The organism is Campylobacter sp. 10_1_50, assembly GCF_000238755.1.
Classification (GTDB): domain Bacteria; phylum Campylobacterota; class Campylobacteria; order Campylobacterales; family Campylobacteraceae; genus Campylobacter_A; species Campylobacter_A concisus_R.
In genome coordinates this window covers 422,120-477,245 of record NZ_JH414887.1, presented here as the reverse complement: position 1 = coordinate 477,245, position 55,126 = coordinate 422,120, and the positions used below count along the sequence as shown (strand labels likewise).

General features: G+C 39.5%; 61 protein-coding genes and 1 pseudogene (2 of these 62 cut by a window edge). 34 read left to right on the top strand and 28 right to left on the bottom strand.

The window, feature by feature from the left end:
- The 11 genes from flgC to sstT all read right to left on the bottom strand — a co-directional run.
- A protein-coding gene (gene flgC / locus HMPREF1019_RS02365) for a flagellar basal body rod protein FlgC (RefSeq protein WP_009294076.1) crosses the window boundary here: on the bottom strand, window positions 1-429 show its 5' portion. The gene continues 72 nt to the left of window position 1, outside the view; only the first 429 of its 501 coding nucleotides appear in the window; its start codon is at window positions 427-429; its stop codon lies off the left edge, out of view.
- Window positions 430-437: 8 nt separating this feature from the next.
- Window positions 438-872, bottom strand: coding sequence for a flagellar basal body rod protein FlgB (flgB, locus tag HMPREF1019_RS02360; protein WP_009294075.1), 435 nt, complete (start codon window positions 870-872; stop codon window positions 438-440).
- A gap of 62 nt (window positions 873-934) precedes the next feature.
- A complete protein-coding gene (locus HMPREF1019_RS02355; RefSeq protein ID WP_009294074.1) occupies window positions 935-1,531 on the bottom strand; it encodes a thioredoxin in 597 nt (198 codons plus the stop codon).
- A gap of 8 nt (window positions 1,532-1,539) precedes the next feature.
- Complete coding sequence (smpB, locus tag HMPREF1019_RS02350; protein WP_034901215.1) at window positions 1,540-1,992, bottom strand: SsrA-binding protein SmpB; 453 nt, start codon at window positions 1,990-1,992, stop codon at window positions 1,540-1,542.
- 14 nt (window positions 1,993-2,006) lie between these two features.
- Window positions 2,007-2,750 (bottom strand): 4-(cytidine 5'-diphospho)-2-C-methyl-D-erythritol kinase, encoded by a 744-nt coding sequence (locus HMPREF1019_RS02345; RefSeq protein ID WP_009294072.1) that lies wholly within the window; start codon window positions 2,748-2,750, stop codon window positions 2,007-2,009.
- Window positions 2,747-2,977: a carbon storage regulator CsrA gene (gene csrA / locus HMPREF1019_RS02340; RefSeq protein ID WP_002941828.1), complete on the bottom strand. Its 231-nt coding sequence runs from the start codon at window positions 2,975-2,977 to the stop codon at window positions 2,747-2,749. Before csrA ends, HMPREF1019_RS02345 begins: the two co-directional genes overlap by 4 nt.
- Window positions 2,971-3,792: a tRNA pseudouridine(55) synthase TruB gene (truB, locus tag HMPREF1019_RS02335; RefSeq protein WP_009294071.1), complete on the bottom strand. Its 822-nt coding sequence runs from the start codon at window positions 3,790-3,792 to the stop codon at window positions 2,971-2,973. Before truB ends, csrA begins: the two co-directional genes overlap by 7 nt.
- Entirely contained in the window at window positions 3,789-5,858 is a 2,070-nt protein-coding gene (locus HMPREF1019_RS02330; RefSeq protein ID WP_009294070.1) for an ATP-dependent helicase, read from the bottom strand. Before HMPREF1019_RS02330 ends, truB begins: the two co-directional genes overlap by 4 nt.
- Window positions 5,859-5,909: 51 nt before the next feature.
- Complete coding sequence (locus HMPREF1019_RS02325) at window positions 5,910-6,359, bottom strand: hypothetical protein (protein WP_009294069.1); 450 nt, start codon at window positions 6,357-6,359, stop codon at window positions 5,910-5,912.
- Window position 6,360: 1 nt separating this feature from the next.
- Window positions 6,361-8,082 carry a M3 family oligoendopeptidase gene (locus HMPREF1019_RS02320; protein WP_009294068.1) on the bottom strand — a complete coding sequence of 574 codons (1,722 nt, stop codon included), beginning with the start codon at window positions 8,080-8,082 and terminating at the stop codon, window positions 6,361-6,363.
- A gap of 86 nt (window positions 8,083-8,168) precedes the next feature.
- Window positions 8,169-9,536 carry a serine/threonine transporter SstT gene (gene sstT / locus HMPREF1019_RS02315; protein WP_009294067.1) on the bottom strand — a complete coding sequence of 456 codons (1,368 nt, stop codon included), beginning with the start codon at window positions 9,534-9,536 and terminating at the stop codon, window positions 8,169-8,171.
- A gap of 138 nt (window positions 9,537-9,674) precedes the next feature.
- Here sstT and metK point away from each other — a divergent pair, with 138 nt between their 5' ends.
- Complete coding sequence (gene metK, locus HMPREF1019_RS02310; RefSeq protein ID WP_009294066.1) at window positions 9,675-10,880, top strand: methionine adenosyltransferase; 1,206 nt, start codon at window positions 9,675-9,677, stop codon at window positions 10,878-10,880.
- Between the two features lie 41 nt (window positions 10,881-10,921).
- On the opposite strand, the gene HMPREF1019_RS02305 is transcribed toward metK, so the two are convergent.
- Window positions 10,922-12,214 carry an apolipoprotein N-acyltransferase gene (locus tag HMPREF1019_RS02305; RefSeq protein ID WP_034901047.1) on the bottom strand — a complete coding sequence of 431 codons (1,293 nt, stop codon included), beginning with the start codon at window positions 12,212-12,214 and terminating at the stop codon, window positions 10,922-10,924.
- Here HMPREF1019_RS02305 and yajC point away from each other — a divergent pair.
- From yajC to HMPREF1019_RS10275, 15 genes are all read left to right on the top strand, one after another.
- Complete coding sequence (yajC, locus tag HMPREF1019_RS02300) at window positions 12,190-12,462, top strand: preprotein translocase subunit YajC (RefSeq protein ID WP_009294064.1); 273 nt, start codon at window positions 12,190-12,192, stop codon at window positions 12,460-12,462. The genes HMPREF1019_RS02305 and yajC overlap by 25 nt on opposite strands.
- Complete coding sequence (gene secD / locus HMPREF1019_RS02295) at window positions 12,462-14,042, top strand: protein translocase subunit SecD (RefSeq protein ID WP_009294063.1); 1,581 nt, start codon at window positions 12,462-12,464, stop codon at window positions 14,040-14,042. Before yajC ends, secD begins: the two co-directional genes overlap by 1 nt.
- Window positions 14,043-14,044: 2 nt before the next feature.
- Entirely contained in the window at window positions 14,045-15,016 is a 972-nt protein-coding gene (gene secF / locus HMPREF1019_RS02290) for a protein translocase subunit SecF (protein ID WP_009294062.1), read from the top strand.
- Between the two features lie 9 nt (window positions 15,017-15,025).
- The gene (locus tag HMPREF1019_RS02285) at window positions 15,026-15,364 is read left to right on the top strand and encodes a DUF6394 family protein (protein ID WP_002942000.1); all 339 of its coding nucleotides are present in this window, start codon (window positions 15,026-15,028) and stop codon (window positions 15,362-15,364) included.
- 8 nt (window positions 15,365-15,372) lie between these two features.
- Window positions 15,373-17,838, top strand: coding sequence for a leucine--tRNA ligase (leuS, locus tag HMPREF1019_RS02280; RefSeq protein WP_009294061.1), 2,466 nt, complete (start codon window positions 15,373-15,375; stop codon window positions 17,836-17,838).
- Window positions 17,839-17,841: 3 nt separating this feature from the next.
- On the top strand, window positions 17,842-18,381 hold the full coding sequence (lptE, locus tag HMPREF1019_RS02275; protein WP_009294060.1) for an LPS assembly lipoprotein LptE: 540 nt from the start codon (window positions 17,842-17,844) through the stop codon (window positions 18,379-18,381).
- Window positions 18,362-19,936 (top strand): GGDEF domain-containing protein, encoded by a 1,575-nt coding sequence (locus HMPREF1019_RS02270; RefSeq protein ID WP_009294059.1) that lies wholly within the window; start codon window positions 18,362-18,364, stop codon window positions 19,934-19,936. Before lptE ends, HMPREF1019_RS02270 begins: the two co-directional genes overlap by 20 nt.
- A complete protein-coding gene (locus HMPREF1019_RS02265) occupies window positions 19,933-21,135 on the top strand; it encodes a Mur ligase family protein (RefSeq protein ID WP_009294058.1) in 1,203 nt (400 codons plus the stop codon). Before HMPREF1019_RS02270 ends, HMPREF1019_RS02265 begins: the two co-directional genes overlap by 4 nt.
- The gene (gene mfd, locus HMPREF1019_RS02260; protein WP_009294057.1) at window positions 21,116-24,061 is read left to right on the top strand and encodes a transcription-repair coupling factor; all 2,946 of its coding nucleotides are present in this window, start codon (window positions 21,116-21,118) and stop codon (window positions 24,059-24,061) included. Before HMPREF1019_RS02265 ends, mfd begins: the two co-directional genes overlap by 20 nt.
- Window positions 24,058-24,822, top strand: a complete 765-nt coding sequence (locus tag HMPREF1019_RS02255) for an ATP-binding protein (protein WP_009294056.1) — start codon at window positions 24,058-24,060, stop codon at window positions 24,820-24,822. The genes mfd and HMPREF1019_RS02255 overlap by 4 nt, the downstream gene beginning before the upstream one ends.
- On the top strand, window positions 24,819-25,487 hold the full coding sequence (locus tag HMPREF1019_RS02250) for an endonuclease III domain-containing protein (RefSeq protein ID WP_009294055.1): 669 nt from the start codon (window positions 24,819-24,821) through the stop codon (window positions 25,485-25,487). The genes HMPREF1019_RS02255 and HMPREF1019_RS02250 overlap by 4 nt, the downstream gene beginning before the upstream one ends.
- 93 nt (window positions 25,488-25,580) lie before the next feature.
- Window positions 25,581-26,486 carry a cysteine synthase A gene (gene cysK / locus HMPREF1019_RS02245; protein ID WP_009294054.1) on the top strand — a complete coding sequence of 302 codons (906 nt, stop codon included), beginning with the start codon at window positions 25,581-25,583 and terminating at the stop codon, window positions 26,484-26,486.
- A gap of 2 nt (window positions 26,487-26,488) precedes the next feature.
- Window positions 26,489-27,040 carry a serine O-acetyltransferase EpsC gene (epsC, locus tag HMPREF1019_RS02240; RefSeq protein WP_009294053.1) on the top strand — a complete coding sequence of 184 codons (552 nt, stop codon included), beginning with the start codon at window positions 26,489-26,491 and terminating at the stop codon, window positions 27,038-27,040.
- A gap of 31 nt (window positions 27,041-27,071) precedes the next feature.
- Window positions 27,072-27,266, top strand: a complete 195-nt coding sequence (locus HMPREF1019_RS09950; protein ID WP_148400969.1) for a hypothetical protein — start codon at window positions 27,072-27,074, stop codon at window positions 27,264-27,266.
- Window positions 27,267-27,270: 4 nt separating this feature from the next.
- Window positions 27,271-27,411, top strand: a complete 141-nt coding sequence (locus HMPREF1019_RS10275; RefSeq protein ID WP_232210155.1) for a hypothetical protein — start codon at window positions 27,271-27,273, stop codon at window positions 27,409-27,411.
- A 130-nt stretch (window positions 27,412-27,541) separates the two neighbouring features.
- Here the strand turns inward: HMPREF1019_RS10275 and HMPREF1019_RS02235 are convergent, their stop codons facing one another.
- Window positions 27,542-27,844: a c-type cytochrome gene (locus HMPREF1019_RS02235; RefSeq protein ID WP_009294052.1), complete on the bottom strand. Its 303-nt coding sequence runs from the start codon at window positions 27,842-27,844 to the stop codon at window positions 27,542-27,544.
- 92 nt (window positions 27,845-27,936) lie between these two features.
- Here HMPREF1019_RS02235 and gmhB point away from each other — a divergent pair, with 92 nt between their 5' ends.
- The 6 genes from gmhB (at window position 27,937) to HMPREF1019_RS10500 (ending at window position 32,153) form a co-directional block, all read left to right on the top strand.
- The gene (gmhB, locus tag HMPREF1019_RS02230; protein WP_009294051.1) at window positions 27,937-28,452 is read left to right on the top strand and encodes a D-glycero-beta-D-manno-heptose 1,7-bisphosphate 7-phosphatase; all 516 of its coding nucleotides are present in this window, start codon (window positions 27,937-27,939) and stop codon (window positions 28,450-28,452) included.
- Complete coding sequence (rfaD, locus tag HMPREF1019_RS02225; protein ID WP_009294050.1) at window positions 28,449-29,438, top strand: ADP-glyceromanno-heptose 6-epimerase; 990 nt, start codon at window positions 28,449-28,451, stop codon at window positions 29,436-29,438. The genes gmhB and rfaD overlap by 4 nt, the downstream gene beginning before the upstream one ends.
- Window positions 29,431-30,849, top strand: coding sequence for a D-glycero-beta-D-manno-heptose-7-phosphate kinase (gene rfaE1 / locus HMPREF1019_RS02220; protein WP_009294049.1), 1,419 nt, complete (start codon window positions 29,431-29,433; stop codon window positions 30,847-30,849). Before rfaD ends, rfaE1 begins: the two co-directional genes overlap by 8 nt.
- Complete coding sequence (gmhA, locus tag HMPREF1019_RS02215) at window positions 30,824-31,393, top strand: D-sedoheptulose 7-phosphate isomerase (protein WP_009294048.1); 570 nt, start codon at window positions 30,824-30,826, stop codon at window positions 31,391-31,393. The genes rfaE1 and gmhA overlap by 26 nt, the downstream gene beginning before the upstream one ends.
- 1 nt (window position 31,394) lies before the next feature.
- Window positions 31,395-31,790, top strand: a complete 396-nt coding sequence (locus tag HMPREF1019_RS02210; protein WP_009294047.1) for an SseB family protein — start codon at window positions 31,395-31,397, stop codon at window positions 31,788-31,790.
- A 234-nt stretch (window positions 31,791-32,024) separates the two neighbouring features.
- Window positions 32,025-32,153, top strand: a complete 129-nt coding sequence (locus HMPREF1019_RS10500; protein ID WP_262359223.1) for a hypothetical protein — start codon at window positions 32,025-32,027, stop codon at window positions 32,151-32,153.
- A gap of 611 nt (window positions 32,154-32,764) precedes the next feature.
- Here HMPREF1019_RS10500 and tilS read toward each other — a convergent pair.
- From tilS to panC, 3 genes are read right to left on the bottom strand one after another with little or no spacing between them, the layout of a single operon-like run.
- Complete coding sequence (gene tilS, locus HMPREF1019_RS02205; protein ID WP_009294046.1) at window positions 32,765-33,757, bottom strand: tRNA lysidine(34) synthetase TilS; 993 nt, start codon at window positions 33,755-33,757, stop codon at window positions 32,765-32,767.
- Window positions 33,754-35,064, bottom strand: a complete 1,311-nt coding sequence (gene rimO / locus HMPREF1019_RS02200) for a 30S ribosomal protein S12 methylthiotransferase RimO (RefSeq protein ID WP_009294045.1) — start codon at window positions 35,062-35,064, stop codon at window positions 33,754-33,756. The genes tilS and rimO overlap by 4 nt, the downstream gene beginning before the upstream one ends.
- Before the next feature lie 2 nt (window positions 35,065-35,066).
- Entirely contained in the window at window positions 35,067-35,888 is an 822-nt protein-coding gene (gene panC, locus HMPREF1019_RS02195) for a pantoate--beta-alanine ligase (RefSeq protein WP_009294044.1), read from the bottom strand.
- A 120-nt stretch (window positions 35,889-36,008) separates the two neighbouring features.
- Here panC and prfB point away from each other — a divergent pair, with 120 nt between their 5' ends.
- Window positions 36,009-37,109, top strand: coding sequence for a peptide chain release factor 2 (prfB, locus tag HMPREF1019_RS02190; protein WP_009294043.1), 1,101 nt, complete (start codon window positions 36,009-36,011; stop codon window positions 37,107-37,109).
- A 21-nt stretch (window positions 37,110-37,130) separates the two neighbouring features.
- Here prfB and HMPREF1019_RS02185 read toward each other — a convergent pair whose 3' ends face one another.
- The gene (locus HMPREF1019_RS02185) at window positions 37,131-37,682 is read right to left on the bottom strand and encodes a tetratricopeptide repeat protein (protein WP_009294042.1); all 552 of its coding nucleotides are present in this window, start codon (window positions 37,680-37,682) and stop codon (window positions 37,131-37,133) included.
- A gap of 77 nt (window positions 37,683-37,759) precedes the next feature.
- On the opposite strand from HMPREF1019_RS02185, the gene HMPREF1019_RS02175 reads away from it, so the two are divergent.
- The 6 genes and pseudogenes from HMPREF1019_RS02175 (at window position 37,760) to HMPREF1019_RS02150 (ending at window position 43,139) form a co-directional block, all read left to right on the top strand.
- Window positions 37,760-38,077, top strand: coding sequence for a hypothetical protein (locus tag HMPREF1019_RS02175; protein ID WP_009294041.1), 318 nt, complete (start codon window positions 37,760-37,762; stop codon window positions 38,075-38,077).
- A complete protein-coding gene (locus tag HMPREF1019_RS02170) occupies window positions 38,074-39,414 on the top strand; it encodes a dihydrolipoyl dehydrogenase family protein (RefSeq protein WP_009294040.1) in 1,341 nt (446 codons plus the stop codon). Before HMPREF1019_RS02175 ends, HMPREF1019_RS02170 begins: the two co-directional genes overlap by 4 nt.
- Before the next feature lie 10 nt (window positions 39,415-39,424).
- Window positions 39,425-40,084 carry a tetratricopeptide repeat protein gene (locus HMPREF1019_RS02165; protein ID WP_002941997.1) on the top strand — a complete coding sequence of 220 codons (660 nt, stop codon included), beginning with the start codon at window positions 39,425-39,427 and terminating at the stop codon, window positions 40,082-40,084.
- 12 nt (window positions 40,085-40,096) lie between these two features.
- Window positions 40,097-40,720: a tetratricopeptide repeat protein gene (locus HMPREF1019_RS02160; protein WP_009294039.1), complete on the top strand. Its 624-nt coding sequence runs from the start codon at window positions 40,097-40,099 to the stop codon at window positions 40,718-40,720.
- A gap of 9 nt (window positions 40,721-40,729) precedes the next feature.
- A pseudogene (locus HMPREF1019_RS02155) lies at window positions 40,730-42,106 on the top strand (MBOAT family O-acyltransferase).
- 355 nt (window positions 42,107-42,461) lie between these two features.
- A complete protein-coding gene (locus tag HMPREF1019_RS02150; protein ID WP_009294036.1) occupies window positions 42,462-43,139 on the top strand; it encodes a hypothetical protein in 678 nt (225 codons plus the stop codon).
- A 4-nt stretch (window positions 43,140-43,143) separates the two neighbouring features.
- Here the strand turns inward: HMPREF1019_RS02150 and HMPREF1019_RS02145 are convergent, their stop codons facing one another.
- Genes HMPREF1019_RS02145 through HMPREF1019_RS02115 form a run of 7 tightly spaced genes read right to left on the bottom strand, consistent with a single transcriptional unit; the run spans window position 43,144 to window position 47,995 of the window.
- Window positions 43,144-43,680 (bottom strand): hypothetical protein, encoded by a 537-nt coding sequence (locus HMPREF1019_RS02145; protein WP_002942078.1) that lies wholly within the window; start codon window positions 43,678-43,680, stop codon window positions 43,144-43,146.
- Window positions 43,673-44,194 (bottom strand): membrane protein, encoded by a 522-nt coding sequence (locus HMPREF1019_RS02140; RefSeq protein ID WP_002941847.1) that lies wholly within the window; start codon window positions 44,192-44,194, stop codon window positions 43,673-43,675. Before HMPREF1019_RS02140 ends, HMPREF1019_RS02145 begins: the two co-directional genes overlap by 8 nt.
- A complete protein-coding gene (locus HMPREF1019_RS02135) occupies window positions 44,191-45,195 on the bottom strand; it encodes a hypothetical protein (protein WP_009294035.1) in 1,005 nt (334 codons plus the stop codon). Before HMPREF1019_RS02135 ends, HMPREF1019_RS02140 begins: the two co-directional genes overlap by 4 nt.
- Window positions 45,196-45,255: 60 nt before the next feature.
- Window positions 45,256-45,702 (bottom strand): hypothetical protein, encoded by a 447-nt coding sequence (locus tag HMPREF1019_RS02130; protein ID WP_009294034.1) that lies wholly within the window; start codon window positions 45,700-45,702, stop codon window positions 45,256-45,258.
- Window positions 45,692-46,471, bottom strand: a complete 780-nt coding sequence (locus HMPREF1019_RS02125; protein WP_009294033.1) for a lysophospholipid acyltransferase family protein — start codon at window positions 46,469-46,471, stop codon at window positions 45,692-45,694. Before HMPREF1019_RS02125 ends, HMPREF1019_RS02130 begins: the two co-directional genes overlap by 11 nt.
- A complete protein-coding gene (gene miaB / locus HMPREF1019_RS02120; RefSeq protein ID WP_009294032.1) occupies window positions 46,452-47,753 on the bottom strand; it encodes a tRNA (N6-isopentenyl adenosine(37)-C2)-methylthiotransferase MiaB in 1,302 nt (433 codons plus the stop codon). Before miaB ends, HMPREF1019_RS02125 begins: the two co-directional genes overlap by 20 nt.
- Entirely contained in the window at window positions 47,753-47,995 is a 243-nt protein-coding gene (locus tag HMPREF1019_RS02115) for an HP0268 family nuclease (RefSeq protein ID WP_009294031.1), read from the bottom strand. The genes miaB and HMPREF1019_RS02115 overlap by 1 nt, the downstream gene beginning before the upstream one ends.
- A 172-nt stretch (window positions 47,996-48,167) precedes the next feature.
- Between HMPREF1019_RS02115 and nusA the strand changes: the two genes are divergently transcribed.
- Both nusA and HMPREF1019_RS02105 read left to right on the top strand, forming a co-directional pair.
- Window positions 48,168-49,271: a transcription termination factor NusA gene (gene nusA, locus HMPREF1019_RS02110; protein ID WP_009294030.1), complete on the top strand. Its 1,104-nt coding sequence runs from the start codon at window positions 48,168-48,170 to the stop codon at window positions 49,269-49,271.
- A complete protein-coding gene (locus HMPREF1019_RS02105; protein ID WP_009294029.1) occupies window positions 49,271-49,750 on the top strand; it encodes a GNAT family N-acetyltransferase in 480 nt (159 codons plus the stop codon). Before nusA ends, HMPREF1019_RS02105 begins: the two co-directional genes overlap by 1 nt.
- A 54-nt stretch (window positions 49,751-49,804) precedes the next feature.
- Here HMPREF1019_RS02105 and HMPREF1019_RS02100 read toward each other — a convergent pair whose 3' ends face one another.
- Complete coding sequence (locus tag HMPREF1019_RS02100; RefSeq protein WP_009294028.1) at window positions 49,805-50,404, bottom strand: outer membrane beta-barrel protein; 600 nt, start codon at window positions 50,402-50,404, stop codon at window positions 49,805-49,807.
- Between the two features lie 158 nt (window positions 50,405-50,562).
- Here HMPREF1019_RS02100 and HMPREF1019_RS02095 point away from each other — a divergent pair, with 158 nt between their 5' ends.
- Complete coding sequence (locus tag HMPREF1019_RS02095; RefSeq protein WP_009294027.1) at window positions 50,563-50,775, top strand: transcriptional regulator; 213 nt, start codon at window positions 50,563-50,565, stop codon at window positions 50,773-50,775.
- 130 nt (window positions 50,776-50,905) lie between these two features.
- Here HMPREF1019_RS02095 and rho read toward each other — a convergent pair whose 3' ends face one another.
- The 3 genes from rho to HMPREF1019_RS02080 form a co-directional block, all read right to left on the bottom strand.
- Window positions 50,906-52,249: a transcription termination factor Rho gene (rho, locus tag HMPREF1019_RS02090; protein ID WP_009294026.1), complete on the bottom strand. Its 1,344-nt coding sequence runs from the start codon at window positions 52,247-52,249 to the stop codon at window positions 50,906-50,908.
- A 163-nt stretch (window positions 52,250-52,412) separates the two neighbouring features.
- Window positions 52,413-53,498 carry a pyridoxal-phosphate dependent enzyme gene (locus tag HMPREF1019_RS02085; protein ID WP_009294025.1) on the bottom strand — a complete coding sequence of 362 codons (1,086 nt, stop codon included), beginning with the start codon at window positions 53,496-53,498 and terminating at the stop codon, window positions 52,413-52,415.
- Between the two features lie 20 nt (window positions 53,499-53,518).
- Window positions 53,519-53,902 carry a RidA family protein gene (locus HMPREF1019_RS02080; RefSeq protein WP_009294024.1) on the bottom strand — a complete coding sequence of 128 codons (384 nt, stop codon included), beginning with the start codon at window positions 53,900-53,902 and terminating at the stop codon, window positions 53,519-53,521.
- 147 nt (window positions 53,903-54,049) lie between these two features.
- Between HMPREF1019_RS02080 and HMPREF1019_RS02075 the strand changes: the two genes are divergently transcribed.
- Together HMPREF1019_RS02075 and HMPREF1019_RS02070 are read left to right on the top strand one after the other, a co-directional pair.
- Window positions 54,050-54,670, top strand: a complete 621-nt coding sequence (locus HMPREF1019_RS02075; RefSeq protein ID WP_009294023.1) for a helix-turn-helix transcriptional regulator — start codon at window positions 54,050-54,052, stop codon at window positions 54,668-54,670.
- Window positions 54,667-55,126: the 5' end (the start) of a heavy metal translocating P-type ATPase gene (locus HMPREF1019_RS02070; protein WP_009294021.1), read on the top strand. Its footprint extends 1,919 nt past the window's final position; 460 of the gene's 2,379 nt are visible here — the first part of the coding sequence; it begins with the start codon at window positions 54,667-54,669; the stop codon falls past the right edge of the window. The genes HMPREF1019_RS02075 and HMPREF1019_RS02070 overlap by 4 nt, the downstream gene beginning before the upstream one ends.

Genomic DNA, 55,126 nt, shown 5'->3' with positions numbered 1-55,126 from the left:
TGCTTGATAAGCCCTTGTTGCTTCAAGCAAATCAGCCATCTCGATGACTGGGTTTATATTTGGAAATGCGACGTAGCCATTTGCATTTGCGTCTGGGTGGCTTGGATCGTATTTTAGCTGAAAGTCCTTGTCATCGCGCACTACTTTATCTACGATCACACTTGTTAGGGCAGGGTGAGCGTTTTTAGGTGAGCTTGGATCGTCGAGTGGATTTTCATACTCGAGCAGACTTTGTGAATTTTTAAGCTGATCGTTTAAAATTTTATCAAAGTTCATCTCTTTAAAGATGACCTCTTGCCTTCTGTAAGGGCCGCCCTCAGCTGTTCTTGTGGTTTGAGCGTTTGCTATGTTTGAGCTGATGACGTTCATCCTGAAGCGTTGTGCGCTTAGTCCGTATCCGCTAATATCAAAATCATTTAAGTATGACATCATCTCTCCTAGTTCTTAGCACTTGCGTCTATTACGCTTTTAAAGATATTGCCCTGAGCCTTGTAGGCGCTATCAAGGGCGTTTATCATAACTGTGTTTTTGCCCATTTCTGTTGTCTCAACATCAAGATCGACTGTGTTTGCATCATTTCTAGCCATGTGGCCATCGCGCAAGAAAATTTGAGCTGTATCGCTTTTTGGAAAATCAACCGCAGCCATGTGGGCTTCGTTTGTTTTAGCTAAATTTAGTTTTTTGCTCTCTGAAACGTTGTAAATTTCATTTGCTTTTTCTCTTAAAACATCTTCAAATCTTACATCTCTAGCCTTGTAAAATGGCGTATCGACATTTGCAAGGTTGCCAGAGATAAGTTTTTGGCGTAGCTCTCTGCCTGCAAGGGCTGATTCTACGAGTGGGCTAGATTTTGATCTATCTAAAACAAACATTTAAAGTCCTTCTAAAATTTCACACATTTATAAGCAAATGATGTTCCAAATGTAAGGCAAATTTATTTTGTTTCATAGATTTTTGCCAAATCTTCTTTCATTTTTGTGACTTTTATGCCGCCAAGATAGTATTTAACTCCGTATTGTCCGCTATCTACGTCTGTTAAAATTTGATATTCGCCGTTTTTTATCACCACTTTAAAAGGTAGTGCGATCTCGTGTTTGTATTCGATATCTCTTACGATCTGCTCGGCAAGCCTGTCATTTATCTTTTGATCGTTTGTTATGAAGTAGTAGGCGTTAAATTTTTGCATAAATTCATGCAAAACATACTCATTTGTGACATTTTCAAAGTGAGTTAGCCCGATTAGCGTAAATTTATCTTTGTTTTCAAGCTGATATTTTGTAAGCTCGGCTGCCTCTTTTTGGCAAGGTGGGCAAAATGTGCCAAAAATGTCGATCATTAAAACTTTATTTTCATCATTTTTGATAGCAAAACCGTGATCTTTTCTAACTAAAGTAAGCTCTTTGCCGCTTACATCTACAAGCTTAACCTCTTCATTTGGGCTAAATTCTTTAAAATTTGCATTGCTGCTCTCATCATCACCGCACCCAAAAAAAGCAAATAAAGCGATTATTAAAACGAGTAAATTTTTCATCTTATCCCTTAAACATATCTTTTTATGGCAACTCTTGCCTCTTTGTCTGCCTCGCGCCTTTTTAAAGTCTCGCGCTTGTCGTGTAAATTTTTACCTTTTGCAAGAGCTAGCCTTGCTTTTACGATGTTTTTATCGCTTAGATAAAGTGCCAAAACAACCAAAGTAAGCCCATCTTGTGAGACTTGACCGAAAATTTTATCGATCTGCTTTCTGTGCATCAAAAGTTTTCTGGCTGCTCGCTCGTTTGGACGAAATGCGCTGTGTGTAGTCTCAAGATAGCTGATATGAGCGTTTAGTAAGAAAAGCTCACCCTTTATGACGCGCACAAAGCTATCTTTTAAATTTGCTCTGCCAGCCCTTAGAGCCTTGACCTCGCTGCCTTTTAAAACGATACCAGCTTCAAAGGTCTCAAGTATGCTAAAGTCATGCAAAGCTTTTTTGTTTTTTGCTAGATCTTTTATCAAAATTTTACCTTTTATTTTACGCTAAATACGCTACTACCGCTGCCGCTTAGAAATTTGTCTTTAAACTCATTCATCTGCGGATAGAGCTTAAAGCATGGGGCAAAAAGATCGTTTAGCTCCTCGTTTTTATAAATTTCAAGTAACTCTTTGCTCTTTAAATTTTGCATCTTTTTTGCAGCATTAACGTCTATGTATTGTAAGAAATTGCTTCTAAATTCTTGATAAACCATCGGTGTGGAGCAAAAAACATTTGGCGTGAAGATATTTAAATTTGGCACTTCATCGTCAAATTCTTCTATGATCTCGCCTATGCCGCTTACATTTGCTGCCCTATATCCGCTTACAAAAAAGGCCACATCTGCGCCGATTTTAGAGGCTATTTGGATCAAATTTTCGCGTTTTATATTTAAATTTAGCTCGTCATTTACCATTAGTAAAAAGGTGGCAGCGTTTGAACTGCCCCCTCCTAGACCAGCACCTATTGGGATTTGTTTGCTGATGATGATTTTGTGAGAGCTAAAAAACTCATCTAGCTCGTTTGAAAAGCCAGCTTTTTTTAGCTCGTCTATCGCTTTTTGGATGATGTTTTCTTTTATCTCTTTGTTGTCGCATTCGATAGTAAAAGAATTTGACCTCTCAAAATAAATTTCATCAAAAAGCTGCTCGCAAAGAACAAAACGTGACAAAATTTCGTGGTAGTTGCCTCTGGTGCCAACTACCTTTAAAAATACGTTGATCTTTGCAAAGCTTTTCATTTCTCGATTTTTTTTGCAAGCTCGTGGATATCGGCTTCGCTTGCTTTTTTGGTGGCGTGGATATTTTCGTTTTTAATATCGTTTGCCAGCTCGCTTCTTAGTATCATTGTGTTGCGCGGGGCCTCGATACCAAGCTTAACGGTGCTTTTTGAGATACTTACTACGACGACTTTTATGTCGTTACCTAGTAAAATTTCTTCGTTTTCTTTTCTTGCTAAGATTAACATTTTTCTACCTTGTTTAAAGTGTAATTTATAGTATCATCCATGATTTGGATTACGCTCATAAATTTATCATAATTTAGCAAATAAATTCCTTGTGTTTGTGTTTCAAAATCGTTAATTTTTAATTTCTTGCCGTCAAGTATGTTGTTAATGTCCCCAAAATAAGTGTTTTGCTCAATATTTAAAAAATTACAAATATTTAAAAATTTTTCATTTTCATAGCGAAATTTACCCTCGCTTACCCTCTTTAATGAGCTTAAAGTTACATTATAACAAACTTTTTGCCCAAAAATTTCTGCATAAGAGCGGATGTAACTTCCCTCACTTACACTTAAGCGAAGTGTCAAAAAAGGGTGTGAATAATTCAAAATTTCACTCTTATAAATTTCCATTATCTCTGGCTTTAGCTCAAATTCTTCGCCGCTTCTTGCTAGTTTGTAAGCCCTTGTGCCATTTACATGTTTGGCGCTAAATTTTGGCGGGATATAGCTTATCTTGCCTATTAGCTCGCCTCTTATGGTTTCAAGTTTTTCTAAATTTAGCTCTTTTACATTTGAAATTTCAGTGATATTTTCATTATCCATGCTAGGACTGCTAGCTCCAAGCCAGATCGTCGCCTCATAGACCTTTGGGCTTTTATCTAAAAATCTAAAAAATTTCGTATACGAGCCAAAAGCGACTATCAGACAGCCACTTGCAAATGGATCAAGCGTGCCTGAAAATCCAGCCTTTTTAACGCCATATTTTCTCTTTAGTCGTCCTAAAAAGTGGTTTGAGCTCATGCCAGCAGGCTTGTTTGCCACGAAAATGGCGTTCATACGGCCTTTTCCACGAAGCTTGACATTATCTCTTTTACATTGCCACCAAAATTTATAGTCAGTTTAAACTCTTTTTTGATCTTACTAACCGCGCTCACCCTGCCGATACCAAAAATTTTATGTTTAACAAGGTCGCCTTTTTTAAATTCATTGCTCTGTTCGATAACTAGCGAACCATGCGTGATACCGCTCTCGCTTAAAAATCTACTCTTGTTTAGTCTCGTGCGCTGACCTTTGTAAAAGCGCGAATTTGCAAAGCTTAGGCTAAGTGTCTTTTTGGCTCTTGTTATCGCCACGTAAGCTAGCCTGCGCTCCTCTTCGATGTCGCTACCATCGCCAATGAGCGGGAAAAATCCCTCTTCAAGGCCGATCACAAAAAGGTGCTCAAACTCAAGCCCCTTGCTCGCATGCACGCTCATAATGCTAATAGCCTCGTCGCTGATGCCGTCTTGCTCGCTTGTTAGCGTGATCTCGTTTAAAAACTCTTCTAGATCAAAGCTTGGATTTTGCTTGATCTGATCTTTTAAAACAGCATAAAACTCGTCGATGTTCGCCGCTCTTTCAGCACCATCTGGCAGACTTTCGTAGTATTTTTTCACGCCAAATTTAGCTTCAAATTTATCTATGAGGTCAAAAACTGAGCTGCTTTCTTGAAGCTCTTTTAGGTTGTTTGCAAACTCAAGAAGGGCTGATTTTACCTTTTTACTAAAGGCTTCGTCGTTATCAGAGATGTTTGAGATTGCTTCAAAAATGGAAATTTTGCCCTCAAATGCCATCTTTTCAAGCTTATCAAGGCTCACTTTGCCAAGACCGCGTTTTGGGCGGTTGATGATGCGTCTTATTGAAAAATCATCATTTGGATTATTTATCAGCCTTAGGTAGCTTATGATATCTTTGATCTCGGCTCTTTCGTAAAATTTAACGCCGCCTACCATTTTATAAGCGATCTGCTCTTTGTTTAGCCCATCTTCAAGCGAGCGAGAGAGCGCGTTTATGCGGTATAAGATAGCGATATCTTTTGCCTGCACGCCTTTACTTAAAAGCTCTTTTATATTCTTTGCGATCTTGCCAGCCTCGACGCTCTCATCAAAGCTCTCTATCAAATTTACAGCTTCGCCTTCGCCCTTTGTGCCTACAAGCTTCTTGCCAAGGCGGTTGCGGTTATGATCTATTAGCTCGTTTGCAGCCTTTAGTATCGCTTCACTCGAGCGGTAGTTTTTCTCAAGTCTGATGATCTTTACATCTTTAAATTGATCTTTGAAATTTAAGATATTATCTATCTTTGCGCCACGCCAGCCATAAATACTTTGGTCATCATCGCCCACGACGCAGATGTTTTCGTGGCATAGGCAGAGTTTTTTTAGCAGTTTATACTGAAGGTCGTTTGTGTCTTGATACTCATCGACCATTATGTATTTGTAGCGGTTTGAAATTTCTCTAGCAAGATCTTCGTTTTCGTCTAAAATTTTATATGTAAGCCCTAGCAAATCATCAAAATCAACAAGGTTGTTTGCCTTTAAATAGTCCTCGTACTTTTCATAAATTTGCGCTGCTTGCTTATAAAAGTTGTCCTTGCTCTTGTCAAATGAAGAGAAATTTGCATTTTTATAGACCTCTTCGACGCTTAAAAGTGAGTTTTTATAGTTTGAAATTTCACTTGATAAAATCGCCGTGGCGACTGGACTTTCAAAGCTTTTGATGATGCGTTTTTTATCGTCTGTGTCGATGATGACGAAGTTGTTTTTTCTGCCAAGCTTTTCTATGTAGAGCTTTAAAAACAAAAGTCCAAATTTGTGAAATGTGCAAAGAAGCGGCGAGTAGTTTTTGCCGCTTTGGCTTAGCATCGCCATGGCTCTGCTACGCATCTCGTTGGCGGCTTTGTTTGTAAAAGTAAGAGTTAGCGTGTTTGCCGCGTCTATGCCGACCTCGCCGATGAGATAGGCAAGCCTAGTCGTGATCGTCTTTGTCTTGCCGCTGCCAGCACCTGCTAGTATGAGCATCGCACCATCTATGTGGGTGGCCGCTTCGCGCTGGGCTTCGTTTAAATTTGATAGTAAATTTTCCATTTTTCGCTTTTTAAATTTTCTTTTGATTTTAGCCAAAAATGCTTAAAATTACTATCTTTTCTTAAATATATCTTTATTTTTTGGGTTTTGCAAAAAGACTGAGGCTGATTTTTTAGCGTGATCAACTTGCTTCTCTTTTGGCTTATAAATGGAGAAATTTACAAGGATCGGGCTATTTTCAACCAAAATTTGAACCACCGCGCCAAGTGGAAATGATACCACTGAGGCAAAATTTTCACTACCAAAGCCAGCCTCAAAGCTAAGCTCATCTTGTGTTAGTCTCGCACTCTCAAGCGTGTAGCCACCAAGTGAGAACATAATGACTGGCATGCTAAAGCTGCCACTTATCTCATCTGGCAAGCTAGGCTCAAAGCTAACTAGCGGCAAATTTGCCATAACTGAGAAATTTAGCCCCTTTTCAAGCAAAAAGTCAATGCACTCATAGACGTGCATCTTCATCAAAAGCGCAAATTTCTCATCGTCTAAAATTTCGTCTAACATCTTAATCCTTTGAAATTTCTAAAAACTCATCTACTAGTTTTTTGACCTCGTTTATGCCTATCTGCCAGAAATTTTTATCATCTATATCAAAGCCAAATTTACCCACAAGCTCCCTTGGGCTAAGACTCCCACCAAGGCTCAAAAACTCGGTGTAAATTTCAACGAAATTTTTGCATTTGCCGCTTTTATAAAGCCCAAAAAGTGCAAGCACAAGAAGCTGCGCGTAAGAGTAAGCGTAGCAGTAAAATGGTGTGTGGATGAAGTGTGGGATGTAGCTCCACCAAATTTTGTAGTAGTCATTTAGCGTGACGCTTTTGCCAAACATCTTTTTGCTCTCTTTTAGCCAAATTTTATTTAGCTCATCTAGGCTGATCTCGCCCTCGTGTGCGTGCACAGCCCTTTCAAAGGTGGTGAAATTTATCTGGCGGTAAAGCGTGGCAAATATATCCTCGATCTTGCCAGCGAGCAGTGAAATTTTCTCTTTTTTGCTAAGGCCGTCTTTTACGTGGTCAAAAACTAGCATCTCGCAAAAGACTGAAGCCGTCTCAGCCGTGGTTAGCGGGGTGTCTGAGTTTAGGTAGCTTACGCTATATGAGAGCTTTTGATGTACAGCGTGGCCAAGCTCGTGAGCTAGCGTGAAAAGGTCTCTTCGCTGATTTGTGTGATTTAGCAAAACATAAGGGTGCGTGTCGCTTGATCCTGAGTGAGAAAATGCCCCACCTCGCTTGTTTGGCGCTGGATAAACGTCGATCCAGCCGTCATTAAAGGCGCTTTTGGCTATATCGCCAAATTTAGGTGAAAATGTCCCAAATGCCTTTAAAACTATCTTTTTGCACTCATCAAATTTATACTCACCTTCGCTGCTAAGAGGCGCGTATCTATCGTAGTCATAAAGCTTTTTAAGACCTAAAATTTCTCTTTTTCGCTCGTAAAATTTAGAAACTAAATCGAAATTTTTCTCAGTTACGGCGATTAGCGAATCAACGCTTTTTTTGGTGATTTGATTTTCAAGGTGTCTTGGCTCTTCAGGAAGCTTGAAATTTCGCAGCTCGCAGCTCGTTTTTAGATCAGTTTTTATCATATTATATATGTAGCCAAGAATGTGCTGGTGCTTGCTAAGCTCGTTTGAAAGGCTTTTGGCGGCTAGTTTTCGCACGCTTTGGTCGCTCTCATGAAGCTTAGCTAAAATCTCTTCTTCATTTAAAAGCTCGCCTTTAAATTTAAACCTCATCTTGCTCATGCTCTCATCAAAAAGCCTTGAAAAGCCCTCAGCTCCGGTGCTTGCCGTGCGAAGTAGCACCCTCTCTTCGGCAACGCTTAGTTGATGTGGTTTTGCTTTAGCGAGATTGCTTAGATAGTAGCCATATTTTTTAGAGCTTTTTATGATCTCTTCTTGTTTTTTAGGGGCAAATTCATTAAATTTGATCTCAAAAAATATCAAATTTTCATTTGCTTTTGTTGCTATCTCATCGATCTTTGCGTAAAATGCGCCCTTACTTGTATCTTTGGCAAAATTTAAAAAAGCGTAAGTCATTACTTTTGAAATTTTAGCTATCAAGCTTTCATATTCGCCAAATGCCTTTAAAAACTCGTCTATTTTTAAATTTTCATAAATTTCAAGGTATTTATCTTTAAATTTCTCGCACTCTTTTTGTAAATTTAGTGCGTTTTGCTCGCACTCTTTTTCGTTTGCAAAAAGTGCTTTTAGATCCCAAATTTGCATATTTATCCTTTAAATTTTTGGGATATTTTACAAAAAATGGATAAAAGTAAAATTTCAGCCAAAATTTAGCTGAAATTTTATGAAGATTAGTTTGAAGTCTCTGAGGCTACGGCTGTAAAAAGCACATCTGATGAGCTATTTAGCGCGGTTTCAACTGAGTCTTGGATGACGCCTATCGTAAAGCCAACTGTGACAAACTGCATAGCGATATCGTTGCCGATACCAAAAAGACCGCACGCTAATGGCACTAGAAGAAGTGAGCCGCCAGCCACGCCAGATGCGCCGCATGCGCCAAGGGCTGAGACGAAACATAGAAGTAGTGCATCACCAAATGTAACTGTGATAGATGGGATAGAATTTACCGCAGTAAGCGCTAGGATGCTAATGGTAACAGCTGCACCGCCCATGTTTATGGTGGCTCCTAGTGGGATAGAGATCGAGTAGAGCTCCTCTTTTAGTCCAAGCTTTTTGCAAAGCGCCATATTTACAGGGATATTTGCGGCTGAGCTTCTTGTAAAAAACGCTGAGATCGCGCTCTCTTTTAAGCAGATCATCACAAGTGGATAAGGATTTTTCTTTGTTAGTGCAAAAACCATCGCTGGATAGACGATAAATGCCACCACAAGCATCGCTCCAACAAGAACTAAGATCAGTTTTAGATATCCTGCAAGTGCCTCAAATCCAGTGTCATGAATGCTGATAGCAACCATACCAAATATGCCAAATGGAGCAAGTCTAATGATAAATTTAACGATATGAGTTACGCCGTCGCTTATATCTTTAAATACCTTTTTTGTCTCAGGTGTGGCATATCTCATAGCGATGCCACCACCTATCGCCCAAGTGATGATGCCTATATAGTTGCCGTTTGCTAGGGCGGTTATCGGATTTTCGACCATTTTATAGATAAGATCTTTTAGCACGTTTGTGATGCCTTGAGGTGCTGACATATCTGCACTTTGCAGACCTTTTAGCGGTATCTCGATAGGAAACAAAAAGCTTGCAATTACCGCCACAACGGCTGCTAAAAATGTACCAACAAGGTAGAGTGTGATGATCTTTTGCATGCCTTTTGTGTGTCCAAAATCTTTTAAAATGATAGAGGTTGCAACTAGGACAAAAACAAGAATAGGTGCGATCGCTTTTAGAGCGCCTTTAAACAAATCTCCTAAAACTGAGGCTGAAGCAGCGATAGAATCAGCCGAATTAGCCTTTTCTTTGGCTTCGTCAAGCTGTTTTGCTTCATCTTGGCTAAGGCGAGTTTTTATGACTTCATCTACGCTTAAGCCACTCTCTTTTTGGATGGTTTGAATTTTAGCTGAGATTTGGTTGTAAGGGGCTGCCTGATAATGTGTGTAAAAGCCAACTAGGGCACCTAGGATGATACCAACTAAAATTTGAACGATCAAATTTCCATCGGCGTATCGTCTTGCAATATTTTTAAACATATTCATTTGACACCTTAATAAATTAGTTTTTTGTTGATTTTAGCTAAATGATTTTTAAATATAAAGAAATTTAAAAAGATTAATTGGCTTTTTATATAGATTTGTTACAATTGCACGAAAATTTAACCAAGGAAAAGGACGAAAATGTATCTATTTACTTCTGAAGTTGTAAGTCCAGGTCATCCAGATAAATGCGCTGATATCATCGCTGATAGCATTGTTGATACTATTTTAACGCAAGATCCAAATGGACGCGTCGCAAGCGAAGTTTTTGTAGCTGGAAAAAATATAGTAATAGGCGGAGAGATAAACTCAAAAGTAAAACTCTCTTATAAAGACTATGAAAAGATCGTAAAAGACGCTCTTGCGCATATTGGATATGACGGAAAGAGCAACTTTACAAAAGAGCAGTGCTTGCACCCAGACGATATCGAGGTCAAAGTCTGCTTAAATCAACAAAGTCCAGATATAAATCAAGGTGTTGATCAAAGTGACGGCGAAATCGGAGCAGGAGATCAAGGCATCATGTTTGGCTTTGCAAGCTGCGAAGCGAAAGAATTTATGCCAGCAGCTATAACTTACGCAAGAATGCTTTGTGAAAAAGTATATAAATTTGCCAAAGCAAACCCTGATAAACTTGGCGTTGATATCAAAACACAAGTTACGATTGATTACGGCAGTAAAGACAACTTTGAAAACTGCAAACCTCAAAGCATCCACACTATCGTCGTCTCTGCTCCTTGCGTGGAGAGCATGAAGATAGAAGAGCTTCGCGCACTAATACAAAATTTAATAGACGAAACTGGCCTTCCAAAAGAGCTATATAATAAAGAGAAAACGATCATCTATATAAATCCAACAGGTAGATATGTAAATCACAGCTCACTTCACGATAGCGGTCTAACAGGCAGAAAACTAATCGTCGATAGCTTTGGCGGATATAGCCCAATAGGTGGCGGCGCTCAGTCAAGTAAGGACTACACAAAGGTTGATCGCAGCGGACTTTACGCAGCGCGCTGGATAGCTAAAAACATAGTCGCTGCCGGCCTTGCTAAAAAATGTATCGTCCAGATAAGCTACGCAATAGGCGTTGCAAAGCCAACTTCAGTTAGCGTTGATACTATGGGAACTCACGCAAACGGCATAAATGACGATATGCTTTCAAATTTTGTAAGCGAGCATTTTTCTCTAACACCTCGCTGGATAACAAATAAATTTGGTCTTGATAAACCAAGTAAAGAGACATTTTTATATGCAAAAGTAGCTGCAAAAGGTCAAGTGGGAAATGCAAAATACCCTTGGGAAAAGCTTGATGCGGTTGATACTTTCAAGGCTTTACTAAAAAAATAATCAAAAAAGTGGCTTTATCTAAAAGCCACTTTAAATTTCTTTTAAAACTCATCCCAAAACGCTTTTTTAGGCTTTATGATCTCACTTTTTGAGCCATTTACGCTGTGATAGACCGCTTTATTATACTTTGTAGCAAGGTGTTTTATAAGCACTCTTTGAAGCACAGGCTCGCTACTTGGTACAAACCAGCCGTTGTTTGTGATAGCCACGACCACGTCAAATTTGCCCTTATAAAGCTCCTCTCTTGTCGCTTCATAGCAGATAGCATTTCTGATTTTAACCCCATCTATCTCATAGTCACTAAAATTTTCAGCTTTTTTAAAGTCGCTAGCTCCGCCAAAAAATAGCTTATTTACTGCATCTTGCATAAATTTTGGCAGAGGAATTTCTTCTCCAAATGGCACTAAAAATTTCTTATCCATTCGCCTTAGAGTGCCATCTTGAAACAAAAATGCAGAGTTATAAATTTGCTTATTTCCATAGGCAAGTGCGCCAGCTACGATAGTTATCTGTTTTGAAAGCTCTTTTAGCTCATCAACAAGTAGCGGCTCATTTGTCATAAATAATGGAAACGCACTCTCTGGAAGCACGATGAGGTGTTTTTGCTCGGCGATGGCGCTATTTATCATGTCTAAATTTTCATTTGTAAATTTCATTCGCAAGCTTTTATCCCAGCGCACTCTTTGAGTGACATTGGTATTTACTAGCTCCACGTCAAATGGCAGAGTCTTTGCCTCGTTACTTTTAAACTGCAAAGCGGCGATCAGGCAGATAAAAGCTAGGATAAATTTTAAAATTTTACCTTTTAAACTCAAAGAAATGGCTGCTAAAAATATAAATATAAGCCCTCTAGTATTTGGCTCAAAAGCGCCTAAAACAAGCGTTGCTTCAAGGTTAAACCAGTTAAAACCAAATGGATGCACGTAGCTTATTAAAAATAGCAAAACGGCTCTTAGTGCCACAAAGCTTGGGAAAGAGGCTATCCAAAATAAAAGTCCATAAACAAGGGCTACAAAGAGGATGACAAATGGGATAAGCCAGACAAGCTCGTAGTAGATGAAGCTAAAACCGATCCAGTAAAACCACAAAATCCCAGTGAAAAAGCCAGCTGCGAAAAAGCCAGCCCTGCTTAAATTTATGATGATGTAAATTCCAGCTAGCGTGAGAAAAGGTGAGATGAAATTTAAAATTTGATTTTCAGCCATAGCTAAAAAAATGAAATTAGAAAGCAAAAAAGCACCGACAAAGGCTTTTATTATAATTTTAGTGCTAAAATGTCCGTTTAAAAATCTTACAAATAAGGAAATCCATGCAAAACGCTGATTTTTTAACATCATTACTACCTCTTGTTGTGCTTTTCGCCATATTTTACTTTTTGGTTATCAGACCTCAACAAAAACAACAAAAAGCTCACGCAGCAATGCTTGCAGCTCTTGACAAAGGCGATAAGATAGTAACTAATGGCGGACTTATATGCGAAGTGATTAAATCCGAAAATGATTTTATCAAAGTTAAACTTAACGATGATGTAATCGTTCGTATAGCACGCGAGTTTGTAGCTAAAAAGATCGAAGATAAATAATGCGTAACGCAAGAGTTACATATAGGCTGATTATATTAATATTAGCCTTGGTTTTTGGTTTTGGCTTTTCGGTGCCATCTTTTTTTCAGACTCAAAGCGGAGCTAAAATTTCGCTAGGACTTGACCTTCAAGGCGGTCTTCATATGCTTCTTGGTGTTGAAACTAACGAAGCCATCCACTCTAAGATCAAGTCGGTCGCTGGAAGCATAAATTATTATGCCAAAAAAGAAGATGTGCTCATTGATAAATTTAAGATAAAAGAAGATAGTGTTGATTTTGCGCTACTTGATAGTGACGAGGCTCCAAAGGTTGATAAAGCGCTTGCTGAGATAAAAGGGCTTGATATCAAAAAAGATGGTCTAAACTATCACATCACTCTTACAGAGCAAGAGAGACTTGATACGATCGAGTATGCGATCTCACAAGCTGTTGAGACCATTAGAAACAGGCTTGATCAGTTTGGTCTAGCTGAGCCAACAGTCGCTAGACAAGGCAAAGATAATATCCTAGTCGAGCTTCCTGGCATAAAAACCGAAGAAGACGAGCAAAGAGCGAGAGATCTTATCGCAAAGGCTGCTCACTTACAGCTTATGGCAGTTGATGATAAAAGACAAGATCAGGCTAATACAATGAGCGAGGCTGAAGCTGAAAGCTACGGCGACGTGATCTTTAAGGATGCTAAAAATGACCGCGTAAAATATGTTGTTAAAAATATCCCTGTGCTTGATGGCTCGATGCTAACTGACGCAAAGGTTGCATTTTCTCAGCAAAATAACCTACCGATCATAAATTTCACACTAAATTCAGAAGGTGCTAGAATTTTTGGTGATTTTACTGGTGCAAATGTCGGCAAAAGGCTTGCTATCGTGCTTGATGGTAAGGTCTATTCAGCTCCAGTTATAAATGAAAGAATAGGCGGCGGCAGCGGCCAGATCAGCGGTGGCTTTACACTTGACGAGGCTCACGACGTAGCTATCGCGCTTAGAAGTGGCGCACTTTTAGCACCTGTTAAGATGCTAGAAAAAAGAAGTGTTGGTCCATCTCTAGGCCAAGAGAGCATCAACCAAAGCATGGTAGCTCTTGCTGCTGGATCTATTTTAGTCGTGCTATTTATGCTAGTTTATTACGGAATTTCTGGAATTTTTGCAAATATCGCGCTAGTTGCAGATGTTGTTATATTAGTCGCTGTCATGGCGCTTTTTGGAGCGACGCTTACCTTACCAGGTATGGCTGGTATCGTGCTAACTATCGGTATGGCGGTTGATGCAAACGTCATCATAAACGAGCGTATACGTGAGCTTTTACGTGAAGGCGTGGCGATAAGGACAGCCGTGCAAAAGGGCTATGAGCACGCTATGAGTGCGATCATCGACTCAAACTTAACTACCATTATCACAGTTGCAGTGCTTTATGCTTATGGTACCGGTCCAGTTAAAGGCTTTGCTGTGACAATGGCGATAGGTATCATGGCTTCGATGCTAACAGCCATTTTAGGCACACATGGCATGTTTGATGCAGTCATGGACAAGATAGAAAAAAGCGGAAATACCAGACTTTGGTTTGGTTATAAAAGGAGCTAGGGATGCAAATTTTTACTAAGGCAAAAGTTTATGATTTTATGCGGTTTAGATTTGTGTCACTCGCACTTTCTATATTTTTATTTGTTGGCTCGATCTTTTTGCTTGCAACAAAGGGTTTAAACTATGGCATCGATTTTTCTGGTGGTACGCTTATTCAGCTAAAATACGACACCAAAGCGCCACTTGATAAAATTCGCGACGCTTTTGGCACAAATGAAGTGCTTAAAAACGCCTCTGTTACTGAGTTTGGAAGCGAAGATGAGGCTGTTATTAGGTTTTCAGGATCAAGTTCAAATTTAACTGGTGACATCGGCACTGAGATAAAGCAAATTTTAAAAGATACTGGAAATTTTGAAGTAAGACGTGTTGATATCGTTGGTCCAAAGGTTGGTGACGAGCTTAGGCAAAAGGGTTTGATGGCTCTTGGAATTTCACTAATTGGCGTGCTTCTTTATATCACATTTAGATTTGAGTGGAGATTTGCGCTTGCTGCGATCGCAACTGAAATTCACGATATCGTTATAACTGTTGGTGCTATTTCACTATTTGATATCGATGTAAATTTAGACACTCTAGCGGCTGTATTAACGGTGCTTGGCTACTCGCTAAACGATACGATCATCATTTTTGACAGGATAAGAGAAGGTATAAAAGAGAGTAAGAGGACTGATATCGAGGGCGTTATCAACGAGTCAGTATCTGCTACGCTTTCAAGGACTATCCTGACCTCTGCAACTACGATGATGACCGTTGTTGTGTTATTTTTATTCGGTGGAGATATGATACATGGATTTTCATTTATCCTTATCGTTGGTATCGTTATAGGAACGATCAGCTCGATCTACATCTCATCGCCATTTCTTATCTGGTTTAAATTTAGCATCGAGCATTTTAGAGCTAGAGAGGCTGAGAAGCAAAGGATCAAAAAAGAGCGTGATAAAGAGCGTGCTATGTTTGAAAAAGGCGTTGTGTAAGGAGGGATAATGAACTGGGGAAAAGTTATCTACATATTTTTTGCGCTGATGAGTCTTACGACTACGGCGGAGTTTTTATATGATAAAAACGAGATCGCCCTTTTTGTGGCAGCTAGTATAAATTTGGTTTCAACTTTACTTAAGATCGGTGTTAAAAATTTACTATCAGCTGAGCTTTTTGCTAGCTCGCTGGTTGCTGATTTGCACCTTATACCAGCTTTTGTTATTTTGCAAGTCTCTGAAAATGCAACGCTTAGCTATTCACTAGCTATTGGCGCAGTCATTGCAAATATATTTTCACTAGCCTTGGTATTAATAGAATCAAGCAAATCACAAGAAGAATTTTAGGAGAAAAAATGGCTGAGAAGAGAAAATATGAGCCTTTAAAGATAGAAAAAAAGTGGCAAGAAATTTGGGATAAAAATGAAGAATTTGAACCAAAAGATGATCTAAGCTTGCCAAAAAAATATATCCTAAGTATGTTTCCATATCCAAGCGGACGCATACATATGGGACATGTAAGAAACTACTCTATCGGCGATGCACTGGCTAGATCATATAGAAAAAGCGGCTACAACGTGCTTCATCCTATCGGATTTGATAGCTTTGGTATGCCAGCTGAAAACGCAGCCATAAAACATAAAATTCACCCTAAAATTTGGACTTACGAAAACATCGACTATATGAAAAAGGAGCTTGCAAGCCTTGGCTTTTCGTTTTCTAAAAAGAGAATTTTAGCCACATCTGACCCGCTTTATACAAAGTGGGAGCAAAGCTTTTTTATAAAGATGTTTGAAAAAGGGCTTGTTTATAGAAAAAATGCCATCGTAAACTGGTGTGAGTACGATCAAACTGTGCTTGCAAACGAGCAGGTTGAAGATGGAAAATGCTGGAGATGCGGTAATGATGTTGTGCAAAAAGAGCTTCCAGGATACTACTTCAACATCACAAAATACGCTAGCGAGCTACTTGAAGATCTAAAACTTCTTGAGGGCAAATGGCCAAATCAAGTCATCACAATGCAAGAAAACTGGATCGGCAGAAGCTACGGCTTAGAGTTTAAATTTAGCCTTGATGAGGCTTCAAAAGTGACTTTGGGCGGTAAATTTGATGGTTTTGAGGTATTTACAACAAGACCTGATACGATTTATGGTGTTAGCTATACAGCCCTTGCGCCAGAGCATCCTATCGTAAAAGCACTGCTTGAAAGTGATAAATTTGATGAAAGCAAGAAGGCAAAGATAAAAGCAATACTTAATCAAAGTACAAGAGAGCGTCAAGCAAGCGATAAAGATGGAGAATTTTTAGGAATTTATGTCGTTCATCCACTCACTAATGAAAAGGTCCCAGTTTGGGTTGCAAATTTCATCCTAGCTGACTATGGCAGTGGCGCTATCATGGCTGTTCCTGCGCATGATCAAAGAGACTTCGAGTTTGCAAGTAAATTTAATCTACCTATAAAACCAGTCGTAAAGCCACTTGAGGGTGAGAGTGACGGCTCTAAAGCGTATTCAGAATACGGAGTTGCTATAAATTCTGAGCTGATAAATGGCCTTAGCTCAGAGGATGCCAAAAGCTTTATAATAGAGAAATTTGAAAAAGATGGTCTTGGCAAAAGGATCACAAACTACAAACTAAGAGACTGGGGAATTTCTCGCCAAAGATACTGGGGTGCGCCGATACCTGTCGTGCACTGCAAATGCTGCGGCGTAGTGCCAGAAAAAGAGGAAAATTTACCTATCGCACTGCCTGAAGATGTCAAGATCACAGGCGAGGGCAACCCACTTGATAAACATCCAACTTGGAAATTTACAAAGTGTCCAAAATGCGGCCAAGACGCGATCAGAGAGACTGATACGATGGATACATTCGTAGAGAGTAGCTGGTATTTTGCTAGATTTGCAAGTGATGAGAAGAGTTGGGAGCAAAAAGCACTTGATGAAAAGAGCGTAAATTATTGGATGAATGTAGATCAGTACATCGGCGGTATCGAGCATGCGATATTGCACCTTTTATACGCTAGATTTTTCCAAAAGGTCTTAAGAGACCTTGGCTATCTAAGAGATGATGAGCCGTTTGAAAATTTACTAACTCAAGGCATGGTCTTAAAAGATGGCAAAAAGATGAGTAAAAGCAAGGGCAACGTCGTAGATCCTGATGATATCATAAATAGATACGGCGCTGATACGGCAAGGCTTTTTATCCTTTTTGCTGCTCCTCCTCAAAAAGAGCTCGAGTGGAACGACAGCGCAGTTGAGGGTGCATTTAGGTTTTTAAATAGGCTTTGGGAAAAAGCACAAACTATCAAAAAGATAGATAAATTGCCTGAGATAGATCATGAAAGCTTAAATAAAGATGAGAAATTTGCAAGGCTAAAAATTTATGAAGCGCTTAAAAAATCAACCGAGGTTTTTGGCGATACATTTGCTTTTAACACGCTAATCGCTGCTTGTATGGAGGCGCTAAACGCTATAAATGCGCAGGATAATGACGATGTAAATGCTGAGGGCTTTTTCATCATCTTAAATTTACTAGAGCCTATCGTGCCGCATATCGCAAATGAGCTTAGCGAAGAGCTTTTTGGCAGAAAAAATTTTACAAAGATAGCTGTAAAAGAAGAAGTCTTTGTAAAAGATAGCATCGCTCTTGCAGTTACAGTTAATGGCAAAAAAAGGGCTGAGTTTGAGGTAGCAGCGAGTGAGAGTGAGAGTGAAATTTTAAAACAAGCTAAGCAAAATGTGGCTAAGTGGCTTGAGGGAAAAGAAATTTTAAAAGAGATTTATATAAAAGGCAAATTAGTAAATTTTGTCATTAAAGGATAAATTTTGAGATATTTTTTAGCGTTTTTTATTGCTATATTTATCTGCGGATGTGGCTATAAACCAGTTTCAAAGATCTTGCAGGATTTGGTTGGAGATAGAGTTTATGTTGATGTTATCATCAGCAAAGAAGAGCCAAAAAATAGTGTCTGGATAAAAGACGCCGTAAAAGAGGGTATGGTCGCAAGGCTGCATAAATCACTATCAAGCAAAGATAGCGCTGATACTTCGATAATTGTCTCAGTGCAAAATTTGACCTATGAAGCGATAATCTATGATGAATACGGCTATATCACATCGTATAAAGCTTTTTTAATTCTAAATTATAAAACCAAATTTAAAGACGGTCGTGTCGTAGATATACCTGCTACTGGCGAGTATGATTTTAGTGTGGCAAGACGTCAAAAAGATGTAAGATTTGCCGATAGTGTTCTTAGCGATACTCAAAAGTATGAAGCTATAAAAGAGGCTTCAAAAGAGGCATTTGATGAGTACATCGCAAATTTAGCTGTAAAAGGATATAAGAATGGCAGCAGTAACCGTTAGTCAAATAGTCAAGGAAGCCTTGAGCGAGATAAAAGATCGCCATTTGATGCTAACGCCAGAAAATTACACCGAAGTTTATAATGAAATTTCTAAAAAATATGGCTTTACTACCGAAGAGAGCAAAAAGATAGAAAAATATATCTCAAGGCTTGGTGATGACTATAAAGCGCAAGCTATAAGCCTTCATATAAAAACGGTCGATGAGTTTGTAGCTTTTATGACCGCTAGGCTCTCTCACGGTGCTAAAAATGGCATAGCACAAGTGGTCGATGATAAAAAGTTAAAGTCACTAAATGCCTTTGCAAGAAGAATCCTCCAAGCCATCTCTATGCTTCATAACAAAGACGCAAAGGCTCTAGCAGAGCAGGGCATGCAGCTACTTGCCAGAAGATATGATGAGAAAAATCTTGAAGATATGTGCCTTAAATGGTTTGACTTCGTAAGCTCCTACGACACTGAATTTTTGGACTTCTTAAAATATTATGGCGTGAGAGACTTTGACGATCTAAAGACTATGAGCGCTGAGCTTGAGAAATTCTTATCTCAAAAAAATGGAAGCGCAGAAGAAAATGCTCTAGCTGAGCTTTTAAATTTTGCCCTTGAGCCTTCTATTACAAAGGAGCTTGGCGAAGAGCTTAGCACCATTAGAAGCGTTTTAAAGCAAAATCCACAAAGTCTAAATAGCAAAGAATTTCAAGATAAGATAAAGGGTTTTGTTGATCGCAGGATCGAAGAAGATAGAACTGAGATTATTGAAAAGGTTGGCTCATTAAATAATATCTTACAAAACATAGGCGAGAGGATCTCAGACATCGCAGCTAGCTCTCAAAGTAACTCTGTAAAAGTTCAAAATATCAAAAATGATCTTAAAAATGTAAACCTAAATACAAATAGTATTGAACATATAAAGAATATGCTTATAGAGATAGCTGGTGCGCTTGAGATAGAGAGTAAGGAGCTTGGTCTTGAGATGAATAGTAAGCAGACTACCATCTTAGAGCTTCAAAACAGAGTTGCAAGTTTAGAAAAAGAGCTTGAAGCTGCAAAACTTGAGAGTAGAGAAGATTTTTTAACAAAAGTGGCTACAAAAAGAGCTTTGATGAGAGAAATTCAGTGTATTGAAGAGGCTTATAAACGCTACGGCACAGACTATTCTATCTGCTTTGTTGATATTGATTTCTTTAAAAAGATAAACGACACCTACGGACACGAAGCTGGCGACGTGATCCTTTCAGCAGTGGCTCAGGTGCTTAAGAAAAATGCTAGAAAGGTTGATTTTGTCGGTAGATATGGCGGCGAGGAATTTGTCATTTTGCTACCAAGTACGAGCTTAAAAGATGGTGTTAGATTTGGCGAGAAGCTAAGAAGTATGATAGAAAATTTCAAATTTATCTATAAAAACGAGCGCATCAAAGTTACCATTAGCTCTGGTGTGGCGACAAGAAGTGCAAATTTAAGCGATACTATGACGCTTGAGGGCGCTGACAAGATGCTCTATCTTTCAAAAGAGGGCGGCAGAAACCAAGTCATGCCAAAGATAATCGAGGAAAAATGAGCCTAGCGAAATTTCTTGACGGCAAGCCACTTTACTACAAAGAGATCGACTATGGCAGGATCATAAGGGCTTATGATACGATCAAAGGCCATCTAAAGCCTTTTAAGATAATCCACATCATCGGCACAAATGGCAAAGGTAGCACAGGCCGCTTTTTAGCGCAAATTTTAAGCCAAAATGGCGCGAAAGTAGGCCACTACACGAGCCCACATATATTTAAATTTAACGAGCGATTTTGGCTAAATGGCGAGGTCGCTAGCGATGAAATTTTAGAGAGAGCTCACAAGCGTTTGCAAGCTCTTTTAAGTGATGAATACAAGATAAAAACGAGCTATTTTGAGTATATGACGCTGCTTTCTGCGGTGCTTTTTGAGGGTTGCGACTACTTTGTCTGCGAGGCTGGCATGGGTGGCGTGCTGGATGCGACAAATGTCTTTGAAAAAGAGCTAAGCATCTTTACTCCGATCGGCTTTGACCACACTGCGATATTAGGCAACAGCTTAGAAGAAATTTCACGCACGAAATTTGAAGCCATGGGCAAAAGAGCTATTTTAAATGATGAGATGAACGAGATAAGTGTGGCTATCGCAAAAGAGATCGCAAGCGAGAAGAGTGCAACTCTGAGCTTTCCAAGAGAAATTTTAACCAAAGAAAATTTAAACGAGATCGCAAACTACGCAGATAAATTTAACCTACCAGAGTTTTTGCGCTCAAATTTAACTCTAGCCTACGCCGCAGCTAAAATTTTAGATAGTAGCATAGATATCAAAAAGCTTGGCGCTTTATCGCTTCGAGGCAGATGTGAAAAGATCGCTTCAAATTTATATGTTGATGTCGGTCACAACGAGCTTGGCGCAAAGGCTGTGGCTAAGAAATTTAGCCAAGAAGAGTTTAGCGGCAAGAAGCTAACACTAATTTATAACTCGTTTTTAGATAAAGACTTCAAGGCGGTTTTGGCAGCTCTAAAGCCAGTCATTGATGGCGTGCTACTTTATCACTACCACTGCGAGGGCAGGGAGCTTGGCGGAGAGCTCATAAACAAAGCGCTAAACGAGCTCGAAATTTCTCATAGAGAGTTTGAGCCAAGTGATATGAACGATATAAAAGAGGCAAAAAACGGCAAAATTTACCTAGCATTTGGCTCGTTTCACTTGACCGAAGCCTTTTTAAAAGAGTACTATGCAAGCAAAGGTCTATGAGTATCTTTTAACACACGCCCTACAAATTCTCATCTGCGAAGATGACAAAGAAGCGGCACTCTGCGCTGATGCGGCTAGTTTTGCTGGCTTTAGCGCATTTAAACTACCTGATTTTAGAGCTAAAAAGGGCGATGATCTAAGAAGCTTTAACGAAGAGCTTTTTGAAATTTCATCCGTTCTTAGCAAATACTATAAATTTGATGGTAAAAAGATCATCATAAGCCCATTTAGCACGCTTTTAAACCCACTTCCAACGCAAAAAAACTTAGAAAGCTCAACGATCAAGTTAAAAGATAATCTAAATTTAAGCGAATTTGCCGACTTGCTCATACGATTTGGCTACGAGTGCGTCGATATCGTTGAGAGCGTTGGCGAGTTTAGCATACGCGGCGAAGTGATTGACATTTATGGCGTAAATATGGACGATCCTGTTAGAATTTTACTCTTTGGCGATGAGGTGGAGAGTATCAGAAACTACAACACCGCCACGCAAATTAGCAACAAAAATGAGCTAAGCGAAGCCGAGATCGTGCCGTTTATCGCAAATCTTAGCAAAGATGAGTTTGAAAAAGTGAGCCAAAAGATCGAGGATATGCAAAGCGACGCTTTGGTGAGCGATCTAAATTCGCTTGGATTTTGGGCGATAGATAGCTTTAGCGACTACTTGAAAGAATTTGACTCAAAGCTTGTTAAAAAGATCGATTTTGAAATTTATGATGTGGCTGAGGAGAAATTTAAGGGCATTGAAATTTTGCCTGAGCCAAAGGTCTATAAAGACTTAGAAGTTACTTTAAATTTTGACTTTTTTGAGCTAAATAAGAGCAAAAGTATAACCGTTCTTTCAAGAAATGAAGGGCTTTTTAAGGGCTATGAGCTTGATGGTTTTGCCAACGTAAAGCTTGAAATTTCGCCCCTTGTAGTAAATTTAATCTCAAACGACAAGATCGTAGTCTCTTTAAATAAATTTGAGAAAAAAAGGCGAGTTAAGCGCTCAAGTCTCGTGGTCGATGAGCTAAAAGTAAATGACTATGTCGTGCATGAAGATTATGGTATAGGCAGATTTTTGGGGCTTGAAAAGATCAAGGTTTTGGGCGCGACGAAGGAATTTGTAGTAATTGCTTACCAAAATGATGACAAGCTTCTTTTGCCGGTTGAGCATCTAAATTTGATAGATCGCTATATCGCTCAAAATGGCTCTATGGCGGTGCTTGATCGCTTAGGTAAGGCAAATTTTGCCAAGATAAAAGAGAAGGTTAGAGAAAAACTCTTCGCGATCGCCTCAAAGATCGTAGCGATGGCGGCAAAAAGGGAGTTAATCGCAGGCAAAATTTTACAAAAAGAGGACATCTCTTATCTAAATTTCGTCCAGGACGCTGGCTTTTCATACACGAGTGATCAGCAAAAGGCGGTAAATGATATAAAAGATGAGCTAAAAAGCGGCAAGGTGATGGATAGGCTGCTTAGCGGAGATGTTGGTTTTGGCAAGACTGAAGTTGCGATGAATGCTATATTTACCTGCATAAAATCAGGCTTTAGCGCGCTTTTCTTCGTACCAACGACGCTTCTTAGCTCGCAGCACTACAAGACGCTAAGCCAGAGATTTAGCAAATTTGGCATAAAGGTCTTTAGGCTGGATCGCTTCTCAAGTGCTAAAGAAAAATCAAGCTTGCAAAAAGCACTAAAAGAAAATGAGCCCATAGTTTGCGTGGGTACGCATGCGCTTCTTGGTGTAAAGGCTGAAAATTTAGGGCTTATCGTGGTTGATGAAGAGCATAAATTTGGTGTTAAACAAAAAGAACAGCTAAAAGAAATTTCTCAAAACTCACACATCTTAAGCATGAGCGCCACGCCGATACCAAGAAGCCTAAATATGGCGCTTAGCAAGATAAAAACATATAGTATTTTAGCCACTCCGCCAAGCTCGAGGCTAGATGTGAGGACAAGCGTGAGAGAGTGGGACGAAAAGGTCGTCAAAGAGGCTATCATGCGTGAGCTAAGACGCGGTGGGCAGACCTTTTACATCCACAACCACATCGCAGACATCGAGCAGACGGCAAATGAGCTAAGAAAAATTTTGCCAAAGCTTAGAATTTTGATACTTCACTCAAAGATAAATGCAAAAGTCGCTGAAGATGAGATGATGAAATTTGAGCGGGGCGAGTATGACCTACTACTTTGCACCAGCATCGTTGAAAGCGGTATCCACCTGCCAAATGCAAACACTATAATCGTAGAAAATGCTAATAAATTTGGCATGGCTGACTTGCATCAGCTGCGTGGTCGCGTGGGTAGAAGTGATAAGCAGGCTTATTGCTACTTTTTGGTTGAGGATAAAGATGCCATTAGCAAAGACGCTCTAAAACGCCTAGTGGCACTTGAGGGCAACTCATTTTTGGGCGCTGGCTCAGTGCTAGCCTATCACGATCTTGAGATAAGGGGTGGTGGCAACATCATCGGCGAGGCGCAAAGCGGCCACATCGAGGCTATCGGCTACTCGCTATATCTAAAGATGCTAGAAGATGAGATAAATAAGCTTCTTAATCAAGACTCCGCAAAGCTAGACAAGATCGATCTAAAGCTTAGTGTGAGCGCCTTTTTAAATCAAGAATTTATAAGAGAAGATAGACTAAGGCTTGAAATTTACAGGCGCCTTAGCAAGTGTAAAGAGGTCGCTGAAGTCTATGAAATACAAAGCGAGCTTGAGGATAGATTTGGCAAGATAGATACATTTACAAAGCAGTTTTTAGACCTTATCATCATTAAAATTTTAGCTCTAAAAGCTGGTATAAAGACGATTTCAAACAGCGAACAAAATATACTAATAACAAAAAATGATGACGAGAAGATCAGGCTAAAGTCACGTAGCAAGGACGATGACGATGTTTTGGCTGAAATTTTGGTCTATCTAAGAAAGGATAAGAAATGATAGATTGGGGTATGAAGTACGCAGCGATTTATAAGAGCACAAAAGGGATGTTAAAACCGGTTGAGGATATCGATTTTGTCGATATCGACTCACTTTATGGACTAGAGAAACAAAAAGAAATTTTGCTAAAAAATACTAGAAATTTTATAGCTGGCGACGAGGCAAATCACGTGCTTCTTTGGGGTGAGAGAGGATGTGGCAAGTCAAGCCTTGTAAGGGCTGTTTTTACTAAATTTTATAAAGAGGGACTTCGCATCATCGAGATCGGCTGCGAGGATTTAAAATACCTTGGCGACATCATCGATGAGATCAGAAAGAGCGAGTTTAAATTTATCATTTTCTGCGACGATCTAAGCTTTGAAAATGGCAGCAATGAGTATAAATTTCTAAAACCTATCATGGATGGCTCTATCCAAAAACCGCCTAAAAACGTCCTTTTATACGCCACATCAAATCGCCGCCACCTAATAAGCGAGTTTAAAAGCGAAAATGAAAACTCAGAGCTAATAGACGGAGAAATCCACTACAGCGACGCCACTCAGGAGAAAATTTCTCTCTCAGACCGCTTTGGTCTTTGGGTCAGCTTTTATCAAGGCAACTACGACGAGTATCTAAAAATGGTTGATTTTTATTTTAAAGACTACACTGGCAACAAAGACGAGCTTCACACGCTTGCTAAAAATTTCGCCACTCTTAGGGCTAGCAGAAGTGGCAGGACTGCAAAGCAGTTTTATCTAACATTTAAAGAAAATTTAAAATGAGATCAACTGATCTATTTTTAGCTCTGCTAAATCACAAAAGTAGAAATTTAGACGAGCTAAAATGGCCAGGCGAGGGCACTTTTGAGGTTATTTTGGGTGCTATTTTAGTGCAAAATACCAACTGGAAAAATGTAGAAAAAGCTCTAAATAATCTAAAAAATGCCAGCAAAGATAGCTTGCAAGGCATTTGCGCGCTTGAAAACAGCGAGCTTGCCACGCTCATAAAGCCAAGTGGCTTTTACAACACAAAGGCAAAACGGCTAAAGACGCTTTGCCTAGCTATAAAAAATGAATTTGAGAGCTTTGAAAATTTCAAAGAAAACGTAGGCCGCGAGTGGCTCATAAGCGTAAGAGGCGTTGGTGCTGAGACTTGCGATGCGATACTTGCTTATGCTTGTGGTAAGCCTTATATGATCGTTGATGCTTATGCACTTAGGATAATGGCATATTTTGACTACATTTTTGAGAGCTACGACGAGGCGGCTGAGTGGTTTAGCTCGCTTGATTATGATGAAATTTACAAATTTCTTGATAGCGAGAAATTTGACGAGAGTGAGGTTTTAAAGCTCTATCATGCACTCATTTTGGAGTTTTGCAAAGAGAATTTCAAAGGCAAAATTTTAAGCCAAAGCGGACAAGAGGTGCTTGATAGCATTAAAAACTAAATTTTTATTTTAAATTTAGCGCAAATTAGGACTTTTTATGTTTTATTTTAAATTCTATGCTAAATTTACGTAAAATTTATATTAGGAGAGGCAATGATATACGACAATATCGTTAAAACGATCGGTAATACACCTATCGTAAAGATAAAAACAGGTGCTGACGAGGCTGAAATTTACGTAAAATTAGAGTTTTTTAACCCAGGCGGCTCTGTAAAAGATAGGATCGCATTTAATATGATCACTAAAATGCTAGCTGATGGCACGCTAAAACATGGCGACACTATCGTCGAGCCAACAAGCGGAAATACAGGTATCGGCGTAGCTATGTGCGGTGCTGCACTTGGCTTTAAAGTGATCCTTTGCATGCCTGAGAGCATGAGTATCGAAAGACGCAAGATCGTTGCAGCTTATGGCGCTCATCTTGAGCTAACTCCTGCAGCTGGCGGTATGAAAGCAGCGATCGCAAGGGCTACTGAGCTAGCTTCTCAGCCAAACCACGTAATGCTAAGCCAGTTTGAAAACAAGTATAACCCACAAGCTCACGAGCTAACAACAGCTGCTGAGATCGTGGCTGATTTTAGCAAGCTTGATGCCTTTGTAGCAGGTGTTGGTACAGGTGGCACGATAAGCGGCGTGGCAAAGGTTCTAAAAGAAAAAGGCTATGACACTAAGATCATCGCAGTAGAGCCTGAAGCATCACCAGTTTTAAGTGGCGGCAACCCAGGACCACATAAAATTCAAGGCATCGGAGCTGGATTTTTACCAAATACAATGGATATGAGCCTAGTTAGCGAAGTAGAAAAAGTAAGCAACGATGACGCACTAAACGCAGCTAGAGCGATCGCAAAGAGCGATGGCTTGATGATAGGCATAAGTGGCGGTGCTTCTTACGTGGCTGCAAAAAGAGTGGCTAAAAGACTTGGCGCTGGCAAAAAAGTGCTTTTCATAGCTCCAGATAACGGCGAGAGATACCTAAGTACAGAGCTTTACGGAGCGTAAATATGTGGGAGAGTCTAAAAGAGCTAGTTCAAACCGTCCGTGAAAAAGACCCATCGGTGCATAGTTGTTGCTTTTTGGCGATACTTATAAACACTCCTGGTATCCATGCGGTTTTGTTTCACAAAATTTCTCATTTTTTATATGAAAAAAAGTGGTTTTTTCTAGCTAGACTCATCTCACAAATCGCAAGATTTCTAACAGGCATCGAGATCCACCCGGGAGCGAAGATTGGTAGGAGATTTTTCATAGATCACGGCATGGGCGTGGTTATCGGCGAGACGGCTGAGGTCGGTGATGATGTGATGATGTATCATCAAGTGACACTTGGCGGCACTGGCAAAGAGTGTGGCAAGCGCCATCCAACCATTAAAAATGGCGTGACTATCGCCGCTGGCTCAAAGATACTTGGTGCCATAACGATCGGTGAAAATGCTAAGATCGGTGCAAACTCGGTCGTGCTAAAAAATGTCCCAGCAAACGCAACTGTCGTTGGCATACCAGCAAGAGTTGTCAGGGTAAATGGGACAAAATTTGAACCAGAATTTATCATTTAAAATTTAAATTTACTCCAACTGCACCATAAAAATGCAAATTTTTGACACGGCAAATTTACTATCCACTATGCTGCCAGCGTTTTTTAATTTTGCGCTACCTATTATAGTATTTGTCATTTTGATAAATTTAATGGCGAAATTTATAAGACGAAAACTGCGCCAAAAATCTTACGTAAAATTTAACCAAAGAAATATAGCTGATACGTTTAACGCAAACTTTTACTGAGAGCATGGCTTATGAAAAAAGAGTGCCGATAAAAGAAGATGTCTATTGCGACTTTTATATACCAAAAGGCAAGGTCTATGTTGAATTTTGGGGATATGAAGATGATGAGGCGTATCTAGAAAGAGCAAAAGATAGAGCTTTATAAAAAATATGGTCTAAATTTAATAGAGATAGATAACGACAAAATCGGTAATTTAGACGATCATCTGCCAAAAGAGCTTTTGAAATTTGGTGTGAGTTTAAATTTGTAGAAAAAGGGGCGAGCGCCCCTGTGATTATTTTAAAGTTTGGATGTATTCAGCTACTGCTTTTGCATCTTCATCGCTCATTGGAGTAGCGATAGGTTTCATCATAGCACCAAGACCAAATTTATTTGCTCCTGTTTTGTAGCCTTTTAGAGCTGCTTCGATAGCTGCTGCATCAAGTGATGTTAAAGCTGGAACTTTGTTATTGAAAACTTTTTCAGCTTTAGCGCCATGACAGGCAACGCATTTTTTATAGATAGTAGCGCCATCTGCAGCGAAAGCAGCAGTTGAAAGTAGTGCTGCAACACTTGAAACGATTAGTAGTTTTTTCATTTGTCATCCTTTTTAAAAAACGTGCCAGCATTATAATACAAAAATGTAAATTTGCAAGGAGCGGGTTAAAATATTTTGGCTATAATCACCAAATGATAAAAGAAACAGCCAACAAAGCACTTTTTTTAGACCGAGACGGCGTCATAAATGAAGACGCTGGATATGTTTGCGAGATCAAAGACTTTAAATTTATTGATGGCATTTTTGATGCGCTAAGAGAATTTGCTAAGGCTGGCTACAAGCTCTTTGTCGTGACAAATCAATCAGGCATTGGCAGGGGCTACTACACGCAGGAGCAGTTTGACGCTCTAAATAAATTTATGCTTGAAAGCTTTAAAAAAGAGCAGATTTTTATCACCAAAGTCTACTTTTGCCCGCACGCTCCAGAGCAAAAATGCACCTGCAGAAAACCAAATCCAAAAATGATACTTGATGCTTGCAAAGAGTTTGACATAGACCTTGAAAACTCGCTAATGATAGGCGATAAGCCAAGCGACGTCGAGGCTGGCAAAAGGGCTGGTGTGGGCAGAAATTTCTTGCTTGATGGCATAAATTTTAAAGATGTAAGAGATGTTTTAAATAAGCTAAAAAAGGAAAAATCACTATGAATTTAAACGGAAAAAAGATAGTTATAACTGGCGGCGCTGGCTTTATCGGCTCAGCTTTGGCGCACTATTTTGATGAAAACTATAAATACGCTCACGTGCTTGTCGTGGATAAATTTAGAAACGACAAGACATTTAGCAACGGCAATCTAAAAAGCTTTGGTCATTTTAAAAATTTACTTGGTTTTAAGGGTGAAATTTACACTGGCGACATCAACGACCCTGGCACGCTTGAGAAGATAAAAAACTTTCGTCCAGACGTCATCTACCACGAAGCAGCGATCTCTGACACCACTGTAAAAGAGCAAGATGAGCTAATAAAAACAAATGTAAATGCCTTTGTAAATTTGCTTGATATCTGCGAGAGTTTGGGCGCAAAGATGATCTACGCTAGCTCAGGGGCGACTTACGGCAACGCAAAGAGCCCACAAACAGTTGGCGAGTGCGAAGCGCCAAATAACGTCTATGGCTTTAGTAAACTAAGTATGGATAATATCAATAAAATTTACGCAAAGCGCGGCGTGAGCGTGGTTGGACTGAGGTATTTTAACGTCTTTGGCAAGGGCGAGTTTTTCAAAAACAAAACTGCCTCGATGGTGCTTCAGTTTGGACTTCAAATTTTAGCTGGCAAGACCCCAAGGCTCTTTGAGGGCAGCGACCAGATCAAACGTGACTTTGTCTATATAAAAGATATCATTGACGCAAATATAAAAGCGCTTGACGCGCCAAGTGGCGTCTATAACGCAGCTACTGGCAAGGCTAGAAGCTTTCAAGATATCGCTGACATCTTGCAGCGTGAGATCGGCGTAAATTTAGGCAACGAATATATCAAAAACCCATTTATCGGCTCATATCAATTTCACACAGAGGCCGACGTAGCCCCAGCTCGCGAGGCATTTGGCTTTAGCGCGACTTGGAGCTTAGAAGAGGCGATAAAAGACTACTTGCCAGAGATAAAGAGAATTTATAAGGAAGAGATAAATGGCTAAGAGAGTTAAAATTTTAGTAGTCGGTGATCTCATGCTAGACCACTATATCTGGGGCAGCTGCGAGCGCATCTCGCCTGAAGCGCCAGTGCAAGTTGTAAAGATAAATAACGAAACCTACACGCTTGGTGGCGCTGGTAATGTGGTGAGAAATTTACTCTCTCTTGGCGCAAATGTGAGCGTGGCTAGCGTCTTAGGTGATGATGAGGCTGGCAAAAAGATAAAAGAGAAGCTTGCTGAGCTAAATGTAAAAGATGAGCTCATCCTTACTGAAAAAGGGCGTGAAAGCTCGATAAAAAGCCGCATCATGGCATCACACCAGCAAGTTGTCAGGATCGATAAAGAGAGCGTTGTCAAGATAAATTTAGAAGATGAGCTCGTCTTAAAGGTCAAAGAAAATCTTGCAAATTTCAAGGCCGTCTTGCTAAGTGACTACGGCAAAGGTGTGCTTAGCGAGAAGGTCTGCCAAGAGATCATAAACGAGTGCGTGAGGCTAAAAATACCAGTTCTAATAGATCCAAAAGGCAGCGACTACTCAAAGTATAAAAACGCAACCCTTCTAACGCCAAATAAAAAAGAGGCGAGTGAGGCTACAAATTTAAAGATAAAAGACAAGGCCGAGCTTGAAAAGGCGATAAAACAGCTAAAAGACGAGCTAAATTTGACCTATTCGATCATCACGATCTCAGAAGAGGGTATCGCGCTATATGATGACAGGCTGCACATCTTTGCTGCAAAAGCAAAAGAGGTCTTTGATGTCACTGGCGCTGGAGATACGGTGCTAGCTACACTTGGCTATATGCTAGCAAACGGGGCTGATATAAAAGAGGCGATAAAGATAGCAAACCTCGCAGCAGCCGTCGTCGTGGCAAAGATAGGCAGCGCAACGGCTAGCTTTAGCGAGATCGAGCAGCTGCTAAATAGCTCATTTGGGGCAAATTTCGAGCACAAGCTTAAAAGTATTGAGGAGCTAGAAGAAATTTTGAGCCAAAAGGGCAAGAAAAAGGTCGTTTTCACAAACGGCTGCTTTGATATCTTACACGCTGGACACGTAAAATACCTAGCGCGAGCAAGGGAGCTTGGCGATCTTTTGGTCGTTGGGCTAAATTCGGACGCTTCAGTTAAGAGGCTAAAAGGCGAGGCTAGGCCTATAAACTCACAAGATGATAGAGCCTGCGTGCTAAGCGGGCTTGGATTTGTCGATTATGTCGTGATATTTGATGAAGATACGCCTTTAAATTTAATAACAAAGATAAAGCCAGACGTGCTTGTAAAAGGGGCTGATTACAAGGGCAAAGAGGTCGTTGGCAGCCAGATCGTAAAAGAGGTCAGGCTGATTGACTTTGTCGAGGGCAAAAGCACAACAGGGATAATAAAAAGGATAAAAGATGCTAAAAACAATGATAAAAAATGAGCTTGAGGCTCACCAAAAGACCTTTAGCGAGCATGTAAATTTGCTAGGTAGCCTAGAGCGCGCTTGCCAGATGGTAGCTGATACGCTAAAAAATGGCAAAAAGGTGCTGATATGCGGTAACGGCGGCTCTGCGGCGGACGCACAGCACTTTGCAGCCGAGCTAACTGGCAGATATAAAAGCGAGCGCCAGCCACTACCTGGCATCGCGCTAACTACCGATACTTCGGCACTTACGGCCATTGGTAACGACTACGGCTTTGACTACGTTTTCTCACGCCAGTTTGAGGCCTTAGCTCGCTCTGGCGACTTGCTCGTGGTGATCTCAACGAGTGGCAACAGCAAAAATGTCCTTGAGGCCATAAAAAGTGCCAAGAAAATGGGCGTATCAGTGCTTGGACTTAGTGGCAAAGGTGGTGGTGCTATGAATGAAGGATGTGATATAAATTTAGTCGTTAGCTCAAGCGATACTGCAAGAATTCAAGAGTCGCACATATTTTTTATACACACGATCTGCCAGGCCGTAGACGAGGCTTTTAGGGACTAAAATGCAAGAAGCGATGGATAAATTTTTAAGTGATCCTAGCGAGAAAAATGAGATAAATTTGATATCGGCTTTAAAAAAGGCTACTTTTTTTGCTCCGGTGCTTTTAAACCAAGCGCTCGCAAAGCCTGATGGTGGCGTCGTTTATGAGGAGGAGGGCTCAAATATCAAATTTATTCTGCTTGAAGATGAGGGCGAGAAGCTTAGCTATTTTCCGGCATTTACTAGCAAAGAGGCGATGAAGCTTTGGCGAAACGACAGCGAACAAGAGAGCATTGAGATAGGGCTAAAAGAGTATCTTGCGATGCTAAAAGAGAGCAGTTATGCTGGCGTCGTGGTGGATGCTTTTAGCTATGACTTTGTGCTAAAAAGAGAGCTTATAGAGAAAATCCTCGCCTAGTGCGTAATAAAATTTATAAAATTTTACGCATTATTTTATGCAAACGGCTTTGATGAGGTAGATTTTGAGTTGCTGTTCTATTTAAATTTGTTTTATGGGCTAGCTTTTTGTTATGTTCGACGCTTTTTTATAATTTTGGCTTTTTGGACGCGTTTATTAAATTTGATTTCATATATCTTTGTTATTGGTAACAAAATTAAATTTGATATACGATTTTAAAGCTACAAGACCGCTATGAATTTTAAATTTAAGTCTGAAGACTGGCTGCTATCCTACAACAAAGATATGTGGATAAATTTAGAGTTTTTACTTGAAAAATTTACATCGCAGATTAGTTTTTGGGCTGTTTTAAAACAGCTGTGAAGTTAAATTTACTAGATGATGCTTTAAATTTGGCTCTTGATAGATTAAATTTGACTTTTAGCATAGAAAATTTGCAGGTTTAGTGCCACATTTGCCAAGGTTGAAGCGGACATTTGCCTGAAAACCTGAGTAAATTTGCTACCTAAGGCTTTAAAATTGACTTATTAGATCAAATTTGTAGCTAAATTTAGGCCCCAAAAATAGTTGCAAGAAACTAAAAATAAATAAATCTACCGATAGAAATTTTAAATTTTGCAGCTTAATACTTTAGTGTGAGGATCGTAAGGGTAAAATTTACTGGTTGAGCTTTAAAATTTGCTCTTTTGTGGGTCAAATTTGTAGCTTTTATACTCTAAATTTAAATGCAAAAGCAGTTTATGTTAGAGAAAAATAGCCAAAACTAAACTTGCAGTTTTTCTCTAAAATACCAATGTTAGTGGGTGCTCTAGTTTAGGGTTGGAGTAAAATTTAGTTTTAAATTTGACCTTTGTAGATCAAATTTGCAGATAGAAATTTAAATTTTTGCAGACTTGTTAAGATTGTTGCAGAAAATTTGGCGATAAAAAGTTTAAATTAGCCTTTAGTAGATCAAATTTAGAGCCTAAAACACTCTATTTGCTAAAAAATTTAGAAAGATTTTCTATTTGAACGCCGTTTGCAAATAAATAGCCTCTATTTATCGCTGGGAGCTTTAAAATTCTAGCTTTTTCTTTAAATATTTTTGGCATTACGGCTTTGCAAAATGGCGTCACCAAAACAAATTCATCAGCGTAGCCAATGGCGATCTTGCCACTTAGCACTACACTTGTTTGCTTTGCTAAATTTGCACTTAGCTCATATTTTTGAGCCTTGCTTAAAAGCACATTTAGCTCTTTTGCCGCCATATCAACGCCCCGAACGACGTTACTATCATTTTTTATAATGAAAATTTCATCATTCATTTTTGTGATATTTGGCAGCAGGTTTTGCCTATCAGTCTCTAAAAACTCAAAGCTTTTCTTCACGCCGCCAAAATACTCGTCCAAAAACGGCTCGCTAAAATTTAGCCTCACGAAGCTTCTTTTAAGCTTGCCTTCTAAATTTGTCTCATCGACAAAGTAGCGCAAACCTCGCTCGTCAAGGTAGTTTTGAAGCTCTTTTTTGCGTAAATTTAAAAGTGGTCTAACCAGCCAAAAGTGCTCTCTTCTCTCAAGCTCACTCATGCCAAAGAGCTCTTTTAACCCAGCGCCCTTGCCAAGCTGCATCAAAAACCACTCAAATTTATCGTCAAACTGATGAGCTAAGATCAAATTTTCATAGCCATATTTTTGGCAAATTTCACCAAAAAACTCATACCTCGCCTCGCGCGCGTTTTTTTCAAAATTTGACTTACCTAAATTTACGCTTTTTATGTAGATCTTTTTGCCAAATTTGCTGGCAAGCTCTTTGGCGCTTTCAACTTCAAATTTACTCTGCTCTCTAACGTTGTGATCGACTATGGCTAGATCAAATTTGACCCCAGCCTCTTGCAAAATGTAAAAAAGTGCGGTGCTATCGATGCCGTGCGAGAAGGCAAGCAGGTTTGCGCCAGCGCTTAGCCTACCAAGCACATTTTGGCTTATCATTTTGCTTTTTTGATGATGGTGGCGACAAGCTTTTGATCAACCACGTCGCTGACCTCACAAAGGTAGAGCGAGCCGATCTCAAGCTCTTTTACGTCGCTTTCATTGATCAAAATTTCGCCGTCTATATCTTTGTCCCAGATATCTTTTTTGGCAGCGTAAAACATCTCGCCCTCGCTGCTTTCACCCTCAAGCGATGCGTAAATTTGCTTGCCAAGCTCTTTTTGCAAACTCTCATTTATCGCTTTTTTGGTGATCTTTTCTATCTTGCTTAGCCTTTTTGAGATGATTTTTGCTGGGATTTGCTCCATTTCAAAAGAGGCTGTGTCCTCTTCTTTTGAGTAGGCAAAGGCGGAAATTCTATCAAATTTAAACTCTTCTAAAAACTCGCAAAGCTCTTCAAAATCCTCCTCGCTCTCGCCTGGATGTCCCACGATGACACCAGTTCGCAAGAATGAATTCTCGGCATTTCTCATCAATTTTAAAAACTCTTTTATCTTTTTAGCGCCACTTCCACGCTTCATTATCTTTAGCATATTTTCGCTGATGTGCTGGATGGGCATGTCAAAGTAGTTGTGAAAGATAGGCGAAGCGATGATGCGCGAAATGAGCTCCTTGCTGGTCGTGCTTGGGTAGAGGTAAAGTATCCTAGCACTCCTTACGCCTTCTATCTTTTCTATCTCGTCTATTAAATTTATTAGCCCATCGCTAACGCCATGATCGCGCATGTATGAGCTTGAGTCTTGGGATAAAAAGCTAAAGTCGTAGTAGCCTTTTTTGACTAGATTTTTGACCTCATTTACGATGTTCTCAAGCGAGCGTGATTTTAGCTTGCCCTTAAATGTCGGTATCGCGCAAAAGCTGCATTTTTGGTTACAGCCCTCTGAAATTTTGATGTAGGCGTGGTAGTTTGAGCCAGTTATCACGCGCTCTTCGTTTGCTTGCAGATAAGTTTGCGGGCTAAATAAATTTTGCTTTTTTAAGATGATCTCATCGATCTTGTCATAATCAGCCACGCCGGTAAAGAGATCGACTTCAGGTAGTTCTTTTATTAGCTCATCTTTGTAGCGCTGCATAAGACAGCCAGTCACTACCAGCAAAGAGCCATCTTTGCGGGCTTCGTGCATCTCAAGTATGGTTTGGATGCTCTCCTCTTTGGCGGATTTGATAAAGCCGCAGGTATTTACGATGATGACGTCTGCGTCGCTGATATCGTCCGTGATATCGTAGTTTTGCAAGCGCCCAAGCATGATCTCTGAATCAACTAAATTTTTATTACAACCAAGCGAGATTAGATGAAGTTTTGGCATTTTTAGATCCAGATGTTGTCTATTAGCCTAGTTTTGCCAACATAGGCGGCTACTAAGATTATTGTGTTGCCTTTTTCTACCTTTGAAATTTCATTTAAATTTCTATCCGTAACCGCGACGTAATCAACTTTTAGTGGCTCTAAAACTTCAAGCATATTTGCCTTGATCTCACTCGCGTCTTCTTCGCCATTTTGGATCAAATTTAACGCTTTATTTAGCGACCTTGAAAGCCTTAGCGCGTTGCACTTATCTTCGTCGCAGATATAGACGTTTCTGCTTGAAAGTGCTAGACCGTCAGGCTCTCTAACGATATCGCAAGCCACTAGCTCGATATTTAAGAAAAATGTCTTTATCATATTTTGCACGATGATTAGTTGTTGCGTGTCTTTTTTGCCCATATAGACGCTATTTGCACGAGTTAGGCGAAATAGCTTGTTTAGCACTCTTAAGACGCCATCAAAGTGCCCAGGTCTAGTTTTGCCCTCTAAGATGGCTGAAAGCTTCTTTGGAGCGACGATGAGCGGCTCATCTTCAAAGTAAAGTTCATTAGCATCTGGGATAAATATAGCGCTAACGCCATTTTGCTCGCAAATTTGGATGTCGCTTTGCTCTTTTCTTGGGTATTTGTCTAGATCTTCGCCTGGTAAAAACTGAGTTGGATTTACAAACGTTGAGACGATGCTTATCTCGTTTTCGCTCACACATTTTTTTATAAGGCTAACGTGTCCGTTGTGAAGTGCGCCCATTGTCGGGACAAAACCGATCTTGCCGCTTGCGTTTTGGACAAAATTTTCAAGCTCTTTTATAGTTCTTATGATTTGCATATTTGACTCTTTTTATCTAAATTTTAACTTGGCATTGTAACAAAAAAGGATTAAAAGGGCGTAAATTTAAAAATGTAAGCAACTTTTGGCTAAAATCGGCAAAAATTTATGGAGAAAAACTTGGATAGTTACGAATACAACGAGCTTTTAAAGAAGCTACAAACAAAAGTTGAAAACATAGGCTCTATCGTAAAGCCTGACGAGATAAAGGCTAGACTAAAAGAGATCGAGGCCATAGAGCAAGACCCTGACTTTTGGCAAGATATCGCTAAAGCTGGGGCGCTAAACAAAGAAAAGACAAAAATTTCAAACATGCTTGCTAAATTTAGTGACGCCAATCAAGCAGTTAGCGACGCAAAAGAGCTCTTTGAGCTAGCAAATTCTGAAAATGATGAGGAGACTATAAATTCTTTATTTGAAGATGCTAAAAATTTAGATGAAAAGATAGTAAATTTAGAAATTTCTATGCTTTTAAGTGGCGAGGATGACGGCAAAAACGCGATCGTATCGATACACCCTGGAGCTGGTGGCACTGAGAGCAACGACTGGGCGAGCATGCTTTATAGGATGTATCTTAGATTTTGCGAGCGTGAGGGCTTTAAGGTCGAGACCCTAGACTTTCAAGAGGGCGAAGAAGCGGGGCTAAAGGATGTGAGCTTTATCGTAAAAGGTGAAAATGCTTATGGTTACTTCAAAGCAGAAAATGGCATCCACAGGCTCGTTCGCACAAGTCCATTTGATAGCGCAGGACGCCGCCACACGAGCTTTTCTAGCGTCATGGTGAGTCCCGAAGTAGATGATGATATAGAGATCGAGATCGAAGAGAAAGATCTAAAGATAGATACTTATAGAGCCAGTGGCGCAGGCGGTCAGCACGTAAATAAGACTGAATCAGCCATCCGCATCACGCACATACCAACTGGCATCGTCGTGCAGTGCCAAAACGACCGCAGCCAGCACAAAAACAGAGCCACAGCGATGAAGATGCTAAAGTCACGCCTTTACGAGCTTGAGCTGATGAAGCAGCAAGAGGCGAGCAACAGCGTCGAAAAGAGCGAGATCGGCTGGGGACATCAGATAAGATCATACGTGCTTTTCCCATATCAGCAGGTAAAAGACAACCGCAGTGGTGAGGCGTTTTCGCAAACTGATGCGATACTTGATGGTGATATCAAAAAGATGATAGAGGGCGTCTTGATCGCTCAAAAGGCTGAGGCGTAGTAAATTTAAAAGAGACGAGAGCTAAAATTTCATCTCTTTTAGCTTCGTGCAGGCTTCTTCTTTTCCGTGATAGCAAGCCTCGTCAAGATAAATTCTAGCTTTTTTATAGTCATTTTTGCCTAGGTAGATAAGCCCTAGATCGTAGCTAGCCTCGCTTGAGCCAAGGCTAGTGGCTTTTTCATAAAAATATATCGCTTTTTCTAAATTTTTATTGACCCCAAGGCCGTACTCGTAGATATATCCAGCGCTTCTTAGTCCGTCTATGTTGCCGTATCTGCCAGCTGTCTCAAACCAAAAAAGTGCCCTTAAGATATCTTTGCTAAAGCCTTTGCCGTCACGAAAACAAACGCCAGTTTGCTGCATGGCTAGGACATTGCCATCTTTTGCGTAGTCGTAAAATCTCTTGCAAGCCTTTGGGTAGTTGCCCTCGTTATATAGATAGATGGCGTCTGCTATCTGCTCGACTTCAGGATCAAGTGGTGGCTCGCTAAGACCTAAATTTTGCGAAATTTGCTCTGCTGAACAGCCCAAAAATAGCAAAATGCTAAATAGAAAAATGATAAATTTTTTCATATTTGTCCTTGAAAATTTAGGCGATTTTATCGAATTTTATCTTATAATGATCGCAAATTTAAGCAAAAAGGAACGATATGGATCATAACGCACTTTTGACACAGCTTGGCTACAACGTAGATGAAACGACTACTGAGCATATGCGTAGAATTTTAAATAACACTGACGGTCTTTTGCCAAAGAGTGTGATCGAGCTAAACGATCATCTAAAGCCGCACCTTTGCTTTGTAGCGATGAGCGGGAGTGAGGATAGGCTAAAGATAAAAAACGTTGCAACCGTCAAAGAGATAAAAGAGCGTGTTGATGAGATCATCAAAAGCTGGGCAAATAAATACAAAATGGATATCAAAAAGATAAACGAAACTACATACTACATAATGGGAAAAATTAAATGAAATATGACATTGTTATTATTGGATTTGGTAAGGCTGGCAAGACGCTAGCGGTAAAGGCTGCTGCGCTTGGCAAAAAGGTCGCGCTAATCGAGAGATCGCCAAAGATGTATGGAGGCACTTGCATAAACGTGGGCTGCATACCGACAAAACGCCTAATCACAGCTGCAAAAGAGGCGATATATGCAGATAATAGCGTTGAAAACGAGTATTACACGCTTAGCATCGAAAACAAAAATAAGCTAATCTCAGCTTTAAATTCTAAAAACTATGCGATGCTAAATGATAAAGAAAATATCGACGTGATCGATGGTGTTGGCTCGTTTAAAGATAAAAATAGCGTCCTAGTTACAACATCAAGTGGCGAGCAAAAAGTCGTTGAAGGCGAGTTTATCATCATAAATACCGGCTCAAAAGAGGCGTATGCGCCATTTGAGATAACAAACTCAAACGTCTTTTCAAGTAAAACCTTGCTTGATCTAAAAACTATGCCAAAGCATCTTGTCATCGTTGGCAGCGGATTTATCGGCATCGAGTTTGCATCGATGTTTGCAAATTTTGGCTCAAAAGTGACCATCGTCGGACGCTCAAAACTACTAAAAAACGAAGATGAAGACATAGCTAAAAGCGTAAAAGATGCGCTAAACGTGCAAGGCATCGAAATTTTAGAGGGCTGCGAGATAGAGAGTCTAAAAGATAATGCACTAAATTTCAAACAAGATAATGAAGATAGGATCATTAAGGCTGATGCGTTCTTAGTAGCGCTTGGCAGAGTGGCAAATTTAGATGATCTAAATTTAAAAGCAGCTGGCGTCGAGCTAAATGAAAAAGGCTTTATAAAGACAAATGAGCGCCTTCAAACAAATGTGTCAAACATCTACGCAGTGGGCGACGTGCGCGGTGGAGAGCTTTTTACCTACACTAGTTTGGATGATTTTAGGATAGTTTTCTCGCAAATTTTTGGCGATAAAAAACGCACTACGCAAAACAGAAGCATCCATGCAAATGTGCTATTTACCGACACACCGCTAGCAAGAGTTGGCGTAAATGCAAAAGAAGCTAGCAAGCTTGGGCTAAATTTCAAGGAGCTAAAGCTTAGCATGGCAGCAGTGCCAGGAGCAAAGGTGCTAAATCACGATGTGGGCATGCTAAAAGCGATCGTTGAAGCAAGTAGCGGCGAAATTTTGGGGGCAAGCTTTCACTGCATCTACGCAAATGAGATCATAAATGAGATCGCGATCGCGATGAATTTAAAAGCAAATGCAAATTTCTTTAAAAACCAAATTTTCACTCACCCAAGCATCAGTGAAGCGCTAAATGACTTGTTTGGACAATACTAAAAGGACAAAAATGAAAAAATATCTACTACTTTTAACTGCTCTATTTTTCACAGGCTGCTTAAATGTGATCGGCATCGGTGAGACGCCAAAGCAAGATGACTCGTGGCAACAGCCAAAGGACGAAAAGGTGGTGCAAAACAAAGAGCAAATTTCAAAAAATGCCATCGATCTTTTAACACCAAAATGCGAGAGCGGCGATGCTGAAGCTTGCAATGATTTGGGCGTAAATTTTGAGCTTATGAAAGAGTATGACAATGCCTATGCAAACTACAAAAAGGCTTGCGACGCGAAGGTGCAGCTTGCTTGCTCAAACCTTGGCACACTCTATGAAAACGGCCTTGGCGTGAAAAAAGATCCAAAAAAAGCGGTCGAAATTTACAAAGATAGCTGCAACAGTGGCGGCGTACAAGCTTGCTATCATCTAGGAAACGCCTACCGCAAGGGTGAGATCGTAAAACAAGACTACTATCTAGCGATGGAGGCATACACAAACGCTTGCAACGCTGGAGATCTCCCAAGCTGCGCAAATATCGGCGCGATGTATGAGCTAGGCCTTGGCATGAACAAGGACGAAAAGAGAGCTTATGGGATTTATAAAGTCGCTTGCTTTCGTGGTCTAAATAAGGCGTGCCCACAGATGAAAAGACTTGGCGCAAAGCTTGGCATGTAAGCAGGAAAATAAGTGAAAAAAGTTTTAAATTTTGGGCTTATCGTAGCTGCTAGCTTTATGCTAAGTGGCTGCTGGTCGTGGCAAAAGATGGTGAGCTTTGGCTTTTGGCAAAGTGATGAGGAGGCTAGGGCGGAGCGTCTTGAGCTTGAAAAAGAGAAGATGGTGCAAAACTGCGAGAGTGGAAATAGCATCGACTGTAACAACTTAGCTGTAAATTTTAGCAACGAAAAGGACTTCGTAAAGGCAAAAGGCTACTACGAAAAGGCGTGCAACGCTGGGCTTGCAACTGCTTGCTCAAATTTAGGTCAAATTTATGAGCAAGGGCTAGTTGATGAGCAAAGGGATATCGAAAAGGCTCTAAAACTTTATAAACTTGCTTGCGATAGTGGCGACGGCGTTGGCTGCTACAACGAGGCAATGGGGCTAAAATCCTACATCGAAAGCGAAAATTTAAAAACTCATAAGATAGATAGAACTAAGGCTGAGGCTAGAGTTTTAAAGCTTTTGGCAAAGAGCTGCGAGCTTGAGTATGCTCAGTCTTGCTTCTTGCTTGCAAAGTTAAGCGGCGATGAAACAAAGGCGGACGCACTTTACAAAATAGCCTGCCAACTTGGCAAATGCGTGGATAAAAAGTAAGGGATAAGTTTGCTTTTTAACTCATATGTCTTTATATTCGTTTTTTTACCGCTTGTATTTTTTGTATATTTTTTTCTAAATAAAAAGAGACTAAGCACTCTTGCAAAAGCTTTTTTGGTGAGTGCTAGTTTATTTTTTTATGCTTATTGGAGTGTTTATTATATGCCGATTTTGTTAGGAAGTATTGTTTTTAACTTCCTTGTTTCAAAATTTCTTGCAAAACATCAAAGTAAGGCTATTTTGATTTTTGGTATAGTTTGCAACCTTGCTTTACTTGGATATTTTAAATATGCTGATTTTTTAATTTCAAATTTAAACGCTATAGCAAATACAAATTTGGGTCTACTTCATATCGCTTTGCCGCTTGCACTTAGTTTTGTCACATTTCAGCAAATAGCATATCTAGTAGATAGCTACAATAAATAAACAAAAGAGAATAGTTTTTTAAACTACTGCCTTTTTATAACGTTTTTCCCACAGCTTATTGCTGGTCCGATAGTCCATCACAAAGAGATGATGCCTCAGTTTGCAAATAAATTTAATCTTATAAAAAACTATAAATTTATAGCTCTTGGACTTTTTGTTTTTAGTATAGGACTATTCAAGAAGAGTGTGGTTGCTGATACTTTTTCAATCTTTGCAAATGCTGGATTTGATGTGGAGAGAAATTTGACTTTTCTACAAGCATGGGCAACGTCGGTTTCGTATACTTTTCAGCTTTATTTTGATTTTAGTGGTTATTGTGATATGGCGATAGGTCTTGCGCTGCTTTTTAACATAAGGCTTCCTATAAATTTTAACTCCCCGTATAAGGCTTTAAATATTCAGGATTTTTGGCACAGATGGCATATTACGCTATCGCGTTTTTTAAAAGACTACATCTATATCCCGCTTGGAGGAAATAGAAAAGGTCAATATCGTACCTATATAAATTTGTTTTTAGTATTTTTAATAGGCGGTCTTTGGCATGGAGCTGCTTGGACATTTATTGTTTGGGGTGCTTTGCATGGCTTTGCTATTGTTATTCACAGATGTTGGCAAAAGTTAAATTTTAAACTAAATAAAATCATTGCTTGGATCATTACCTTTAACTTTGTAAATTTTACATGGATATTTTTTAGGGCAAAAAGCTTTGAAGATGCTATGAAAGTGATCCGAGGGATGTTTTTTGGTGAGTTTAAAATAGACGTTAATTATCTTGAGATGTTTTTTATCGTTTTGGCTTTTTTGGTTGTTTTGCTTTTTAAAAACTCTATGCAAATGGCATTTGATAAGAAATTTAAATTTACTATCTGGCAAATTTTTGCAACATCTTTCTTTTTGTTTATATCAATCTTAGCAATTAGGCTTAATAATGCGAGCGAATTTTTATACTTTAGATTTTAAGAAAAAAATATTTCTATGCCTGTTTTTAGTGGTTTTTGCTATGGTTGGGCTTGATGTTGTGCTTTATGTTTTTTCAGATATTAGCACAAGTAAAACTAATTTCGTAAATTCTTAAAAAGTTTCAAAGGCTAAGCATTTTAAATTAAATGACATCGATAAAAAAGATCTTATTTTTGTTGGGAGTAGTAGAACATTTTATCACATTTCAACAAATGTTTTTAAAAATGCTAATGTAAAAATTTACAATTTTGGAGTTTCTGGAAACTTTATTAGCGATTATCCATTTATTGCAAATGCTATTAAAAAAAATGGTGTAAAAGAGGTTGTTTTTAGCATAAGAGTTAGTGACCTTTTTGTGGATTATTACTTAAGTGGTTTTAAAATTTATACCGTTGATGAACTTATGGCAAATTATAGTACAAATAAAATAATATTTTTAAAGACATTACCAGATTATTTTTCAAGTTTGCATCTATTCTTAAGATACTCTGAAGCTATTTATAATAGATTGGCCTCATTCTATGAAAAATTTATACCAAAAACTAAAACCGTAACAGATAATTTTAATACAGGAAATTCTTTTGATATTGCAATAAATAATGATTGTGTTTCAAATGATATCCGCGAATTAGACTCAAAATTTACCATAAACAAAAAGCTTATTGTTGCAAAGTGTACAAATGGCGATAGCATACTTTTTGCAAATGCATTGCCTAGAGAGAACTATGGCAAGGTACTTGACCTAAAAGAGCTAAATTTAAACACATTAAAATACATGCAAAATTATATAATAGATCCATTGGTTAAAAGCGGTGTGAAAGTAGTTATTATATTTGAGCCAATATTTGATGGAACAAGACTTCAATATAACATAAACGAAATAACATCAGCCATCAAAAATGCCAAAATTATTGATCTTACAAATTTAAAATTTAGTGATGAAGAATTATCTGACTGGGAGCATTTAAACTATCTTGGTAGAAAAAGATATAGCGAGTTTTTGGTTAAACTCTATCTTGATGGTGGACTTTGAGTTCTTACTTCAACCCAAAAACTTTTATGTTAAAGGTTGTGTGGATCTTGTCGTTTTCGCCTTTCATAACGATAGGAAATTCGGCTTTTATGATGCTGTCGTAGCTGCTAAGTGCGTCTAAAAAGTCATAAAATTTTTGCGGGGTTTTAAGTGAGCTTGTGACGTTTAGGCGGTATCTAAAGAACTTCTCAGTTGCGTTATTTTCACCTTCTTCTATCTTGCTAAGGCTCACTTCGCTAAAAAATTGCGATGCGAAATTTATAAATTTATCCTTATCAAAAGCTGTATCATAAGCCAAGATGATAGCGCCATCTTTTTGTCTTGTCGCCTCAAGTGCTTTAAATTTAGCTTCAAATTCATTTTTTACCTTCGTATATGATGAGGTTTGCGAGTAGTTTTGCCTTGAGAGGCTTTTAAATTCTTTTATGTTTGGCACGATAAAGCCAAATATCATAATGAAGCAAACTATGATAAAAGCAAATATAAAAAGTAAAAGCTTTACTGGGTCGATTTTTTCTAAGCTCGTATCTTTTTTACTCATTATATCCCTCAGAATTATCAATCTTATTTGTGCTTATAAAGCCGTACCAGCCGTTTTTGCTCTGATAAAAGCTAGTATTTGACGTGGTGAAAATCGACCTTAGTGGCGAGGCTAGGAGTTGGTTAAAGACATCCTTTGTTGGCGTTATACCGCGGATGATGAGCGAGTTTTTATCCATAAAGACCTCTTCAAGCGTGATGCTATCAGGCACAAGGTCAAAAAGGTTGTGCAAGCTTTGCTTTAGGATAGAATTTGACGTAAAGATGTCGTTTGCCGAGTCTATCTGCACGGCAAGCTTGGCTGAAATTTCATCCGTAGTGACTATCTTTTGGCTAAGCTCTTTTTGCTCATTTGCTAGAAATTCTATATTTTTCTTGGTTGAGTAGTTTTTATAAACGATGAAGAAATTTGCCACCAAAAGCACCACAAAGACAAAGCCGATGAGGCTTAGCCAGAGCTTACTAAAGATAGATAGAAGTGGTCTTGGTTCTGGAGTGATGAAGCTAAATTTCATAGTGTTATCTCTTCTTGCATGATCTCATTCATGATGTGATTTGTGTTGATCGGATAGCTTGATGTCTCCACAAATAGCTCTGATTGCAGGTATTGTAAAAAGGTCGCACTTGTTTTTGTGTTTTCAAAAACGATGATCTGCTCGATAAAATCGCCGCTGTAGATTGGATTTTCATAAAATTCTTTCATAGCTTTTGCGATGTAGTCAAACATCTTCATATCGCGCCCAAAGATCGCCACTGACTTCTCGACATTGGTCGAAGCTGGCATGTTTAGCTCGTAGTTTAGATCTTCAAATTCTTTTGGTTTATCATCGCTTAAGAAATCATCCAAACTCTTAAAATCATCAAGCGCCGTTGCGCCATCTTCTTCTTTGACGATAAGGTTGTCGATGTCTGTTATGTCCTCTTCTTTTAGGCTTTCGATCTCTTCGCTGCCCTCTTCAGCGTCACTCATATTTAAAAACGTCGAGAGCTTCATCTGCTTATCTTTAAATATCGCAAGCGCAAAAGAGTGCGAGTGGATGTAGAGATATAGCGTGGTTTTTGGCGAAATTCCACGCTTTAAAAGCTCGTGAAAGAGCAGGGCGATAGGTGAGTAGATAAGATCGACGCTACCTTGCCCAAAGAGGTTTTTATATCTTCTTATAGCATTTAAATTTGCATATATGCTCCAGCTATCTTGCATCACAAGGCTGGTTAAATTTTGCGTGTTGATGTTAAATTTCTTGTATTCGTCAAAGTTAGCAGTAGGCAGCGCACCTTGTGAGTCGTCGTTAAAAAAAAGCGAAACATAGACGCCAAAATAGGCCTTTTCTTGCTCCTCTATGTATTTTAAAACTTTTTCATCGACACTATCGATGCTTATGTCTGTAAATTTAGCATTTATGGTTTTTGTAAGCTTGCCATTTCTAAAGACCTGACCGTAAAATATGCACTCGTTGCCCTCGATCACGGCGCTTAAGAAAAGGTTTGAAAAAAGCTTTTTGATGCTAAAAGACATAACTCTCCTAAATTTAGTGCATTATTTTTGATATGTTAGCCAAAAAGGGATTAAATAAGTTTAAAACAGCTCGTTTTTTAGTTTTGCAAACGCCTCTTTCATCTTCAGAGCTTCGCTTTTTAGCTCATCATCAAGCAGTGCAGAATTTCTTAAGTTCTCAAAATCCTCTATCATCACATCACACATCATTTTGATGCGCTCATTATCAGCCTTGCTGACGCCACTTTGGCTCATTTTTTTGATGCGCTCAAGATACTCTTTGCCGTTTTTTATGTATGAGCTAAATTTCATAGCTGCATTGCTTTGATTAAGCGTGGTGGTGGCCATCTTGTTGTATGCGTCAAGATCAAGAGCTTTTTGGCTAAAATTTATAGCCTTTTCATACTCTTTGCTCTCGTAGTAAAATTTCGCTTCAAGAGCGAGTTTATAGGAGTTGTCGCTGTAAAAAAATAGCCCAAACAAAGCTATTATAAAAATGGCTATAAAGATAGAAATTTTATTTTTCATAAATTTCGTCCAAAATTTCTCTTATCTCATCGCTTATTTGCGGATTTTTATGTGCATATTTTTTCCACCAAATTTTTAAATTTGACCTAAAGTCCTCTTTATTTTGTAGCACGCTCTTGCCGCCGTCATTTTGTGAGGCTTGCCAAAGCTCGTTTTGTATCTTCTCTTTTGCCTCTTTTTGTTCTAAATTTGCCACGCTAAAAGGAGCTGAGAGGCTAAAATTTATAGTTGAAAATGGCTTTGGAAGTATCATCTTATCCCAACTTTTAAACTCCCAAAATGAGTTTGCTTCGAAATTTAGAGCATAAATTTCACAAGACGACTTTTGTGCGATCACCACAGCTCCGTCTGCGACGCTGTGTCTCGGTCCGCGTGGGCCATCTGGCGTGATGATGACGTCGTGACCTTGCTTTATCTCTCTTAGGGCCTCTATAAGCGCCCTTGCACCGCCTTTTGAGCTGCTGCCTCTAATGGTGCCGATGCCAAAAAATTTGATTATTCTGGTGATTAGCTCGCCATCTTTGTGGTCGCTTATTATCACCTTGCCTTGTTTTCTATTTTGACTGCTCCACCAGCGCCTATAAGCAAAGCTCATAAAGCTAAGCCTGCCGTGCCAAAAGACGACGACGCAGCCATTTTGTGGCAAGAAATTTGGAGTGTAGCTCTTTTTGCAGGTTAGAAAAATGAGCCACATCAAAATGTAGATGAAAAAGACACCAATGTTCGTGGCGAGCTTTTCAAGGGTGCTTTTAAATTTGCAGCTCACCATACAAAACCATTCGTTTTGGGTTTGTGATCTTTACTTTTTGCGTAGTGCCAAGAAGCTCCTCGCTGCCATCAACTTGAACTAAAAAGTTGTTAAAACTTCGCCCAGCAACGCTGCCATTTGCCCTTAGCTCTTCAAAATATACATCAAAAATTTTATCTTTTTGCGCCGCCACGATCTCGTCTAAAATTTCACTGTGGCGATTTTGCAGGCGTGTTAGCCTTTCTGAAGCGGTCTTGTCGTCTATTTGATTTGTAAAAGTAGCTGCCTTTGTGAGCGGACGTGGCGAATACTTAAAACTAAAAATTTGCTCAAATCTAACTTGCTCAAGCACGTCCATCGTATCTTCAAATTCGCTCTCACTTTCGCCAGGAAATGCGACGATGATATCAGTTGAGATGCTAACATCTGGGCACATCTTTCTAAGTCTTAGCGCGCGGTCTAAAAACCACTCTTTTGTGTATCCACGCTTCATCTCGCGCAAAACTTTGGTGTTTCCGCTTTGAAGTGGCATGTGCATAGACTTGCAAATTTTTGGGTTATTTGTGAAAATTTCAAGAAATTTATCATCCATGTGAAGTGGGTGTGGGCTTGTAAATCTTATCCTCTCAACGCCATCTATCTCGCTTATCTTTACTAAAAGGTCACTAAAATCGATATTTTCTTGCACGCCTGAAAATCTTTTGCCGTAGTTATTGACATTTTGCCCTAGTAAAAATATCTCTTTTGCACCGCTTTTTGCGGCCTTTTCTACCTCTTTTAGGATGAGGCTTGAAGGGATGGAAATTTCATCGCCTCTGGTGTGTGGGACGATGCAGTAGGTGCATTTTTTATCGCAACCGATCGAGATATTGATGTGGCTTTTATATGGCGAGCCTCTAAATTCGCCAAATGCGTATTCGCTCTCGTCGTGGTTAATGTCGGTTGAGATAAATTTAGGCGTATTTACCGCCTTTGTGATCTTGCTGACGTTTCTTGCACCAAGGACAAAATCAACATAAGGCGCGCGCTTAAAAATTTCACTACCCAAATGGCTTGCAGTGCAGCCGCAAACGCCTATTTTAGCACCTCTTTTTTTGGCTTTTTCAAAGGCTCCGACCTCGCTAAAGAGCTTATGGACTGGCTTTTCACGAACCGAGCAGGTATTTATAAGGATTAAATCAGCTTCTTCGATGTTTTGTGTTAAGGAGTAGTCTTCTTTTTGTGAGAGCTCGGCTATGATATGCTCGCTGTCACGAACATTCATAGCACAGCCTAAAGTTTGGATAAAGAGTTTTTTACTCATTAAAGTATATGCACTTCATACATGTAGTCGTTATCATCAAGTCCGTATTTTACGGTTCTGTGATAGACGCTTAGCCCTTTTTCTTCAAAATGCTCAACTAAGGCGATTAGTTGTTTGTGTGTATTTTCTTTATCAAAATAGAAAATTTTCTGACCCTCTTTTTCGACAGCTGCCTCTATTCTTTCTAGTGAAATCGTTTTTGGTTTTGCGTCTAATTCAGCTCTTGCAAGTTTTAGCTCCATTTTTAATCCTTTCAAAATCTTAAATTTTAATCGGTCAATATATCCAAAACATCATAAAAAAAGGATTAAATAAAAGTTAATAATAAGCTTAAAGTTATTAAAAGTATGGCTTATGTATAATTTCAAAACTTCACGAAAAATCCCCGAAATTTATCGTTACAATGGAGAAAAAATGGAAAGAATTTCAGATATCATCGAGTCAATTGCAAATGAGAAAAATTTAGAGATAGAAGATGTAAAAGAGCGCGTTATAAGAGCTTTGATAAACACTGCAAAAAGAGTTTATGGCGAAAATTATGAATATGACGTGAGCATCGATGCAAATAAAAATTTAAAGCTTTATCAAAAAATTTCAATCGTAGCAAACGATGATGAGAGACTTGCTGAAGACAACGAGCACTTTTTAAGCTTAAAAGAGGCTAAAAAGATAGATAGTGGCGTAGAGATCGGTGATGAGCTCACTTACGAACTAAGCCTTGATAACCTTGGAAGAACCGCAGCCCAAACACTTCACAAAGAGCTTGAGTATCACATCCAGCGCCTAGTTGAAGAGAAAATTTTACAAAAATATAATGAGATGAGTGGTCACATGGTCTTTGGACCAGTTGTTAGAGTTGATAATGACGAAAACACATTTATCGAGATAGACGAGCTTCGTGCCATCTTGCCACGCAAAAACCGCATAAAAGGCGAGAAATTTAAAGTAGGCGACGTAGTAAAAGCAGTCATTAGAAAAGTTTTTACAGATAAAAATTTAGGTATAAAGGTCGAGCTTTCAAGGACTTCACCTAAATTTCTTGAAGCTCTACTAACTTCAGAGGTGCCTGAGATAAAAGATGGTGGCATCATCATTCAAGGAAGTGCGAGAATTCCTGGCGAAAGAGCTAAAGTAGCGCTCATCTCAACCACTCCAAACATCGATCCAGTCGGCGCAACGGTCGGTACAAAGGGTGTTAGGATAAATGCCGTAAGTAAAGAGCTTCACGGTGAGAGCATCGATGCGATCGAATACACCACAGAGCCAGCGATCTTGGTAGCTCGCGCTATGGCACCTGCGATCATCACATCTGTAAAGATCGAAGAAAATAAGGCAATCGTAACGCTTGCAAGCGAACAAAAGAGCAAGGCGATCGGCAAAAACGGCATAAATATCCGCCTAGCAAGCATGCTAACTGGCTATGAGATCGAGCTAAATGAGCTTGGCTCAAAAACTAGTAGTAATGCAGAAAATAATGAGCCAATCAAAGATTTAAAAGCGCTTTTTGGTGATAACTAATGAAATTTCAAATAAGAAAAGCGACTGAGGGCGATATAGACGTGATCTGCGAGTTTGTAAGAGAGCTTGCGAGCTATGAGAATTTAAGCGATCAAGTCACTTTTACAAATGAAATTTTTGCAGACTCTATCTTTAATAAAAATCACGCAAAGACCCTTATCTGCGAGAGTGAGGGTAGGGCTATTGGCTATGCTATCTATTTTTACACATTTTCTACATTTTTGGGGTTTGGCGGGATCTATCTTGAAGATATCTATGTCAAAAAAGAGTTTAGAAATCAAGGCATCGGCAAGGCATTTTTTAAATTTCTAGCTCAAATTTGCAAGGATGAAAATCTAAAAAGGCTTGAGTGGTGCTGCCTAAACTGGAATAAGCCAAGCATTAAATTTTATGAAAGCTTGGGCGCTAAAAATCAATCTCTTGAGTGGAGAAACTACCGCTTGGACGGCGAAAATTTAGAAAAACTTTTAAATTTATAGTTTGTTTTTAAATAAAAAGCTCAAATTTGCTTTGAAATTTGAGCTTGCGAATTATTAAAATTTATATGTATATCCCAAATAAAGACCTACATTTGTCTCTTTTATTTTTGCATTATCATATTTTGCTATGGAGCTATATTTTGTTCTATCTACCTTTACACCAAACTCAACTGCATTGTTTTTATTAATAGAGTATTCTGCACCAATTCTTGCACCTAGTATCCAGCCATTTGTATTAGCTTTTTCCGAGCCATCATGAGTATCAAATACATCCATTTTAAGCTTTGAGTAGCCAGTGTATCCACCAAAAACTAGCTTTATGTCTTTTGTCAATTCTGGTGTATAGTCTGAGCCCACTATAAATTTATGGGTGCTCCATTTTATTACTGTGCCATCTTCATCACCAAGTGATTTTTTGGCTTGAAAGTCATATATGTAAGCTCCATAAACTCTAAAACTATCAAAATCATAGCCAGCTTTTAGTCCAATACCTGGTTGAGCTTTTTTGACTTTTGTTGTGTCATTATCGCTTTTTGCTGTTAATTTTGAATTAAAAGAGTAATCTCCTTCGATTCCAATGAACGCTCCTTGTGCTAAAGCAGCAGCACTAGCCAGGCTTAATCCTAAAGCAACTTTTAAAACTACATTTTTCATTTTTACTCCTTATTTAAAAATGTTTGGCTGGTATTCTAAATTTTATTGGATTAAATAAATTTTAAATATTCAATTAAATATATAAAAAACATAAAATAATTCAATTGTTTTCTTATCAGAATAAAATTTATAAAATCACTTGAAAAAAGGAGTGTAAAGTGGCTAAGATGACAAAACGTGATATGGCTTATCATCTAGACGTTGATGTTGCTACGCTTTACAACTGGCGAAAATACAAGCCAAACCTTTATCGTATTGTGATGCTTGGATTTAAATTTGATGAGCTTATCGAGCAGAGTAAAAAGACTTGCAACGAGCTTTGCGAATATGAAAATTTAATCAATCAAGACATAGAAAAATTTAGTAAATAATCGTTTAAAAATCGTAATCTCTTTTATAATAGCAATAGTTAGAAAATTCAAAATTTCTAAGATATTTTTAGCTAGATATTTTAAGTGAAGAAATTTGAGCTCAAAGCAAGCGCTTCAAGCTCAGTTAAATTTACTCGTTTAGGATAGATAGAAGCTCTTTGTTATCTTTTGTTTTTAGCATTTTTGCGTATAAGAATTTAAGTGCTTCGACATCGTCCATTGTAGCGATCGCAGAGCGGATAGCCCAAATTTTTTGAAGCTCGTCAGGTTTTTGAAGTAGCTCTTCTTTTCTTGTGCCTGATTTTAGTACATTGATAGCTGGGTAAATTCTGCGGTCTGAGATGTTGCGATCAAGTACGATCTCGCTGTTTCCAGTGCCTTTAAACTCTTCAAATATCACTTCATCCATGCGTGAGCCAGTGTCTATTAGTGCGGTTGCGATGATGGTTAGTGAGCCGCCGTGTTCGATATTTCTAGCTGCACCAAAGAAGCGTTTTGGCTTGTGAAGTGCGTTTGCATCCACGCCACCAGTTAGTACCTTGCCGCTTGGTGGGGTCACTGTGTTATAGGCGCGTGCTAGACGGGTTATGCTATCAAGTAAGATGATGACGTCTTTGCCCATCTCAACTAGACGTTTTGCTTTTTCGATGACAAGCTCTGCCACTCGGACGTGATTAAGCGCTGGCAGGTCAAATGTTGAGCTAAATACCTCGCCTTTTACGCAGCGCTGCATATCGGTAACTTCTTCTGGTCTCTCATCGACTAGAAGAACCATGAGCTGGGCTTCTGGATGGTTTTTAGCGATGCCGTGAGCTAGCTCTTTCATAAGCTCAGTTTTACCGCTTCTTGGAGGTGCGACGATTAGACCACGCTGACCTTTACCGATAGGCGTGAAAAGATCGAGCACACGACCTGTTAGCTTCATTGGATCATACTCCAAATTTAGCTTTTCAGTTGGGAAAAGTGGGGTTAGGTTGTCAAAGAGTGGCCTCTCTTTTGCATCTGCTAGAGGCATGTAATTTACCGCTTCTATCTTTAAAAGGGCGTAGTATTTTTCTTGATCTTTTGGCTCTCTTACTTGGCCGGTGATGATGTCGCCCACGCGAAGTGCAAATTTGCGGATCTGTGAGTTTGAGACGTATGCATCGTTTGAACTGTCGCTTAAATTTGCATCAACAGCCCTTAAAAAGCCGTAGCCCTCGTTTGTGATCTCTAAAATTCCAGTAAATAGTATAAAGCCGCCTTGTTTTGTCTGGGTTTTTAGTATCTCAAATATCAAATCCTGTCTACGAAATTCACGTGGATTTTCGACGCCAACGCCATTTGCGATCTGCACTAGCTCATCTAAGCTAAGTGTTCTTAGCTCTTCGATCTTATGTCCGTCGACTGGTACGTGGGTTCTTGATGCTTGATGTTTTTTTGTAGTTTTTGCGCTTTGAGCAGCACTTTGCTCGGTTTGGTTGTTGTTTTCCATTTTTCCTCTTTAAATGCGGGGATAAGATTGTAGAATTCTGGGCTTCAAAAGTTTTTTGAAAGTTTTGGCATTTTATAAAAATAAAACTTTGTTGTCAAGAAATGCCACAACCAAAGTCGCTAAAGTAGGCAAATTTGCAGGCAAAATGACCTGCAAATTTAAATCAGTGTTCGCTCTTTAGTCCAGCGCCACACATCGAGATGATGCTTCTGCCCTCTATCTTGTGCGATTTTGCGTAGCTTGCGTATGCCGCGTAGATCGCTGCTGTGGTGTGCTCGACGTAAAAGCCGCGGCTTGCTAGGAAATTTCTAGCTGGCTCAATATCCTCTTCTTTTATCGTGATCACCTCGCGCTCGCCTGCGTAGCGGCTAGCTAATATCTCAGCGCCACGAGCAGGTTTTGCTATCGCTATGCCCTCAGCCAAAGTTGGCTCTGGCTTGATCGCAAGTGGCTCGCTTGTTGCCCCTAAAAATGGCGCGCACTTTTCGCTTTGAACGATGAAAATTTTAGGTAGTTTTTTGATCACTCCAGCCTCATATAGCTCATTTAGCGCTATCTCGCAGCCAAGTAGCAAGGTGCCGTTGCCAACTGGTAAAAAGAGATTTTCGGGGACAAAGCCAAGCTGCTCGTAAATTTCATATATATATGTTTTGGTGCCTTGGTAAAAAAGCGGGTTAAATACGTGGTTTGCGTAAAAAATTCCCTCATCTTTTGCCCTTTTTCTACAAGCATCTGCCGTCTCATCGCGCGTGCCGTCAAAGACAACCGCCTTTGCGCCGTAGTACTCAAGCATCTTTATCTTTTTCTCGCTTGTGCCTTTTGGGACGTAAATTTCACACTCCATGCCAGCTCTAGCAGCGTATGCAGCGACCGAGTTTCCAGCGTTTCCGCTGCTATCTTGCAAGATCTTTTTGATGCCATGAGTTTTACAAAACCATATAAGCATCACCGCGCCTCTATCCTTGAAAGAGAGCGTTGGCATCGCATAGTCCATTTTAAGGTATAGCGAGTCATCAAATTTCACGCTCTTTGTTAGCCCTTCGCCAAGGCTGATGTCGCGCCAAAGCTCATTTTTGATAGGGAAAAACTCGCGGTATCTAAATAGGCTAAACTCGCGCTGATCGATCAAATTTAGATCAAAATTGGCTGGTTTAAACTCCAGATCATATAGCCCACCGCACTCGCACGCAAATATAGGCGTCTCAAAATCTGCGCTCTTGCCGCACTTTGAGCAGATAAATTTAGGCATTTTTGCTCCTTTAAAGCTTTTTAAAGTTTTCTATCAAGTATCGCTGTAGCTTCGATCTCTAGCAGGCAGCCAAAGTGAAGTTTGTTTGTCGGTACTACGACGCGAGCTGGCTTGTGATCGCCAAAAAATAGCGCATACTCGTCATCTATCTCGTCCCAAAAGTCGATATCTGGCGTATAGATGCGGCACATCAAGATGTCGTTTCTTGTCGCATTTGCCAGTTTTAGCACGTTATCAAGGTTTTTTAAAGCCTGCCTTGTTTGCGCCTTTAGTCCCTCTGGGATCTGCCTGGTCTCTGGGTCCATGCTAAGCTGTCCTGAGATGTAGAGGATGCCGTTGTGCTCGGTCGCTAAAGAGTAGTGAGCCTTTTTCTTTTTTGAAATTTCGGTTTCGTAAATTTTCATATTTTCTCCTTAAAAATTTAAAAAATTATAGATAAAAAATTATTATTTTCACTTAAATTTTACAAATTTTCATAAAAAATTATATTTTTTCTTATCTAAATTTTAAAAATATTTTGGCTAAACTTAAACAAAAACAAAAGGCGCCTTATGCATCCTATATTAAAGGCATTTATCCCAACGGCAAATCTCATACAAAAAAGCTCGCCATTTGCCTGCGAAGTCGTGCTGCACGACCTTTCACACCCGCAGCGCTCAGTCGTATATGTAGCTGGCGACGTCACTGGCAGAAAGGTCGGACAAAGCTTTGACCACCTTGTAAGTGAGGTCTTAAACAGCAAGAATTTCAAAGACGACTACGTGGCGAACTACTTTTTTACAAAGGACGAAAAGCTGGTGAAGTCCTCAACTGCATTTATCAGAGACGAGCACGGCGAGATCATAGGGGCGATATGCGTAAATGTCGATGCGAGCGTGGCAAGGAGCCTTTTTGAAGTGACTGGGAATTTCTTAAAGACGAGTGAAAACGAATTTGAAAGCGAGCAAAACGACGATGTGACGCAGATCGTCTTAAATTTGATCGACAAGATCATCGCCAAAAACGAGGGCAAAAAGCTCAAAAAGGAGCAAAAGCTAGAGCTCGTGGGCTTTATGAACGAAAAGGGCATTTTTAACATAAAGGGCGCTATCGAGGTCGTAGCAGCCAAGCTAAACGTCTCAAAGATCACGATATATGGCTATTTAGACCAGCTCAAAAAGAAGCGTCCGTGAAGTGTAGGTGTGCTCACTGCAAGCAAAGCTTTGATGAAAGCGCGATGATAGAGGCTAAAGGCGGGCTTAAGTTTTGCTGCGTCGGCTGCAAAGGCGTCTATGAAATTTTAAATGAAAGTGGCCTTGGCGAGTTTTATGAGCGACTTGGCAAAAATACACTAAATCCTGCAAGTAGTGGCGCAAATGTCAAAAATTTAGCGGCAAATTTTAGCGAGCTGGTGACAAAAGAGGGCGAGTTTTCTAAAATTTCGCTTCTCATTGACGGCATCACCTGCTCGGCGTGCATCTGGCTACTTGAAAAGGCGCTTTTTAGCCTGCCTGGCATCTTGGAGGTAAATATCAACTCGCTTAGCCAAAAGGCAGTCATCGTTTTTGACGAGCAAGAGCTTTTGGTGGAGCAAATAATCGAGAAAATTTACGCCATTGGCTACACTCCAAAGGCCTACGCAGCGAGCC

Bases quoted from the DNA above. Each gene is read 5' to 3' on its own strand.
- flgB (WP_009294075.1), bottom strand. From the start codon at position 872: ATGTTTGTTTTAGATAGATCAAAATCTAGCCCACTCGTAGAATCAGCC.
- HMPREF1019_RS02355 (WP_009294074.1), bottom strand. From the start codon at position 1,531: ATGAAAAATTTACTCGTTTTAATAATCGCTTTATTTGCTTTTTTTGGG.
- HMPREF1019_RS02345 (WP_009294072.1), bottom strand. From the start codon at position 2,750: ATGAAAAGCTTTGCAAAGATCAACGTATTTTTAAAGGTAGTTGGCACC.
- csrA (WP_002941828.1), bottom strand. From the start codon at position 2,977: ATGTTAATCTTAGCAAGAAAAGAAAACGAAGAAATTTTACTAGGTAAC.
- truB (WP_009294071.1), bottom strand. From the start codon at position 3,792: ATGAACGCCATTTTCGTGGCAAACAAGCCTGCTGGCATGAGCTCAAAC.
- HMPREF1019_RS02330 (WP_009294070.1), bottom strand. From the start codon at position 5,858: ATGGAAAATTTACTATCAAATTTAAACGAAGCCCAGCGCGAAGCGGCC.
- HMPREF1019_RS02325 (WP_009294069.1), bottom strand. From the start codon at position 6,359: ATGTTAGACGAAATTTTAGACGATGAGAAATTTGCGCTTTTGATGAAG.
- HMPREF1019_RS02320 (WP_009294068.1), bottom strand. From the start codon at position 8,082: ATGCAAATTTGGGATCTAAAAGCACTTTTTGCAAACGAAAAAGAGTGC.
- sstT (WP_009294067.1), bottom strand. From the start codon at position 9,536: ATGAATATGTTTAAAAATATTGCAAGACGATACGCCGATGGAAATTTG.
- metK (WP_009294066.1), top strand. From the start codon at position 9,675: ATGTATCTATTTACTTCTGAAGTTGTAAGTCCAGGTCATCCAGATAAA.
- yajC (WP_009294064.1), top strand. From the start codon at position 12,190: ATGCAAAACGCTGATTTTTTAACATCATTACTACCTCTTGTTGTGCTT.
- HMPREF1019_RS02305 (WP_034901047.1), bottom strand. From the start codon at position 12,214: ATGTTAAAAAATCAGCGTTTTGCATGGATTTCCTTATTTGTAAGATTT.
- secD (WP_009294063.1), top strand. From the start codon at position 12,462: ATGCGTAACGCAAGAGTTACATATAGGCTGATTATATTAATATTAGCC.
- secF (WP_009294062.1), top strand. From the start codon at position 14,045: ATGCAAATTTTTACTAAGGCAAAAGTTTATGATTTTATGCGGTTTAGA.
- HMPREF1019_RS02285 (WP_002942000.1), top strand. From the start codon at position 15,026: ATGAACTGGGGAAAAGTTATCTACATATTTTTTGCGCTGATGAGTCTT.
- leuS (WP_009294061.1), top strand. From the start codon at position 15,373: ATGGCTGAGAAGAGAAAATATGAGCCTTTAAAGATAGAAAAAAAGTGG.
- HMPREF1019_RS02270 (WP_009294059.1), top strand. From the start codon at position 18,362: ATGGCAGCAGTAACCGTTAGTCAAATAGTCAAGGAAGCCTTGAGCGAG.
- HMPREF1019_RS02265 (WP_009294058.1), top strand. From the start codon at position 19,933: ATGAGCCTAGCGAAATTTCTTGACGGCAAGCCACTTTACTACAAAGAG.
- mfd (WP_009294057.1), top strand. From the start codon at position 21,116: ATGCAAGCAAAGGTCTATGAGTATCTTTTAACACACGCCCTACAAATT.
- HMPREF1019_RS02255 (WP_009294056.1), top strand. From the start codon at position 24,058: ATGATAGATTGGGGTATGAAGTACGCAGCGATTTATAAGAGCACAAAA.
- HMPREF1019_RS02250 (WP_009294055.1), top strand. From the start codon at position 24,819: ATGAGATCAACTGATCTATTTTTAGCTCTGCTAAATCACAAAAGTAGA.
- cysK (WP_009294054.1), top strand. From the start codon at position 25,581: ATGATATACGACAATATCGTTAAAACGATCGGTAATACACCTATCGTA.
- epsC (WP_009294053.1), top strand. From the start codon at position 26,489: ATGTGGGAGAGTCTAAAAGAGCTAGTTCAAACCGTCCGTGAAAAAGAC.
- HMPREF1019_RS09950 (WP_148400969.1), top strand. From the start codon at position 27,072: ATGCAAATTTTTGACACGGCAAATTTACTATCCACTATGCTGCCAGCG.
- HMPREF1019_RS10275 (WP_232210155.1), top strand. From the start codon at position 27,271: ATGGCTTATGAAAAAAGAGTGCCGATAAAAGAAGATGTCTATTGCGAC.
- HMPREF1019_RS02235 (WP_009294052.1), bottom strand. From the start codon at position 27,844: ATGAAAAAACTACTAATCGTTTCAAGTGTTGCAGCACTACTTTCAACT.
- gmhB (WP_009294051.1), top strand. From the start codon at position 27,937: ATGATAAAAGAAACAGCCAACAAAGCACTTTTTTTAGACCGAGACGGC.
- rfaD (WP_009294050.1), top strand. From the start codon at position 28,449: ATGAATTTAAACGGAAAAAAGATAGTTATAACTGGCGGCGCTGGCTTT.
- rfaE1 (WP_009294049.1), top strand. From the start codon at position 29,431: ATGGCTAAGAGAGTTAAAATTTTAGTAGTCGGTGATCTCATGCTAGAC.
- gmhA (WP_009294048.1), top strand. From the start codon at position 30,824: ATGCTAAAAACAATGATAAAAAATGAGCTTGAGGCTCACCAAAAGACC.
- HMPREF1019_RS02210 (WP_009294047.1), top strand. From the start codon at position 31,395: ATGCAAGAAGCGATGGATAAATTTTTAAGTGATCCTAGCGAGAAAAAT.
- HMPREF1019_RS10500 (WP_262359223.1), top strand. From the start codon at position 32,025: ATGAATTTTAAATTTAAGTCTGAAGACTGGCTGCTATCCTACAACAAA.
- tilS (WP_009294046.1), bottom strand. From the start codon at position 33,757: ATGATAAGCCAAAATGTGCTTGGTAGGCTAAGCGCTGGCGCAAACCTG.
- rimO (WP_009294045.1), bottom strand. From the start codon at position 35,064: ATGCCAAAACTTCATCTAATCTCGCTTGGTTGTAATAAAAATTTAGTT.
- panC (WP_009294044.1), bottom strand. From the start codon at position 35,888: ATGCAAATCATAAGAACTATAAAAGAGCTTGAAAATTTTGTCCAAAAC.
- HMPREF1019_RS02185 (WP_009294042.1), bottom strand. From the start codon at position 37,682: ATGAAAAAATTTATCATTTTTCTATTTAGCATTTTGCTATTTTTGGGC.
- HMPREF1019_RS02175 (WP_009294041.1), top strand. From the start codon at position 37,760: ATGGATCATAACGCACTTTTGACACAGCTTGGCTACAACGTAGATGAA.
- HMPREF1019_RS02170 (WP_009294040.1), top strand. From the start codon at position 38,074: ATGAAATATGACATTGTTATTATTGGATTTGGTAAGGCTGGCAAGACG.
- HMPREF1019_RS02165 (WP_002941997.1), top strand. From the start codon at position 39,425: ATGAAAAAATATCTACTACTTTTAACTGCTCTATTTTTCACAGGCTGC.
- HMPREF1019_RS02145 (WP_002942078.1), bottom strand. From the start codon at position 43,680: ATGAGTAAAAAAGATACGAGCTTAGAAAAAATCGACCCAGTAAAGCTT.
- HMPREF1019_RS02140 (WP_002941847.1), bottom strand. From the start codon at position 44,194: ATGAAATTTAGCTTCATCACTCCAGAACCAAGACCACTTCTATCTATC.
- HMPREF1019_RS02135 (WP_009294035.1), bottom strand. From the start codon at position 45,195: ATGTCTTTTAGCATCAAAAAGCTTTTTTCAAACCTTTTCTTAAGCGCC.
- HMPREF1019_RS02130 (WP_009294034.1), bottom strand. From the start codon at position 45,702: ATGAAAAATAAAATTTCTATCTTTATAGCCATTTTTATAATAGCTTTG.
- HMPREF1019_RS02125 (WP_009294033.1), bottom strand. From the start codon at position 46,471: ATGGTGAGCTGCAAATTTAAAAGCACCCTTGAAAAGCTCGCCACGAAC.
- miaB (WP_009294032.1), bottom strand. From the start codon at position 47,753: ATGAGTAAAAAACTCTTTATCCAAACTTTAGGCTGTGCTATGAATGTT.
- HMPREF1019_RS02115 (WP_009294031.1), bottom strand. From the start codon at position 47,995: ATGGAGCTAAAACTTGCAAGAGCTGAATTAGACGCAAAACCAAAAACG.
- nusA (WP_009294030.1), top strand. From the start codon at position 48,168: ATGGAAAGAATTTCAGATATCATCGAGTCAATTGCAAATGAGAAAAAT.
- HMPREF1019_RS02105 (WP_009294029.1), top strand. From the start codon at position 49,271: ATGAAATTTCAAATAAGAAAAGCGACTGAGGGCGATATAGACGTGATC.
- HMPREF1019_RS02100 (WP_009294028.1), bottom strand. From the start codon at position 50,404: ATGAAAAATGTAGTTTTAAAAGTTGCTTTAGGATTAAGCCTGGCTAGT.
- rho (WP_009294026.1), bottom strand. From the start codon at position 52,249: ATGGAAAACAACAACCAAACCGAGCAAAGTGCTGCTCAAAGCGCAAAA.
- HMPREF1019_RS02085 (WP_009294025.1), bottom strand. From the start codon at position 53,498: ATGCCTAAATTTATCTGCTCAAAGTGCGGCAAGAGCGCAGATTTTGAG.
- HMPREF1019_RS02080 (WP_009294024.1), bottom strand. From the start codon at position 53,902: ATGAAAATTTACGAAACCGAAATTTCAAAAAAGAAAAAGGCTCACTAC.
- HMPREF1019_RS02075 (WP_009294023.1), top strand. From the start codon at position 54,050: ATGCATCCTATATTAAAGGCATTTATCCCAACGGCAAATCTCATACAA.